We start from the raw sequence: 57671 nt of genomic DNA, 5'->3' as shown, positions 1-57671 counted from the left end.
TATGGCGGGGCTATTATTACTTCTGCCAATGAAATTGAAAATATTCGTAATGCCCGGGTACCTAAACACTCCTTTAATATCGATCATCTGTTCCGCACCCCATACAATCCCTATAAGTTACAGAATGAATATTTCGTGATCAATGATTTTTCAAGCCTTTTTGACAGCCTGGTAAATTTGGAAAGCAGGCTTGAACGGCATTTGAGTTATGGCCACATTACTCTTTAAATAACCAGCGAATGTGAATGTGCCGGCAAATAGTTGATAAGCATATCCGGCGTGTATTCATTGCACCATAACAAACGACTGGTATCTTTCCGCTCTTCTTCCGGTAAGTCACTAAGTAAAACGGCTTCTTTTTCATTGGCGGTTGTAGTTCGTACTATAATGCAGGTGACCAGGGGCGAAGTACCCCACCAGAACTCCGCTGTGTGGCCATCGGCATACCTGCCAGTGTAGGTAATGATTGCAGGCATTGATTCAGCAGGTTTTCCCTGCCGAATAAAGTGGTTATAAATGCCGGATGCACAATGAATGAGCCCGGTGCAGGGGCCAAATATCAGTTTCGTATAATCTGAACTGAGCAGGGAAAGGGCTTCACGCAGGCTCAATTTAACGGAGCATATTAATTTTGATGCCTGCTCTTCTCCCAGCCATTCGTAGTAAAAGCTTTTTTTTCCGATACCCTGCTCGTCGAAAAGTAACACTTTTGCCGACTCTTCCTTCAGCAGATGAGAAAGTACGGTATGATACGTGTCCATATTCATCAACTTATATCTTTCTGAGGTGGAGTCCAGTACAATATACAGCCGCTCGTGTTCCTTCAGTCCGTTATCTCTCAACCATTGATTGGCCCATTCTTTTTCTTCCTGGCCTATATATAGTTCAGAAAGAGTAGCAGGGTTATATGCTGACTGGTCATCCAGCATGTCCCTGAATGAAGGAAATATTGAACTGATAACCGGGTTTGGTCCCCAGTTTAGCAATTGAACGCTCATGGAGTATACTGCCGTGGTCCAGGGCAGCTGTGGCATTTGTTTGTATTGCTGTTCCATCATTTCCAGGATCTGCGATTCGTTGCGTGAAATGCAAAATACCATATCATACGAGCGGAAATCAAGGTCCTCCCAACTGTTGTTTATAAGTTTTCTGATATAAGGATTGTTCTTAAGCAGCGTGCTGCACAATACAGTATGTTTTTCATTCGTGCAATTGATATCAATAGCAGCTTTATTGAAAAATGCATGTAATGATGCCAGTTTATTGATCAGAATATAGGTGTCGCCAATAAATATTTTATTCTCAAGGTGATAAATGATCAATACGTTTTTGGCATCTCTGCTATTGGAGTTGTTGTTGCACTGTAAAATAACGTCGAACATGGTATAACGGTTATGGTTGTGTATAAAATTAATAAAAAGCCAACTTTAAACAAAAGGTTCTATGGAACAAATTTCACAGCAGGTGTATAACGTATTTGTAACGTCAATTAAAGATTACCATATCTACGACGATGTTAATGCGGCCTTGCATAATCCGTATGAAGAAGAATCATCCAATGCATTGTTTTATATAAAAAACTGGATTGATACGGTTCAGTGGCATTTGGAAGATATAATCAGGGATCCCCATATCAACAGCAATTATGCCCTTTCGATCAAGAGGCGTATCGATACGCTGAATCAGAAAAGAACTGACACCGTTGAACAGATCGACGATTATTTTCAGCGGGTGCATCGTGATATAGTGCCTGAAAAAGATGCCCGTCATAGTACCGAAAGCCTGGGATGGGCTATTGACAGGCTGTCGATCCTTGCTTTAAAAGAATTTCATTGGGAAATAGAGCTGAACAGGAAAGACGCACCGGAAAGCCATATCGATAATTGTCTCCGTAGGAAGAAGGTCCTGATAGGGCAAAAAGAAGACCTGATGACTTCTATCAATTGGCTGATCGAAGATATCAGGTCTGGTAAAAAGATCAATAAAGTTTATCGTCAGTTGAAGATGTACAACGATCCTTCCCTGAATCCTGTGCTGTACAGGAAGGAAGCCCAGAATTAAAAATATTATTCTATTCGAAGGCTTTTTGCCGGATTTAATAATGCTGCGCGCAAAGCCTTGATGCCAATGGTTAGCAAAGCAATGCCAATGGTGATGCCTGCCGATCCTACAAATATCCACCAGTGTAAGGGTGTGTGATAGGCAAAGTTTTGCAGCCAGTTGTACATGATATAATAACTTACCGGTATTGCAATGAGGGTTGCCAGCAATACCGGTTTTAACAGGTCTTTCGATAATAATAGCACGATGTTCTGTACCGATGAACCGAGCACTTTCCTTATTCCGATCTCTTTGATACGTTTGGCCGTGGTAAATGATGCCAGGCCAAACAATCCTAAACAGGCAATAACGATTGCCAGTCCTGAAAAGAGGCTGAGTATGGTCTGTTCCTTCAGGTCTGCTTTGTACATGATATCAAATTTTTGATCCAGGAAACTGTATTCAAAGGGGTAGGCAGGTGCTATTCTTTTATAAGCCTCTTTAATTGTAGTGATACTGGCCTCTATATTTCCTGCCTGTAATCTTATCAGGGCTACCCGTCTTCCCGGATTGGGTGCAATCACCAGTGGATACATCTTTTCTTTCAGCGAAAGAAAGTTAAAGTCCTGCACCACGCCAATGATCCTTCTTCTGGTACTGTCGCGCGAGGTGTTTTGGATCCATTTGCCTAGTGCCTGGTCGGGTGTATATCCAAGTTCTGCCGCTGCAGTTTGATTGATCAGGGCCGCATCGGTTGTGTCGGTGGGAAACTGGGGGGAGAAATCTCTTCCGGCCACCATTTTCAGACCCAATGTCTTTACAAATTCGAAGTCGGCAAATTCTGTCTTGAATTTCCAGGGTTCATCGCCTTTTCCTTCCACGCTGAATGCCATACCGTCAAAATAACCACCCGGTTCACCTGTCATAAGTGATATGGCTTTTACTTCCTTCCTGCTTTGAAGTTCCTGTTTGAACAGGTCTTTACCGTCATAAATGGCCCTGTTATCCAATGGCACAATTACTGTTTGTTCCTCATTGTATCCCAGATCTTTGTTCTTTAAATAGGTCATCTGACTGATAATTATCAGCGTGCAAATAATAAGCAGTACAGAAATGCTGAATTGCACCACTACCAGTGTTTTGCGAAAAAAGGCCCCGCTGTTGCCCAGCCGCAGTTTGCCTCTCAGCGCCTGGATGGGTGAAAAGCCCGAAAGAATAGCAGCCGGATAGCCGCCTGCCAGGAAGCCCACCACCAGGGTCACCAGGGGCAGAAACAGGCAAAGGGGTTTCAGAATGCTTGAGAAACTGAGGGTGTTATCGAGTACGCGGTTGTAAGCCGGTAACAGCAACAATAGCAGGCCAATGGAAATGACGCAGGAAATGGCTGTCAGTAAGATCGATTCTCCGATGAACTGCCAGGCAAGGTGATTGCGCAGGGCACCCATCACTTTACGTAAACCTACTTCCTTGCCCCGTTCTACCGAGCGAATGGTGGAAAGATTGATAAAATTAATACAGGCGATCAAAAGGATCAGCACTGCTACCGATAAGAAAATATACACCACTGTTTTATCGCCTGTTCTTGTTGTGTCGATGGGATTGGGGGGCGTAAAATAACTTTCGTATAAGGGTATCAGATTAAGCTCATATCTTTTACCTGCTTTGGCCATGGTCGTGCTCATGTATTTGTCCATAAAATCAGGCAATTGTTTTTCCAGCTGATTTTTATTGATATGGTCGTTGAGCATTACATAGGTATAAAGCCGGTTGGCCGGCCATTTATTGAAGTTATCGAAGCGGAAGTGTAGCGATAGGGGAGCTACCAGGTCAAATTTTAAATGAGAATTAAAAGGAATGTCTTTGACAATGCCAGTAACGGTTAACAGCGTGCTCTCATCCATTTTCAGCACTTTGCCCATCGGTTCTTCGTTACCAAAATACTTTTTTGCAGTTGTTTCGGTCAATACCACACTGTTAGGATCGTTCAACGCTGTTGCCGGATTGCCTTTTAAAAACGGGAAAGTAAAAAAGGAGAAAAAGCCCGTGTCGGCAAAGATCAGGTTTTTTTCATTGAAAGATTTATTTCCCAATGCAATCAGGTTGTTTGATGGTTCTATCCGCATTACTCTTTTGACCATATCAGGGAAGTCATTTTTCAGGGCTGGTGCATAAGGACCCGAAAGAAAAGAAACGGCCCTTTTGGATCCATTGTCGTCAAACCCTCTAAACACCCGATAGATGTTTTCCCCGTTTGTATGGAATTTGTCGAAACTGAATTCATTGATGACAAAGAGAAAGATCATCATGCAAACGGTGATCCCTATGGCTAAACCAGCAATGTTGATGAATGAAAAAACTTTACTTTTCATCAGGTTACGCCAGGCTATTTTTAAATAATTTTTTATCATACTGCTTTTTTATACGTTGTTGATGCTGTAAAGAGGGGAAAGTGAAGACGCAATGTCCGGTGTAAGGGTACTAAAAAAATGCCAGATTATAAGGCATTGTTAACTAATAAAATAGATTTTCCTTTTTTTTCACCTGTACGTTTCTGATACATTCATTGTTCAGTTTTGTTATAACGGCAACGAATGATCCAGGACGGAAATTAATTAGTAAAAACCGAAACAAGAAGGGGTACTGGTACAGGAAACTATCAGGCATTTTGGGGCTAAATTGCAGTGGTCCCAAATGGTTTGTTGGTAACATCATTTAAAAATATGTTACTGACAAATGCGCTAGCCATGCTTGTAGCTAAGTAACATACAGTAGCGTTGAATAATCTTACTGTCATTTCTTTTTCCAATTACTCAATTATGAATATCCCTAAAGAGTTTGACGCAATCGCGCTGCGTATTACTGAGATTGAAAATCAGTTAAGAATAATTGAAGCCGCCCTTGAAAAACAGAAAAGTGAACCTTATCTGTCGCGCAGAAGGGAAGTATGCAATTTTTTAGTGATTGAAAGGGAAGTATTTACCGCAAGGTTGAATGAACTTAAATGGGTACTGCATGACTAAAAATATTATCGTTACAACAAGGGCTGGATTAGGCGATGTTTTGCTTATTACACCTGCGCTTCGTGCTGTTAAGGAATGTTATTCCGATCATAAGCTGATCGTTTACTGCCTTAAAAAATCGCATCGCGAAGTGCTTTTAAATAATCCCTATATTGATTCCCTGCGTTTGTTGCCGCCTTTATACCTATGGCGCTATCCATATCATTTATTCAGTTACCTGTTTAATAATTCGCGCAGGCAGGGCCATTTTTTTGATACCCAAAAGTTGAAGCATTATAGTATGCGTCCAAACGCCATTCCGGTGTCATGGCTTTATAACAAGAACGTAAAGGAAGTGGTGCCTGAACTTTTTTCCGATCTGGACGTGCGTTTGGAGAATAAGAATGTCCAATTGTTCTTTACAAAACGCGAAGAGGCAAAAGCCCGTCACAGGCTGGCACCCTACAGGAATACTATTATCATGCATGTATATTCCAGAACATCGGTAAACCATATGTGGTCAATAGAGAAATGGGAAGCTCTTGTGAGGGAACTGCCGGAATTTACTTTCATTCAGGTAGGTATGGAAGATGAGCCCCGGGTAAAAGGTGCTATCGATTGGCGGGATAATAAGATGGGCATCCGTGACATTTTTTGTCTTTTGAAATATGCCACGTCGTTTGTTGGGGTGGAATCGTGTATGGGACATGCAACCAATGCATTTGGTTTGCCTGGTGTTGTGTTGTTTGGGGATACAAGTCCGGTGCACTGGGGGCACGATAATAATATCAATATTTATAAGAATGTCAGATGTGCGCCTTGCTTTCATCATCTTAATGGCGACCCTTGTCCTTATACGCATGAATGCATGCGGCTCATCACAGTTGAAGATGTTAAAGCGGCTCTTATCCGGCAGGTGAATGTACAGCAGGTGATGGCTAAACACGTATCCGTTCACCAGCCTGCTGACTATTAATCAGGTGCATTTATGAAAGAAAGAATCGCCATAATTACCGGCGCGGGTTCAGGAATAGGGAAGGCAACCGTTTACAGATTGGCCGAACAGCGCATTCGCATGGTGCTGAATGCCCGTACACTGGAAAACCTGGTAGCTGTTCAAAAAGAGGCTGATCGCATTGCCGGCATCCCTTGTACGCAGATCGTGTGTGGAGATGCGGCTGATGGGCACATCTCTGCTGCCTGCATTGCCCAATGCTTCACTACCTGGAATCAACCGCCGGATATTTTTATAGCCAGTGCGGGAAGGGGATTGCCGGGTACGGTAATTACTTCCAATCCCGAAGAATGGAACAGTCTTATAGATATTAATATAAAAGGATTAATGCATCAGTTAAGACATATTGGTAACAGTATGGTGCAACAAGTAGCAACCGGCCGGGACTGTGTTTTGGACCCACTCGATATTGTGGTGATCGGTTCTACGGTTGGCAGAAATATTTCTCCTTTTAATTCAGTGTACGGCGCCACAAAATTTGCCGCACATGGACTTACAGAAGCATTAAGACGGCAGCTTGGTCCACAGGGCATACGGGTTACATTGATAGAGCCCGGACTTGTACACACTAATTTTCAGGAGTCTGCCGGCTACAGCAGGCAATGGTTTGACGACTATTCAAAGGAAGTAGGTCCCATATTGCAACCCGGCGACATAGCAGCGGTAATAGGCTTTCTGCTCTCCCTGCCGGGTAATGTAAACCTTGATAATATTTCCATTCGGCCTACACGGCAGGCGTATCCTTAAACTATCATTTTTATTTATCGCGAATCTATGCAGGTTAATAATCTGGCTGAACTACTGTCAGTCGTGGTACAGCTGTATCCTGATAATATAGCTATAAAAGATTCCAAAAGATCTTATACTTATGGGCAGTTGTATGACGACGCGCTGAGGATTGCCCAGGTATTTGTTCAACACGGTGTTGAACCGCGGGATAGGGTAGTGGTCATAAGTAAAAAAAATACAGAAAGCCTCCTTGTTTTTTGGGCGGTTGTTTTTTGTGAAGCGATACCTGTCATGCTCGACCATGAAGACGGGTTGCCGGCAAATATTATAAAAGCCAGAGAGGTGAAACCCAAAGCGGTTATACTGGATGCTTTAAATGTACCCACTGTGCCGGATGTTGGATGTGAGAAGGTGCTTGATTTTACAGAGGTATGGATGTCTGTGCAGGAAAACATCAGGATTGTACCCAAAAGTAGTGCCGGGGCTGATGATGTATGTTATATTCTGCTAACCAGTGGAACAACCGGAAAATCGAAAGCGGTACAGATAACGCATGGGAATGTGTTGCATTATGCATACGCCATTCATGCAAAACTGGGTAACCCTGAAAAAGTAAATGCAGTGCACGCGTCCACTTTCGCCGCCGATCTTGGACTTACCAATTTGCTGGTGGCGCTTGTTTCGGGTGGAATGCTTAGGGTCCTGGATAAAAATGAAGCTACCGATCCTGCTATTTTTCATGATATTATTGCTCAGGATCATATTTCTCTGGTTAAAATAACCTCCTCGCACCTACTGGCGCTTATTGCACATCTGAAAGCACCGTATAGAAACCCCATAGATCATGTTGTACTCGGTGGTGAAAAATTGAGTTGGGAAACGATACGCATACTCTTTTCATTGGGGATCTGTACAAACTTATATAATCATTATGGCCCTACCGAAGCTACCATAGGGGCCATTGCGTTTAAAATAGGAGCCGATTCGAAGCATTTTGATGCAACAGGATCTGTTCCATTGGGTACACCGCTCGGAAATGGTTACTGCTTTCTGGATAATCCTGTTGATGGGATTGGTGAATTGTATATAACCGGTCCTGGTATTAGTACCGGTTATTTTGAGAACGAGGCGGAGAACGGTAAAAAGTTTTTCATTAAAGAAATTAAAGGAAAACAATTATGGTGTTACAGAACGGGTGATGTATGCAGAAAACTGGACGATGGTAATTACGAATTTCTTTATAGGACCGACAGGCAGGTAAAAGTAAAAGGATATCGGATTGAACTGGGAGAAATTGAATTGGCCATCTCTGCTTACCCGGGAATTGAAAATGTTATTGTTTGTGTGTCGGATACCCGGGAGCATAACATAGAGGCCTATATTAAAATTCCGAAAGGACTACAGATCGGCAAAGAGCTCCGCAACTGGTTATCGACCCGGCTGGCTGCCTGGAAAATACCAGCTGATTTTTATTTTTATACCGAAGCACCGTATAACTCAAACGGTAAGATCGATTTGAACGCTTTGAAGAAGCAGGTGAAGAAAACCACATCAGTACACCCATTGCCGGGGGATAACGGCCATGGTGATTCCTGGCCCGAACTGGTGGAAGCTACCTGGAAGTTGGTCCTTAGTAAGGATGAAATAGCCCAATCGGACAATTTTTTTGAGATCGGTGGAGACTCCCTGCTGGCAATTCAACTAACAGGCAGATTACAAAGGCATGGCTATAAGATCCATATCAGCGACCTGAATAATAACAGCACGTTTGGAGATTTCATATTGTTGGATCCTGAAAGGCTAACAGATATACAGGTGCCCGTCAACAAAAATGATTCCCGTCGGCTCACTTTTTCACAACAACAATTTCTTCGGAGAAATAACTTCGATCAGAATGCCTATTGTCAGGCTATATTGCTTCAAACGGAAAATAAAATACAAATCAGGGAAATGGTTTTGGCTGTACATTATGTAATGGAAAGCCATGCTGAACTCACTAAGCCGTTCAAAAAAAATGCAGGGAATCATCAGGCTGTGGCCAATCGCTTTTCCAGCCGGAATGTGGATGTAACGGTTATAAACAACAACAAACCGGTTTCTGTACAAATACAGGAAACCTGCAGTCAGCTGATGACCAGGATAGCTATCGAAAAGGGCTGTTTATTCCTGGTGAATTTGTTTATTGACCCAGGGGGGGATGATTATATTTACTTATTATGCCATCACCTGTGCGTCGATGTAGTTTCATGGAATATTATAATCGATGAGCTGTGCGAATATTATGACAGGTTGCTTAAAAACGAGCAGGTGCTGATCACCCGTGAAAATACAGTTGATCATTTTTTCGACGAACTTTCGGGTAAGGTATTTAGCAATGAAATACCCGGCGTTATCAGCGATCCGGAAATGTATAGGCTGCCTGTTTCCGATAATAATTATGCGCCGGTAAAGCCTATAGAAGTTAGCCATATCGTTGTGCCTGAAGGTCTTTCCCTGATATTGCGCAATATGCAGGAGCAGGGAAAGGCTGCTTCCTTATGCGGATTTTTGTTAAGTGCTTTGGGTAATGCCGTGCTGCAGGAGTTCGCCGTACCTGAAATAACAATCGATATGGAATTTCATGGCCGGCCGCAGCACAAAGAGCTGCCTGACTTAAGCAGGTCAGTGGCCTGGTGGGCCACTACCTGGCCTGTACACATTGAAGCCGGAAAATCGGATCCTGCTGCATGTGCCGATCTGATACAAAAGATTGGCCTGGTCGCAAATGAACTGAACTTGTTATATGACCAGTTTGCACGAAGTACTACCAGCTATGCCGACATTCGTTTCAATTATCTGGGAGTTTTTCCTGAGTTTTTGGGCAATGACAGTTTACGGCTTCAACCTGCTTATTTTAACGCAGGGCCTACAAGAACCAATAGGGCACTTGACGAGTATAAGCTCAACTTTACAGCCCGATTCATAGGGAAATTGCTGCGTATCGATGTGCAATATCATTTGAATATATTATCGGCTGAGCGTATTCATAATATAATCAGCAGGTTCTTTAAATTGCTAAAGAACAGTTTAAATGGTAGGGATACCGGATCCGAAGCAATACGGTTGCCTTTTGTTATAAGCAATATGCCTTCCGTAGGCCAGCCTTTATATAACCTGAGAATGAAGGCCGGTAAGCCGAGGGGAAAAAAGACTGTTTTTCTTACCGGTGCTACCGGGTTTCTTGGCATTCATCTGTTGCACGAACTATGCAACAATGAGGCTGTAGAGATTTATTGCCTTGTAAGGGGAAAAGATCACCAGCATGCGGTGCACAGGCTTGAAAGCGTTTACCGTTACTTTTTTAATGAATGGCCCGAAGAAAGAATGCATCGTATTCGTGTGATAAAAGGGGATCTTTTAGCGGAACATTTCGGGATACCGGCAGCCTCCTATGAGGAGATCGCCAATAATACAGATGTGATCCTGCATGCGGCTGCAGATACTAACCTGTTGAAAAGTTATAAAGAATTAATGCCTGCAAATATTCTTGCTACACAGCATGTCATCGAATTGGCGGAAGCAGGAAAAAATAAAGCGCTTCATTACATTTCTACACTTGCTGTTAGCGGAGGTGTACCAAATGGCATTGATAAGGACTTCTCGGAAGATGATTTTAACTATGGACAGTTTTTTATCTCCGATTATGAAAGAACCAAATTCGATGCCGAAAATATGGTCCGCGCCTTTTCCAGAAAAGGCGGTACTGCGAGTATCTACCGGGTGGGACATATCGCAGCTGATTCGCAGTATGGAAAATTTCAGCAGAATATTCACCATAACAGGGTCTTTCAGTTAATTAAGGGAATGATCTGCTTAAAAAAGATCCCGAATGTTTATAACGAACTGGTCTCATTCTCTTATGTTGACGTTGTTGCGAAAGGCATCAGCCATTTCTGTTTGGAAGGGGCTGATCATCAACCTGATTGCCTGCATATCGACAGTTCCTATTACTACTCTTTTGTTCAGATAGCCGACCTGCTTCGCCAATTGGGCTATGACATCGATATTGTTAATATGCCTGCTTACAAAAGCGCAATCGCCGGTTTAGGCAGTACAGCCGTAGATAAAAGATCCATTGATTTAATGGATACCTGGATTCAGCGATCTGTTGATTTTCCAAGAAAAGTGAACTATATAAATAAGAAGACCCTCGATTTAATGGCTGAGGCCGGACTATATTTCCCCGATATAAATGTTGAATGGTTCTCCCGCATGCTTCAGGAAGGGGTAAACGCAGGGTATTTTCCTACTGCGTCCGATGCCAATCAGCTATCTTGCTTCACTAAGGCATAAGCGTAAACCTTTAATTGCTGCTTTCCTCCCCCCACATCCGTATGTACGTGTATGTTATTCTGACTTTTTAGATTAGAATTATTTCTCATCCCTCCCGTGTTGCTTTTTCCTTGTAAGAATTAATTTGGCACACTTATCATCCTAAAGTGCGCATTTATTACCTAAAATGCGCGTTTACAAAATTGCATAACATGTAAACTGTATTTTCATTAAATTTAATGAAGTAATGAAGTTGTTATTTCATTGTTATGTAACATCAATTTGTTGGGTTGACATATATTTATCCATAAAATTGATGTTCGTAAAGTAATATTTAATTTTTAATACATAAACCTTATGCCTATTCCTGCTATCAATGTAGCCATTGTGGATGATCACACCTTGTTCCGCAAAACTTTAAAAGCGTATATAACTGAACAAAGGAATCTAAATGTGGTAATTAGCTCGCCCGATGTCCCCGATCTGCTGAATAAATTAAAAGATTTTACAGTTCATGTTCTGATTATGGATGTATATATGCCTAAGGTAAGCGGCAATGAGGCCGTGAATTTAATCAGAAGCAAATACCCGGATATAAAAATATTGGTTTTATCTATGTGTACCGATATGGACCTGCTGAGTGATATGTTGGATGCAGGTGTTTATAGTATAATCTCAAAAGCAGATGAGCCTGAAGAGCTGATTCGTGCAATTACCTCCCTTTCCGAACAAAGGATATACCGTAATAAAATGTTTACCGATTTGATGTACTGGAACAAACAGAATACTATAAAGACATATAGTTATTTACGTCCCATAGCATTGAACGACAGAGAAAAAGAGATCCTCGGCCTTTTGTGGGAAGAGAAAAGTAATAAGGAAATTGCCGACCATCTGTTTTTAAGTATAAGATCTATTGAAAAAATACGACAGGATCTGAAAGAGAAAATAGGCGTTAAATCAACAATAGGATTACTGAAGTACGCCATTGAAAAAAAAATCATCATCTTAAATCCCTGGCATCTTAATGTAAAGAATGGTGACAATGGTTATTCGCTTATTCAATAATAACAGGTTGATCTTTCAAAAGCAAAAAGCCAGTTATACAATGTATAGCTGGCTTTTTGCTTTTGTTGCTGAACTGAATTGCCTTCGGGATTGCCTGTCGATGTTACCTCATTGCTTTCTCCGGGGCGGAAAGCACAGAGGTATCATAGAGGAGGCATAGAGAGGCTATATCGCTATAAGGTCGCTATAAAGACGGTAGTAAAACGGGCGTTTTGAAAGAATTGTTTGTAACTTCCCTTACGGGAATGTATAGGAGCAATAATTATTTAAACTACTAAATTTTTTAAATATAGCCAAACGGTAAGTTGTTCCAGACTTGCTGAAATCAAACCTTAACTACCAAATCCCCAATATTTTAACTTGATACCAATTTTTCAATATGATCCGTTTTGTTTTTCTGCTTTCCCGAACAAGTTCGGAACGCTGCCAGAAAAACAAAACCCTTCCGCCTGCTGGCGAAAGGGTTTCTGTTGCCCGACCTGGATTCGAACCAAGACAAACTGAACCAAAATCAGTTGTACTACCATTATACTATCGGGCAGCCTTGGTCCCTTTTGTAAAGGGAGTGCAAAAGTAGGGGCTTTTGTTCTTTCTCCCAAGGAAAATGACATAAATTCTTTATTTTTTCAGAAGATTTTTTTCTCGAGCAGCTGGTTTGTAACCGATTACCTTATCAATAAAAATTCACATGAGAACATTTAATCGTCGTTCATTTTTACAGAGCGTCAGGTCCCTCACTGCAGGAACGGCTTTGGCAACCCTGACCCAGCCGGCCTGGAGCCGCCACCTGAACCAGGCGCTGGCAACCGCCAGCAATAAATCGCCGGGTGAACTGGCCTCTGATGAAGACTTCTGGCATTACATTCAACAATCCTACACGGTTAGCCCCTCCATCATCAATTTAAACAATGGCGGCGTGGCCCCTTCACCCATCCCGGTGCAGGAAGCCATGAAACGCAATTTCGACCAGGTAAATGAAGCGCCCAGCTACTATATGTGGCGTATTATGGACCAGGGGCGGGAACCCCTTCGCCGTAACCTGGCCCGCATAGCCGGCTGTGATTCCGAAGAAATTGCTATTCAGCGTAATGCGTCTGAGGCGCTGGAGACCATCATCTTTGGTTTGTCCCTTAAAGCGGGCGATGAAGTGGTGCTTTCCAAACAGGATTATCCCAATATGATCAATGCCTGGAAACAGCGGGAACAACGCGATGGCATTAAACTCGTTTGGGTAGACCTGCCGCTGCCCAGTGAAAATAACGACCAACTGGTAAAACTGTATACCCAGGCCTTTACCCCCAACACCAGGGTGGTACACCTGACCCATGTAATTAACTGGAACGGGCAAATAATGCCTGTACGAAAAATTGCCGATGCTGCCTATTTGAGGCACATTGAAGTAGTGGTGGATGGCGCTCACAGCTTTGCGCATTTTCAATTCAAGGTGACTGATCTGGGCGCCGATTATTTTGGCAGCAGCCTGCATAAATGGCTTAGTGCCTGTATTGGGGTAGGGGTGTTGTATGTAAAAAAGGAAAAGATCAAAAACCTGTACCCGCTATTTGCAGCACCGGATGCGCGGGCTGATGATATTCGCAAATTTGAGAACCTGGGTACCCGTCCTTTCTTTATTGAACAGGCAGTGGGTAAGGCCATCGAATTTTATGAAATGATCGGCGCCGAGCGCAAGGAGCAGCGTTTGTTCTATCTTAAAAATTACTGGATGAACAAAGTGAAAGATATTCCGGGTATCGAATTCGGCACTTCCATGAAACCGGGTTTTGGCTGCGGCATTGGGCTGGTGAATTATAATGCACCGGGTTTTACCCCTGCCGACCTCGACGTTTTTTTATGGAACAAATATAGAATTCATACAACCAACGTTAATTGGGAGCTCATAAGAGGGGTGCGTATAACCCCCAACGTGTATACTACTACTGGCCAGCTTGATATACTGGCGGAAGGAATAAATGATTTTGTGACGAACTGGAAGAAGAAAGCGAAGTAGGAGGTAAGAAGTAGGAGGTAAGAAATGCGGGAACATCGTATTTCTTACCTCTTTTGCTTATAATAAAGTTATATCACTTTAACCAGATAAATGTGTCTTCTACCCTTATTAACCAGCATGTACTGGCCATGGAGCAATAAAGATGGATTGACATTTAGTTGAACATCCTCAATCTTTTTACGATTGATGCTTACTCCGCCTCCCTGCACCATTTTACGGGCTTCTCCTTTACTGGGGAAGATCTTTGTTTCGGCCAGGAACGTGACTACATCGACGCCTGCCTGCACTTTTGACAATTCATAGTCAAATTGCTGAACCCCTTCCAGGTTTTGCAGGTCTTCAATAGTCAGCGATTCAGCCGGTGCTTCCTTTTGTTCAAAGAGTTTTTTAGTGGTTTCCAACGCAGCCTGATAACCGGCTTCGCCATGTACAAAAACGGTTACTTCTTTAGCCAGCGTTTTTTGCAATAAGCGGGCGGCTGCATCTTTATGGTGTTCTTCTATTAATTGTTCAATGGTCTCCTGGGGCAGGAACGTAAAAATTTTTATCCATTTTTCAGCATCTGCATCGGCAGCGTTGAACCAGAACTGGTAAAATTCATAGGGCGAAGTTTTTTCTGCCGACAACCATATATTGCCTTTTTCGCTTTTCCCGAATTTACCGCCGTCAGACTTGGTCAACAGCGGGCAGGTAAGCGCGAATGCTTCCCCACCAGCCTTACGGCGAATGAATTCCGTGCCTGTGGTGATGTTACCCCATTGGTCGCTGCCACCCATTTGCAGTTTACAGTGTTTATGCTGGTACAGCCAGTAGAAGTCATATCCCTGCATCAGCTGGTATGCAAACTCGGTATAACTGATACCGGTATCGCCTTCGATGCGTTTTTTTACACTATCCTTGGCCATCATGTAGTTGACCGTGATATGCTTGCCTGCATCGCGCAGGAATTGAATGAACGAGATGTCTTTGAACCAGTCGTAGTTATTGGCCATTTCGGCCGCATTGGGTTTGGAGGCATCAAAATCAAGGAATTGCATTAACTGATTTTTTATGCCATCCAGGTTTTTCTGCAGCTGTTCTTCGCTTAAAAAGTTTCTTTCTTCACTTTTTCCGCTGGGGTCGCCGATCATGCCGGTAGCGCCGCCTACCAGAGCAATGGGTTTATGGCCTGCCCGTTGCATGTGTACCAGCAATAAGATAGGTACGAGGCTCCCAATATGAAGACTATCCGAAGTGGGGTCGAAGCCGATATAGCCGGTGGTCATTTCTTTGTTCAACTGATCTTCGGTTCCGGGCATAATATCCTGTATCATACCCCGCCATTTAAGTTCTGCTACCAGGTTCATATTATATTGACATTAAACGAGTAATAAAATGATTTCGCATTGCCAACCTTATGGGTTTACTTTGCGTATTCCTACATATTTCACCGGTAATTAATAGATGATTTTATGTAGTAAATCAATGATTTATGCAAATGTAAGGATTACCGGAACTTTGGCTGAAAGATGCAATATTTTAATTGTAAAATCGTTTGTTTATATTGGCCCCGACCCTGTTTAAAAGCGGCTCTTTGCCAACACAATTAAAGCTCACTTTGCCAACGGGTGCAGCCAATATCCTAAAGAAATAGTCTATTCATCAAGTTGCTTATTTCGAAAATTGGATCAATGAAAAGGACCCGTTTTTACGTTACCCTGTCTGTATTGTTGTTACAGCAAGTTTCCCATGCGCAGTTTCGTAAATATTCTAATGAGTTTTTGAATATTGGGGCAGGAGCCCGTGGATTGGCTATGGCCAGTGCACAGGTAGCTTCGGTAAGCGATGGTACAGCTGGTTACTGGAACCCTGCCGGATTGGTAAATGTGAAAGACAATCCCCAGCTTAATTTAATGCACGCCGAGTATTTTGCCGGAATAGGTAAATACGATTACGGCAGTTTGGCCATACCGTTAAAAGACAATAAACGGGTATTAGGCCTTTCGCTCTTACGGTTTGCGGTAGATGACATTCCCAATACCGTTTTCCTGGTTGAACCGGATGGCTCTATCAATTTCAGCAATATCACCACTTTTTCTTCTGCCGATTATGCTTTCCTTTTTTCTCTGGCTCAGCCCATAAAAACTACCGGTAAAAGTAAGATCAGCGGGGGTATCAATGCCAAGATCATTCACCGCAAAGCGGGAGACCTGGCTTCGGCCTGGGGTTTTGGTTTTGATGCAGGTATCCAGATCGTGAATGCCAAATGGAAGGTGGGTATTATGGCCCGTGATGTTACCACTACCTTCAACGCCTGGTCGTACAGCCTGCCTGAAAAAATGCGGGAGGTGTTTTATTATACCGGTAACGATATTCCCAGTAAATCAACTGAGTTGACCGCCCCCAAATTAATAGTGGGCGGCAATTATAATTTTAAGCTCAGTAAGAATTTAAACCTGATGGCGGAGGCCAATTTCGACCTCACGTTTGATGGCCGTCGTAATACTGTCATCAGCTCCAGCGTGGTAAGCCTTGACCCCAAACTGGGACTGGAAGCTTCCTGGAAGAATGTGTTCTTTGTACGGGGCGGTATTAATAATTTTCAAAGGGCGTTGGATGATGACGATATCACCAATACAAAGAAAGTATGGATTTATCAACCTGCTGTAGGCGCCGGTTTCAGAATTTCGAATGTGTTGATAGATTATGCTTTTACCAACCTCGCAAATCAATCGAATCCGTTATATACCCATGTGTTTTCATTAAGAGTGGACTTGATTAAAAAGGGAAACAAAAAGTAAACGACCCTATTGAAAGGAATCTGAAACTTGTATAACTATGAGGAAGATTTTAACCCTGTTACTATTGGTGGCGGGCTTTACCGCGTTTAGCCAGAAGTACAATCATGAATGGATCCATTATTCCCAAACCTATTATAAAATCAGGATTGCAAACGACGGTTTGTACCGCATTCCTAAAACTTTGCTGGATGCCTATGGCCTCGGCGGGGCACAGGTGCAGTTTCTGGAGCTATGGCGAAACGGGGAAAGGGTACCATTTTACCCATCCGTATCGAGCGGCGTGTTGCCTTCAAACGGTTATATCGAGTTCTGGGGTGAAAAAAATGATGGTAAACCTGATAATGCATTATACAGAGACCCATCGTATCAACATACCAAAGTTTACAGTTTACAATCGGATACGGCTACTTACTTTCTGAGTGTAAGTAACAATACTGCCGCCGGCATCAGGTATATTGATGTGAACAATGATGTGGCGGGCAATTCATTGCCGGTTGAACCCTATTTCATGTACACCTCTGGATACTATTATGGAACAACGCCTGGTAATAAACCCAACCTGGGTGTTGCATGGAATGTAGGTTCAGATGTATATTCTTCCAGCTACGACGAAGGCGAGTTTTTTGCCAGTCCCAATATCGATCCTGCAAGTACTCTCAGTACACCTTTAGTTAATTTAAATGTATATCCTGCGGGGCAGCCTTCCATTCTGAAGTTTGGCGCTGCTGGTAATGCTTCCAATACCCGGAATATAGTAGTGCGGGCTAATGGGGTTACAGTAAAGGATACTGTGATGAGCTATTATGATGATCTTGTTACTACAGCCCCGATCGATAACAACAGTATCAGCAGCGGTTCGTTAACGGTATCGTTTAATAATAGCTGTATCAGTGGTACAGATCGAATGGTGGTGTCGTTCCTTGAGTTGACCTACCCGCGAACATTCAACTTTAACGGGGCCAGTAATTTTAAATTCGAATTACCTGCCAAGTCAGGCGGTTATTTTCTGAGAATCAGCAATTTTGCTTTCGGTGGCGCATTGCCTGTGTTGTATGATAGAAAGAATGGAGAAAGATATACAGCCAACCTCAATGGCGGAGTAGTAGAATTTGCCTTGCCTGGATCGGCTGTCAGCCGGCATCTGGTGCTGGTAAGTGAAGATGGTTCCAATATCAGTACGGTAACGACTATGTCTTCCCGCAATTTTGTTAATTATAAAGCGCTTGCTGCTACCGGCCAGGCCATGTACATCATAGTTTCTAACCCGATCCTGTATGTAGGTTCAAATGGTAACAACCCGGTGCAGGATTACAAAAGCTATCGGGAATCAGCAGCAGGGGGTAATAAAAAAGTGATGATTGCCGAGATAGGCGACCTGGTTGATCAGTTTGCTTTTGGGATTAATAAACACCCGTTGTCTGTACGTAATTTCATCAGGTATGCGAGGGATAGTTTTCCGAAACCCCCGGAAAATGTGTTCCTGATTGGAAAGGGCGTAACTTATTACGAATATCAGGTGGGTGACCGGGCTCCCGGTGGTTATCCGCTGAACAATCAGCTTAATCTGGTGCCTACGTTTGGGTACCCCGGGTCAGATAACCTGTTGAGTGCTGAAGACCTGACTGTACCAGTAGCCACTACTCCCATTGGCCGGTTATCGGTGGTGGCAGGAAAAGAAATCGAGGATTACCTGGAGAAGGTGAAAGAGTATGAGCTGGTTCAAAAAAATGCAGGCAATACCATTGCTGACAGGGCATGGATGAAGAATGTTGTGCATGTGACCGGATCTACCGATTCCTATCTGGGAACTGTGCTGTGTAATTACATGGATATCTATAGACGCATTATTGAAGATACCCTGTATGGGGGGCATGTATATACATTTTGTAAAGCTTCAACGAGTGATATAGATCAATTTTCCCCGGATAGATTATCGAAATTGTTTACTGAAGGGATTTCTTTCCTTACTTATTTTGGGCACTCTTCTGCAACTACGCTTGAATTTAATATAGAAGACCCTTACCATTACAATAACCAGGGCAAGTACCCGGTATTTTTTGTAAATGGTTGTAAGGCGGGTGACTTTTTTACTTATTACGCCCCGCGGTTGCAGGTGAATGAAACATTGTCTGAAAAGTTTACCCTGGCCAAACAGCGTGGAGCCATTGCTTTTATAGCCAGTACTCACTTTGGTGTAGTGAACTATTTGAATATGTATTTGTCGAGTTTGTACCAGATCCTCAGCTCCGGTGATTTTGACAAACCTTTGGGAGTTACCATGCGTGATGCATTTCAAAATATGATCAATGGTGTAGGTTCATATGATTTTTATGCCCGTATGCATGCTGAGCAAATGACCCTGAACGGCGATCCGGCAATAGTGATCAATGCACAACCCAAGCCTGATTATGTGATCGAGCAATCATTGATAAAAGTTACCCCGGTCTTTATTTCCCTGGCTGAAAAAGAGTTTGATGTAAAAGTGATAGTGAAGAACCTGGGGAAGGCAGTTTCTGATTCGGTTTTGTTTGAAATAAAGCAACAATATCCCAATGGAACAACCGGCGTTTTATTCAGTCAAAAAATAAGGGGTGTTAGAGAATCTGATTCCGTGGTGCTTACGGTACCACTTTTGGCTACCCGTGATAAAGGATTGAATAAGATAATTGCTACCATAGATGGAAATGGAGCTATTACTGAAATCTCTGAAAGTAATAATACTGCTTCACAAGATTTTTACATATATGAAGATGAAGCACGGCCGGTATTCCCGTATGCATATGCCATTACTAATGATGCCACTGAAAAACTGATCGCATCTACCGCCAATCCGGAAAGTGTGAGTAAAAACTGGGTAATGGAAATTGATACGGCCGGTGCATTTAATTCGAATTTGTTAATAAGGAAAACCATTACCACCGGGGGAGGAATAATTGAATTTGATCCGGGGCTTCATTACCTGGATAGCACGGTTTACTACTGGCGCATAGCTCCCGACATGCCTAATCCAAACGACATCAGGTGGAACACAGTGTCCTTTACGTACATCAATGGTCATGTAGACGGGTTCAGTCAATCGCAATACCACCAGTTCAAAGACGACGAAACTGTCAGGGTCTTCCTTGATTCTGTGGATCATACCTGGAAATATGGGACCAGGGAGAATTCTATTTTGATAAATAATGGTGTTTTCCCTGCTGCCGCCACTCAGGCGAAGGACATTGGCGTTACTATTAATTATGACGACAAGATCCAGAGCGTTTGTAGCGTTTCAGGTCTGGTATTTTATGTGTTCGATTCAGTATCCCTGGCTGCCTGGTATAATAATGACGCACTTCTACCCGGGCGGTTTGGCAGTGATCCTGTTTGTGGTGTTAATCGCAGATGGCAATTCCAATTTAATTTTTCACAGGCAGATACAGCAAAACGGAGAGCGATATTGAACTTTTTGGATATGATACCATCGGGATCATATGTGGCAGTCAATAATATTTTTACCAGCGATTATCCATGGATGAATATGTTTGCCAGTGAATGGCAGAATGATACGGCTTATTTTGGCCATAATAATTCGATCTATCACCGGTTGTTGGAGCAGGGATTTGTGGGAGTTGATTCTGTAAACACAACAAGGGCTTTCATCTTCCTGTACCGGAAAGACCGGCGAAGTCTTTTTCCGCCCCAATACGTTATTGGTCCTGGTGGTTTAGACATTGCAAAACGGATCTCTCTCTTAACAAAGATAATCACCCCCGATACGCTGGGGTATATCAATTCGCCGAAGTTTGGGCCTGCTGCGAAATGGCGAAGGGTTGTATGGGATGGAAAATCAATTGAAAATCCATCAAATGACAATCCGACTGTGGACGTAGTAGGAAGTGATTATACTGGTAAGGAAACGGTGCTGTTCACGCTTGATAAAAATACCCGCGATTTTGACATCTCAAATATCGATATCAGATTCTATCCATTTGTGCAGTTAAAGATGCGGAACATTGACTCAATAACCGTTTCACCATTTCAGTTGAAATACTGGCGTGTTTTATATGATCCGGTACCTGAAGGAGCGCTGGCTGCGAACATTGCCTTCTCCGCAAGGGACACAGCATTCCTAAGCGAGAAAGTACCCTTCTCCATCGCCTATAAAAATATCAGTAAGCTCAATTTTGACAGCATGCTGGTAAGGGTAAGCATTATTGACAGGAATAACAATACGCATGTGCTTTCTTACTCAAAGTATAAGCCTATCGTTGCTGGTGATACTATCCTGGTGCAGGCAATGGTAGATACAAAAGATTATGCCGGGAACAATGTGGTGCAAATAGAAGTGAACCCTGATAATGATAAGCCGGAGTATTATCATTTCAACAATGTGTTGTACCATAATTTGTATGTTATTGCTGACCAAACCAGTCCGTTAATGGATGTAACCTTCGACGGAGTGCATATCCTGAATAAAGATATTGTGTCTGCAAAACCACATATCCAGATCAAGATAAAGGACGAAAGCATGTACAGGCTGCTGAGTGATACCTCTATCAGTACCGTGCAGGTCAAATACCCTGATGGCAACTTGCGTACTTATCACTTTAATGATGGAGATACCCTGCGATTTATACCTGCAACCAGTACCTCCGATAATACCGCTACCATTGAATTTACGCCACAGTTCACCTCCCAGATAAACCCAGAGGGTGATGATTATGAGCTTGTAGTAACCGGTAAGGATGCAAGTGGAAATAAAACAGGTAATATGGCTTACCGGATTGGGTTCCGGGTTATTGCCAAACCAATGATCTCTAATTTGTTGAATTATCCAAATCCGTTTAGTACATCAACGGCCTTCGTGTTTACTTTAACCGGTAGTGAAATACCACAGAACCTGCGGATCCAGATTCTGACAGTGACCGGTAAAATTGTAAGAGAGATCACGACGAATGAGCTGGGCCCATTGCATATTGGTAGAAATATTACCGACTACAAATGGGATGGCAGGGATCAGTATGGCGATAAACTGGCCAATGGGGTTTACCTGTACCGGGTAATCACTTCGCTGAATGGTAAAACACTCGATAAATATAAAGCGTCGGGCGACAATACCGATAAATACTTTAACAACGGGTATGGTAAAATGTACCTGATGCATTAGTATGATAATTACGTCATGGAAAAAGTATCAATCCTTTGGGTTGATACTTTTTTTATAGCCGGAACATTTGAATTAATTTGCGAAATATGGCCACCAGTCAGCTTTCAACTAAACAATTGCCTGCATTGACCGGTCTCCGGTTTATTGCAGTTGTAATGATTTTCTTATTTCATTCCAATACGCCGGCGCCCACATCGTACATACATGCAGTATTTCAACAATTTTATTTAGGGGTGAATGTCTTTTTTGTGCTGAGCGGCTTTTTGATCTGCTATAACTATGGGAAAGAAGGCGAACTGAATAAACAATTTCTGAAAAAGTATTATGTAAACCGGGTGGCCCGCATAATCCCACTCTATTATATCCTGCTTACATGTACGTTTATTATTTTGCATTTCCGGCGGCCCGACATAGTGCATTTGGTTGGTATTTATTTTCTTAATCTGTCATTTCTAAATGGGTTTTCATCGTGGTATATGTTTTCAGGCATTTACCCGGCCTGGAGCCTGACTCCCGAAGTGACCTTTTATATCTTATTCCCCTTTATATATTTGCTTATTGTCACGATGAACTGGTGGTGGCAACAAGTTATTTTTTTTTGGATCGTAGGGTTATTGCTGGTGCTGTTCTTTTTTTATTTTCCATTCAGGGGATTTTTTGATAACATTCATTTTCTGCTTTTGACGACCTTTTTTGGCCGGTGCTTCGAGTTTTTCACGGGTATATGGCTGGCTTTCCGGTTCAGGCAGTGGCAGGCAAAACAGGTTGCTACGCCCCCGCCTGCAAAACGATCCATACCTTATACAGTAACAGGGGGGTGTTTGTCATTGATGGTGATCATTATAGCTGCATTGATAAGTCCTGATAAGGCTGTAGCGCAGTACCCTGTGGGTAAGGTGCTGAGTATGTTTGTTTTTCCTGTTAGTGTTGCGGTATTACTATTTGGGTTGATCACCGAAATTACCTGGTTCAGCCGGTTGTTATCAACATCCCTGTTCAAGGTGCTGGGAAAAAGTGCGTATGCATTGTTCCTGATCCATGGCGGCTTTATTGCTGATTGGCTGTTGTCTTTTCTGAATTTAAATTTATTCCTTGTCTTTATCTCATTAGTGTTGTTATCGATCCTGTTGTATTACCTCGTAGAGCGGCCATTGAATAACTGGCTCAGGATAGAATAATCGGGTTATTGACCACGCGATTGCAACATAAGAACCAATTTGTTTATGGCCGGTAAAGCCAATAGCAATAAATAGGGTGAAATTGTAAGGAACCAGCGATTGTGCCAGTCGTCGCAGGTAAGCAAGGTAGTGCCGAGCGTGATCAGGATCAATCCGGACACATACAACAGCGGATAAGCCTGGTGCTTTCGCCACCAATTAATACTTAAAATCGCAAGGGCATATAACGGGTAAAAATAAGCTGCCAAAAGTATATTATGTCCCGTACTGTAATAGGGGCGCATCAAAGCAAAGAACGATTTGCATTTAAACAATGCAAGCCGGGAGAACTGGCTGAAGTTATGGGTGATATAATATAAAAGTCCATACACGCTATTTCCATTGGACGTTGAATCTATAGCCGCAGGCTGGTTGAGGGTTGGGAAGCCACAAATGATATGTTCTTCACGGTAGGGCAACATGAAATCAAGGTCGCCTCCACTACCCAGCAGCGTATTGAGGACCCAGATAAAGATAACGGCTACTGTACATGTGATGGCTATCTTCAACTTTATATCCATGTTTTTAAGAAAGGCAAAAAACAGATAAATAAAAGCGACAGGCACGAATAATATACCTGTAGGGCGGGTGATACAAAGAATAGCCAGTGCTGTGAGAATTCCGGTAAAACGTAACGGCGTTAACTTTGATAGTTGCAGCATGTACGTACTGAAAAGAATAGTAAAGCTATAGAAAATGGATTCTGTTTGCAGGTATACATTGAATTCCTGAAAGGGGTAATTCAACAATAACAGGAGGGTACCAATAAAAGCTGTTTCGTACGGAAATAATCGGCCGAGCAGTTGGTAAAATGACCAGGTAGCCAGAGCGCTGAAAAGCAGCTGTACAACCAATGCAAATGAATAGCCAAGGCCTGTTTTAAATGCAATGGCCAACAGGCCGATCTGGGTAAAATAAAGCCAGTATTTGGGTGCGCTTAAAGTACCTGTGGCTAAAAAGCCATGGCCTTCGGTAATATATTTCTCAGGTTCGCCTGTGGTAATAATACCATGATGGTAAATGAAAATACCCTGAATGATTGCCCATATAACAAAAAGGGGCAGAAAGCCCAATCGTATATATTGCTTCATCGGGTTAAATTGTTTTTCAGTTTTAAGAAATAACTTTCATAAAAAAAATAACTGATAATACTGAGTATGAAGCTGATCAGTAAGCATATGATCTCAGGCAAATACTTAACTACAGGAGCATGAAACAACTGTTGCAATATAGTGCTTATTCCCTGAAGGCAACTGTCCAGTACGAGAAGATGAAAAATATACAATCCAAAAGATATCTTTCCAATGAATCGTAAAGCAGGGTTCTTTAACACAGCTGTTAATGAACCGGGATTATGGATGGTATTGTAAAGCACCGATGCAAATAGAAAAGCAAATGCCGAATAGCCAATAGTTGTATTAAAAGCTGAAGTAGGCCATGGCGTTTTTATTACTAGTATGCCGGCGATTATTACCAGGGCGCCTGCTATGCCCAGCCACTTTATGATGGCTGCTTGTTTTTTATCGGGAGAAACAAAGTAGATCAAAGCACCACAGGCCAATGGATCTATGCGGCACAGCGTATGAAAATAATATATCGGTTGGTTATTGAAGTAATAAAGAATATTTCTGAATACCAATACGAAAATGATGATGCCCCATAAAATGTTTTTAAAGTGTTTGTTCTTATAAAAAGCATACAGGAACAGGGGCCACACCAGGTAAAACTGTTCCTCGATGGCCAAAGACCATAAATGGATCAGGTGCCCTTCCGGCGGACGGGTGTGCAGGAATAACCAGTTTTGAAGGAAGAGCAGATAACGGGCCTTATTGTTTAAATAAAAATCAAAACGATGGATGTTTTGCGGACTTACTATTATATAAATGCCCGCATAGAAAAGAATCAGCACGAGGTAATATAACGGTAGAATGCGCAACGCCCTGTTCCTGTAAAACAAGACATAGCGATTGGGATGGTCATTGTTCTCTATGAGGCGTTTGGTGATTAGGTATCCGGAAAGAACAAAGAACAGATCAACCCCCGACCAGCCGGGTTGCACCCAGTTGGTATATTTTACAAAATAATGATAACTGATAACCAGTAAGATGGCCACACCACGTAACCCATCCAGGGCAGGAATATATTTGCCGGCCCCGTTAGCGGAAATTGCGTGGGATGGCTGTGTCTGCATCCCGAAGCCACTTACAGGTGCTTCCAAAAGGCGGGAGTTTTGAAATTTTTAAACGGTTGTCTTGTTCACCTGATGGATCCGGTTCACATATTTCCCTACCATATCAAACTCAAGGTTCACTGTTGTTCCCGACTGGATGTTCTGAATGTTTGTGTGTTCGAAGGTATAGGGTATGATGGCCACTGTAAACTCGTTAACGCTTACATTGAAAATGGTAAGGCTGATGCCATTCAGGCTGATGGAGCCTTTTTCAATGATGAGGCTGGAGAACTGGTCGGGAAAGCGGAAGCGAAACTCCCAGCTACCATCCAGTGCTTTTCTTTCAATACAGGTGGCGGTGGTGTCAACATGGCCCTGAACAATATGGCCATCGAGCCGGCCATTCATGATCATACAGCGTTCCAGGTTCACTATGTCGCCTTTTTGCCAGTGACCGATATTGCTTTTTTGAAGCGTTTCGGCAATGGCTGTTACCCTGTGGCGGCTGTCCTGCAGCGCTTCCACTGTGAGGCAAACGCCGTTGTGGGAAATACTTTGGTCTACTTTTAATTCGTGGGAGAGGGGAGAAGAGATCCAGAATGTTTTATTGGTACCTGTAACTATCACTTCTTCTACCTGGCCGATGGTTTCGATTATTCCTGTAAACATGGGGCAAAAATCGGATTTTTAGGGGGATTTTGTGAATTTTGGAAAATTCGGCTATATTTGCAGTCCTAAAACGCCTTAAAGGAGGTATATAATATATGCTCATTATCGATTCAAAAGATTGCGAAAATATCGACAAAGCCCTCAAAAAGTACAAAAAGAAATTTGAGAAAGCTAAGATCCTGGTGCAACTGAGAGCTCGTCAGTCTTACACTAAGCCGTCGGTAGAACGTCGTAACGTTGTGTTGAAAGCTGTGTACAAGCAGAAGATCGCCAGCGGACAGATCGAAAGTTAATCTTTAATGTCTTCACACGAATCATATTCGGCCACTTTTATAGTGGCCTTTTTGGTTTTAGGGATATAGGTCCTTGAAGGAGAAATAATTAATTCAGAAATTCAGGTCGGTATGCACTTTGTCAGGCCATTCAAAAAGCTCCCTCTTCATAGTGTATTAATTATTATTTTCTTTTTAACGCATGGTTATAGCGAGTATATTGGGCTGATACCTTTTGGCGATATGCTGTATTATTTTGCCATTCAGCTGTTGGTTGCGTCCCTGTTTTTTTTATTGTTTTTGGGATTGCTGAGGTCGGCTGGTAAGGCAGGCATTTTAACAACTCTTGTGCTGCTTTTTTCGCTCTTTTATGGAGCAATCGCCGATTCTTTAAAAGTGCTTCCTTTTCTGGGCGTGCTTTCTCATTACAGGTATCTTTTTTCGATCTTTATAATTGGGATCATTATACTTTTCATTTATCTGAAACGGTCACCTGGTACTTTTCAAAGAGCGACCGTGTATCTTAATTGCGTTTTTACTTTTCTTATAATATACGATATTGGCTTTATTCTCTTGCAGGGGAGTAGTGCTGCCCATGTTGCCAGTAACGGAACTGGGATAAACGATAAGCATGGTGAGCAGCGGAAAAGACCTGATATCTATTTTCTGATCATGGATGAATATAGTGGATCCGGTACGCTTCGCCGCTATTTCAATTATGATAATAGTGCTTTTGAGCATAATTTTAAACAGCAGGGTTTTTACGTGGCGGCTTCGCCGCAATGTAACTATACAATGACTGTATATTCTATTGCGTCTACGCTTTCCATGGATTATCTCGGTTGGTTACCGAAGGGACAAGAATCGGCTGCTGATAATGCCAGGGCCAATAAAGTTATTTCAGACAATAAGGTGGTCGGGTTCCTGAAGCAAAATGGCTACGAGATCCATAACTATTCAATTTTCGATATTGGGGAACAACCATCCCAATTTGATCCGGGCCTGTTTTCCTTCAGGTTAAAGCTGATAACGTCTAAAACGCTGTTATCCAGAATGGATAAGGATATGTCATGGATATTAAGGGTATATCTCGGCCATACCTTCAGTTGGGTAGAAGATGATCTGCGCCAGCGATTCAGGGATGGAAATGAGCGTATCATTAATTTGACAAAATCTGCAGCCTCAACAACAAGCGGGCGCCCCAAATTTGTATATGCCCACCTGATGATGCCGCATAAACCTTTTTTATACGACAGTTTAGGCAGGGGCATGAGTATGGATATGGATACCACATCAAACAGCAATGCAGAAAACAATGCTTACTTACAATACCTTGTGTATTCCAACAAGGTCGTGACTGGTTTGGTAAACGAACTGCTCAAAAAAACGAAGGGGGAGGCGGTAATTATTGTAATGAGTGATCACGGTTACCGGTCTTTGTTTGTTAATGGGAAATCAATTGAACCCGTTAATAATTTCAATGCTGTATACCTGCCTGAGCATGATTATAGCCGGTTTTATGAAAGTATTAGTAATGTTAACCAGTTCCGGGTTGTTTTCAACTCCTTGTTTAAATCTGATTTGCCGCTTTTGCCCGACAGTTGTACTTGTGATTAAATGATTTAAGTATATTTAATGATCATTTGGAATATGGGTAAGCAATTACAACATGCAGCAATTGTAAATAACTTCCTGAACTACCTTCGGTTCGAAAAAAGGTATTCTGCCCATACCATCATGGCTTATCAGGAGGACCTGCAGCAGTTTTTTACCTATTTGTATGACCAGTTTAGTATGCCACAACCGGCGCTGGCAGAGATCGCACCCTCCTTTGTACGCAGCTGGCTGGCTTCGCTTAAAGAGAATAAAAACAGCGCTAAAACCATCAACCGCAAGATCTCTTCTTTAAAATCATTTTTTAAGTATTACCTGCGCACCGGTGAGTTGGAGCAATCGCCCATGGCAACCATTATATCGCCTAAAATACCCAAACGTTTGCCGGTGTATGTAGAGCAAAAGGATATGGAGACGCTGTTTAATCATGTTGAATTTCCCGATACCTGGAATGGGCGTACCGAAAGGCTGATACTGGCTATATTGTATAATACCGGTATGCGGCGGTCGGAACTGATAAGCCTTAAAGAAACCCAGGTGAACAGGGCCGCCAATAATATTAAAGTGCTGGGGAAGGGGAACAAAGAGCGGGTTATTCCGGTAAGTGCAGTATTGATAAAAGAGATCGATGACTATGTAACTCAAAAGGCCCGTACACTGGAGCAGCCAGATCAGATACATTTATTAGTGAATGATAAAGGCCGGCAGGTGACTGTTGGTTTTGTATACAATGCAGTAAAGAAATATTTAAGTGTAGTAACGACTATTGATAAAAAGAGCCCGCACGTATTACGGCATACATTTGCTACACATTTAACCAATAATGGCGCCGACCTGAATGCGGTGAAAGAGTTATTGGGTCACTCCAGTTTAGCTGCTACTCAGATCTATACACACAATACTATTGAGAAGTTAAAAGACATTTATAAAAAGGCGCATCCGAAGGCATAACAGCGGACTATTTTATGGAGGACGATCATGTAGCAATATGACAATAATTGTTTGTTGACAGATGCTAAAGAAATGCTAATAGAGTGGTAATGGTTTTGTTGTAGTAAAGCTCATTTATTTGACAATTACGGGGCATTTTTAATTTGGAAATACAGGCTTGTTGTATTATCTTCATAAAGATTAAATATGGAGCTTATGTAGTAGTATAATATCCTCATGTCAACCACCTCTTCTATACTCTCACTCAATATAATATGGTGGTATTTAAAATCAGATCTTTCATTTATTGTTTAAATATTGTTTCACTGTTAAAATGCGATTGTTATGAACGTAAACATTCAGTCTGTGCGGTTTACTGCTGATGCAAAATTGATCGAATATGTTAATCGTAAACTTCAAAAAATTAATACTTTTCACGACCGCATTATCAAGGTTGACGTATACCTGAAGTTGGATAATGTGGTGCACACGATAAAAGACAAAGTCGCAGAAATAAGAGTCCAGGTTCCACGCCACCAGTTTTTTGTGAAATCAAGTTCCAAATCTTTTGAGGAGTCTTTCGAGAATGCATTGGAATCTTTGGTTAACCAGGTGAAGAGGCAAAAGGAGAAGCAAGCTGCCTGAGTTGAGAACGCTTAATCTATTTTTTCAGAAATTATACAAAGTTCACCTTCTAAAACCTCCCCCTTGGGGAGGTTTTTTTATGTCCCTGCAAGAAAGGTTTCAATTTTTCATGGAAAATTGCCTGTAAAGCGCCACTTTTGCAGCTGCATAACGGTGTTCCTTGAAAGATTTTGCAAATCGTTGAAAATTAGAAAAAAAAACTCCATCAAAATTTTTCAGTTACACAAATTCTCCTACCTTTGCCATCCCTCAAAAAATAGAGGGTGCGAAAATGAGGCGAGAGAAGCACTACACTAGGTTGAGTTTCAATTAATTTGCCGGGTGTTTTGAGGAATAGATTGAAAGTTTTTTGATAGAATATACGCCACTTTAGCTCAGTTGGTAGAGCAACTGATTTGTAATCAGTAGGTCGTTGGTTCGACTCCGACAAGTGGCTCAGCAATTCACATTGCAAATTTAATTTGGTATTTCCCGGGCAGGTTCCAGAGTGGCCAAATGGGGCGGACTGTAAATCCGCTGTCTTTCGACTTCAGAGGTTCGACTCCTCTCCTGCCCACATGGCCCGCCAAGCACTAGCAAAGGCGGGCACATTCGTGTTAAGTTCTTTTTCAATTGGGAATTAGCTTTAAGCTAATTGGCTCATTAAAATGCGGAAGTAGCTCAGTTGGTAGAGCGACAGCCTTCCAAGCTGTAGGTCGCGGGTTCGAACCTCGTCTTCCGCTCATTTAGGAGTTTAAGAGCGCCAGCCGCTCTTTGGGTTTTAGGTTTTTTTGCCTCATAAACCTATCAGCCGTTGTAGCTCAGTGGTAGAGCACTTCCTTGGTAGGGAAGAGGTCGTGAGTTCGATTCTCACTAACGGCTCATTAGATTTTTGAAATGTTGATGAAAGTTGTAACTCAGGCAGTGCATCCCGATCATGATCGGGAAGGTCTGGAGTTCGATTCTCACTAACGACTCATTAGTTTTTTGAATTTCCCTATATCAGCTGCTGACCGGAGGATACCGGAAAGAGGAGAGGGCTGGGTATAGATCTAAAGATGAAGTGTGCGACGCAACGGAAGCTTCATAGGCTTTCTGGTGCCGGTTACATAAAATCCTTTCCTCTGTTAGGAGTGTAAAGGATTCGTTTTAATAAATTATAAACACCACAACTAAAAACAGATAACGATGTCAAAAGAGACTTTCAAGAGGGATAAACCTCACGTTAACGTTGGTACTATCGGTCACATTGACCACGGTAAAACTACTTTAACTGCCGCCATCACTACCATCCTGGCTAAGTCAGGTCTGGCGCAGGCAAAAAAATATGACGAAATCGACGCAGCTCCTGAAGAAAAAGAGCGTGGTATCACAATCAACACCGCGCACGTGGAATATCAAACTGCTAATCGTCACTATGCACACGTGGATTGCCCTGGTCACGCTGACTATGTGAAGAACATGATCACTGGTGCTGCACAGATGGATGGTGCAATTCTGGTTGTGGCTGCTACAGATGGTCCTATGCCCCAAACAAAAGAACACATCCTGCTTGCTCGTCAGGTAGGCGTTCCTCGTATGGTGGTATTTATGAATAAAGTTGACCTGGTTGATGATCCAGAGTTACTGGAGCTGGTTGAAATGGAAATCCGCGAGCTATTAAGCTTCTACGGTTTCGACGGCGACAATACTCCAATCATCAAAGGTTCTGCAACTGGCGCTCTGGCTGGTGAAGAAAAATGGGTTAAATGTGTTATTGAACTGATGGAAGCGGTAGATACTTACATTCCTCTGCCTCCTCGTCCAGTTGACCAACCATTCCTGATGTCAGTTGAAGACGTATTCTCTATCACTGGTCGTGGTACTGTTGCTACCGGCCGTATCGAGAGAGGTCGTATTAAAGTAGGTGAAGGTGTAGAAATCGTAGGTTTGATTGAAAAACCACTCGTTTCTACTGTAACAGGTGTGGAAATGTTCCGCAAACTGTTGGATGAAGGTGAAGCTGGTGACAATGCTGGTCTGCTGTTACGTGGTGTTGATAAAAAAGATATCCGCCGCGGTATGGTAATCGTAAAACCAGGTTCTATCACTCCTCACACTGAATTCAAAGGTGAAGTGTATGTACTGAGCAAAGAAGAAGGTGGACGTCACACTCCATTCTTCAACAAATACCGTCCTCAGTTCTACTTCCGTACTACTGACGTAACCGGTGAAGTAGAATTACCAGCTGGTACTGAGATGGTAATGCCTGGTGATAACACCAACCTGCACATTAAACTGATCCAGCCTATTGCGATGGAAAAAGGTCTGAAATTCGCGATCCGCGAAGGTGGCCGTACAGTAGGTGCCGGTCAGGTTACTGAAATCCTGAAATAATCGCCCCCTCGGCCCTGAAAAGGGTTATTGAGTGGTAAGCGTTTAGTATATTTGCAAAGTACTTGGTTTTTAGTTCCAGGTACTTTGCTTTCTACGGGCATAGTTCAACGGTAGAATAGAGGTCTCCAAAACCTTTGATCAGGGTTCGAATCCTTGTGCCCGTGCTGGTTAATTTCCATAATTCTTTGAATATGAATAAGATATCAACTTACCTCAGGGAATCATACCGGGAATTGGTTGAAAAGGTGACCTGGCCTACGTGGGCTCAATTACAACAGTCTACGGTTATTGTGCTGGTAGCTACCTTGTTGATCACCGGAGTGGTTTGGGTTATGGACCTGGTTGCCCAGTCGGCCCTTCATTTTATTTATTCTTTATTTTAATAATGGAACAAGCTACTCAACAACAAGAAACTAAATGGTATGTGCTGCGGGTGGTGAGCGGTAAAGAGCGCAAGGTGAAAGAATACCTTGACAAAGAGATCTCCCGCGGAGGATGGGGTGAGGTAGTGAAGCAAGTGTTTCTGCCTGTGGAAAAGGTTTATAAGGTGCAGAATGGCAAAAAGGTAATGCGTGAAAGAAACTATTACCCAGGCTATGTTATGATTGAAGTGCTGGAAAATAAACTTTCTGACGATTTACGCGAAGCAATTAAGAATACTACGAATGTGATCCATTTTCTGGGTAAGGAAAATCCCATTGCCCTGCGTAAGGCCGAGGTTAATAAAATGCTCGGTAAAATGGATGAAATGGCAGAGACCGGTGGTGTGAGCATGAGTGAGCCATTTATTGTTGGTGAAACCATCAAGATCATAGAAGGACCTTTCAACGACTTTAATGGTATCATTGAGGAAGTGAACGATGAGAAGAAGAAGCTGAAAGTGACGGTGAAGATCTTCGGCCGTTCAACGCCGGTAGAACTGAACTACATGCAGGTTGAAAAATTAAGCTAAGACCTCGCTCATAAAATACTATAAAACATCTGTCTTCGGGCAGATGTTTTTTTTTGCTCATTCCCCAATGAAACATGGGGGTACTAAGCGGTTGGCCGGAAACGTTTGGGCAAGAAAAAACCTTTCCTCATCGGGAAAGGTTAATCTTTTAGGTTGAAGCAAATCACATGGATTAGCTTACATCTGCTCATCTTCATCATCCTCATCATCTTCATCGTCCATGTCGTCTTCAACAGTTTCCCCGACGTTTTCATTGTCGTTGTCATCATCGTCAGAATCAGTGTCGATTTCTACATCATCGATCTCAATATCTACTTCGGTATCGTCGTTGTCGTCAGTATCAACATCTATATCAACTTCTGTTTCTTCAACGGCATCATCCTCGTCCATTACAGGAGGCATAATGATCACTTCATCCTGAACGGCTTCAGCTACTGGTTTTGATACAGCTCTTTTCTTTTTAGGTGCTGCTTTTTTTGCTGCCTTTTTAACGGGCGCTTTTGAAGCAACTTTCTTAGCGGCTTTTTTAGCGGCCTTTTTGGGCGCTGCTTTTTTCGCTGCTTTCTTGGCTGCCTTCTTTGCTGCTTTTTTAGGAGCGGCTTTCTTGGCGGCTTTTTTCACTGCTTTCTTTGCAGCTTTCTTAGGAGCGGCTTTTTTAGCAGCTTTCTTGGCAGCTTTTTTGGCAGCCTTCTTCACGGCTTTCTTAGCCGCTTTTTTGGCCGGTGATTTTTTCTTAGCTGCCTTCTTAGGTGCGGCTTTTTTTGCTGCTTTTTTCTTTGCTTTGGCCATAGTGTTGATGTGTTTTTTGTTGTTGGTTAATTTCTATAGAAGAAGCGTTATTACTAAATAAACGCAAAAGCTACGTATAAAAATTCAAATTATAAAAAACTCCCCCTTTTTTGCTAACAGTGATCCCTCTTTATAAAGGGCAACCGGGCTGTTTTATGTGTTTGTTCTTGCAAAACCCCGGCCATCATTTATGAGTAATTGTGATGTGTTTTTAATGTACCGGCACTATACAGACAGGTAAGCTGTGGTTAAACCCTCATCTACTGTGAAACCCTCTCCGGTGCTGGGTTTCAGCGCGTGAACAGGCCGGCTGTATAAGCAGGTCGGGCGTTAAAAATGGTGGCTGAATACCTGTATGGAAGCTGTCGTTGGTTCGTTGTCGGCCACAGGTTATGGCATACTTTATTCTTACTTGAAATTTAATAAAGCGTTTAACCGGCAGTAACACTTCAATGATCGATAAATAAGCAAGCACAAAGGTAGTATATGTTCAAATAACGTTGAGTAATGTATGGTAGTTGTATAAGGAGAAGCGGTGTTTTTATGAGGTGGCAGAGGAAGGTAGTTAGGGGTGCTGTTAAAAAAGGGGAGAGGGCAATGGGAAATAGGCAATGGGCAATGGGAAGAAGGGCAGTAGGCCGCAAGGCGGAACAGCCCTAAGCTGTAGGCTGGAAACCCAATACAACCCACAGATGTAAGCCAATACACCTCTTCGCGGGGCTGGCGCCATCGCGGCAACCGATGCTGAACGTCTATCGCTGATCCTGCAAGCCCTCTGCCTATAGGAGGAGGATGGTATCGTTTCGCCGAAGAACAAAGAACTGAGAACATAGAACTAAATAACCTAATAGCACCCGGAACTTTGGATTTGGCCTATCTTACAGCCGGATTTAAGGGGTAAAAAAAAGGTTTGTTTATAAAACATCTTTTCTTAGCTTTGCAGCCCCAAAAGAAAGTTCTTTTTAGTTCCCCAAAAAGGGGATCAGAGGAATTTGGGAGATCAAGTAGCCTAGCCCTCCGGCAAAGCGAACCATCGTTTGAACCAATAAATCAGTAAACATGGCAAAAGAAATTACCGGCTTCGTAAAGCTACAGGTAAAAGGCGGCCAGGCAAATCCGGCTCCTCCTGTAGGTCCTGCACTGGGTTCCAAGGGTATCAATATCATGGAATTCTGCAAACAATTCAACGCCCGCACGCAGGATAAAATGGGAAAAGTACTTCCCGTGTTAATCACCGTTTATTCCGACAAATCATTCGAGTTTGTAATTAAAACTCCTCCTGCAGCCGTTCAGTTGCTGGAAGCTGCTAAACTGCAAAGCGGTTCTAAAGAGCCTAACCGTAATAAGGTTGGTAAAGTGAACTGGAACCAGGTAGAGGCTATTGCAAAAGACAAAATGCCCGACCTGAATTGTTTCACCCTGGAAAGTGCTATGCGCATGGTGGCTGGTACAGCCCGCAGCATGGGTCTTACCGTGGATGGTAAAGCTCCCTGGGAAAATTAATTGTTCACTGTCCCGGTAACACGGGGCTCGTAAAACTGAATTACAATGGCAAGAGTTCCTAAAAAAAGAAAAGCAGTCGACGCGAAAGTCGATAAAAATAAACTGTATTCACTGAAAGAGGCTTCCTCTATCGTGAAAACCATAAATACAACCAAGTTTGATGCATCGGTAGACATTCACATCCGTTTGGGTGTTGATCCCAAGAAAGCCGACCAGGCTATTCGTGGTACTGTTATCCTGCCTCATGGTACCGGTAAAACAAAAAGAGTACTGGTTTTATGTACGCCCGATAAAGAAGCTGATGCAAAAGCAGCCGGCGCCGATTTTGTTGGCCTGGATGAGTTTGTTCAAAAAATTGAAGGTGGCTGGGTTGATATAGATGTTATCATCGCTACCCCTGCTGTAATGCCTAAAATTGGTAAACTGGGTAAGATCTTAGGTCCACGTAACCTGATGCCTAACCCTAAAACAGGTACTGTTACCAATGATGTAGCTGCTGCTGTAAACGACATGAAAGGTGGTAAGATCGCTTTCAAAGTTGATAAAGCTGGTATCATCCACGCTTCTATCGGCCGTGTAAGCTTCAGCCCTGAGAAAATTGCCGAGAACAGCCACCAGCTGATCGACGCAATCATCAAGGCAAAGCCATCTTCTGCAAAAGGTACTTACCTGAAAAGCGTGTTTATGGCTAGCTCTATGAGCCCGGCTATTGCAGTAGAGACAAAATCTTTAATGAACTAAACTTTAATAACGCGACGAAGTAGTTTCGGCCAAACCGGAATTATGAGTTGAACCAACAAAAATTTAGCGTTATGACAAAACAGGAAAAAAACGAAGTAATTGAAGTATTGAAAGAGAAATTTTCTCAATACAACAATTTCTATGTTACCAATACAGAATCTTTGACAGTTGAACAGGTAGTTAACCTGCGTCGGACATGTTTCAACAAGAAAGTTGAAATGAAAGTGGCCAAGAATACCCTCATCCGTAAGGCTTTGGAAGCCCTGGACGAGAAAAGATTTGCTGGCATGTTTGAATCACTGAACGGCGTAACTGCCCTGATGTTCAGCGATAACGCCAAGGAACCCGCATTGATCATCAGCGACTTCCGCGCCGCCAATACCAAAGGTAAAGTGGTTGCGGTGAAACCAGAGTTGAAAGCTGCTTTCATCGATGGTGATGTATTCCTGGGCGACAATCAACTGACTACCCTGACTACCCTGAAAAGCAAAAACGACCTTATCGGGGAAATCATTGGTCTGTTGCAATCTCCTGCAAAGAATGTTATCAGCGGCCTGAACGCTGGCAACAAACTGGCTGGTTTGATCAAAGCATTAGAAGACCGCGCTCAGTAATTACTGAACGTATTCTCAACATATTAACCCATGCCTGTGGGTTATTGGAAACAAATTTTTTTAAACTCCGCCGGAGCACAGGCAATGAAGGCGGGAAAAATTTACAACAATGGCAGATTTAAAAGCATTCGCTGAGCAGTTAGTAAGCCTGACTGTTAAAGAAGTTAACGAGTTAGCAAAAATCCTGAAAGACGAGTATGGCATCGAGCCTGCAGCTGCTGCTGTAGCTGTTGCTGCTGGTCCTGCTGGTGGTGGCGCTGCTGCCGCTGAAGAAAAAACTGCGTTTGACGTTATCCTGAAAAACGGTGGCGCTAACAAACTGAACGTAGTTAAAGTGGTTAAAGAATTGACTGGTCTTGGTCTGAAAGAAGCTAAAGACTTAGTTGATGGTGCTCCAAAACCAGTTAAAGAAGGTATCAGCAAAGCTGATGCTGACGCTCTGGTTGCTAAGCTGAAAGAAGCTGGCGCTGAAGTAGAAGTTAAGTAATTAAACTTCCAACTTACTATACGAACCCCGGTGTTAACACCGGGGTTTTTTTATTATATAGGGGAAAACCATTTTCGTAAGTTTTATTTTCATAGTTTAGTAGTCTCCTTTATATAACATATAATCAAATATGAAACGGGTCTCCCTCAAAGATATAGCTCGCATAGCCGGTGTTTCGCCCTCAACCGTATCTTTTGTTCTGAATGGCAAAGCCAAGCAAATGCGGATCAGTGAAACGCTTGCCAGTAAGATCATGGAGGTTGCCAAAAAGGAAGGGTACCATCCCAACCCGGTGGCAGTAAGCCTAAGAACCGGAAAGTCACAGATATTAGGTCTGATCGTTGAAACCATATCGGGCAATTTTTTTGCCTCCCTCTCCCGCATCATTGAAGAGGAAGCCGCCCGCTTTGGCTATAAGATTGTGTACACAAGCACTGAAAATAAACTCCAGAAGGGCAAGGAACTGATAGGCATGCTGGCACAACGCCAGGTTGATGGTTACATCATTACACCTACCCCCGGCATGGAACAAGACATTAACGAACTCATAGCCGACAATAAACCCGTTGTGCTGATGGACAGCTATTTTCCCGGCATTGATGTGCCCCATGTGCTGGTAAATAACTATGAAGGGGTAAAGAAAGGAATGGCCCACCTCATTGAAAAAGGCTATCGCCGTATAGGGTTTGTAACCGTTGACCTGAACCTGGTACAAATGGAAGAACGGTTGAAGGCCTATAACGATACCATGCACCAGGAAGGGCTAACTACCGAAAACCTGGTACTGTCCCTTAAATATGAAGAAGATAAAGAAAAAGGCATACAACAGGTCACAGATTTCATAAAGAATACACCTGAGTTAGAGGCCGTATTCTTTGCCACCAACTACCTGGGATTGTTGGGGCTGGAAGGCATACACCGCCTTGGTTTAAAGCTACCCGACGACCTGGCCATGATCTGTTTCGATGACCACGACGTGTTCCGCCTGTATCCACCGGGTATTACCTGTATTCAGCAGCCGGCAGAAGAAATTGCCAGAACAGCCCTTGAGCTGCTGATGGAACAGCTGGGAAAAGGAAATGGCATACCCGGAGAAACCAAGATAGAAATATCACCAGGTTTGGTGGTGCGTGGCACTACAGAGTTTGTACAGAAAGTAAAATAATACGGATCTTATCTGCTAATAACAGGCATAGTTTGCCCATGCAAATTTTTGCGTCTACCGTTTCCTGAACAAAACCTTTTATTTAGATCTCCAACTACAGTTACAGCACCAAGTAAGCCATAACTGGCTTAGATAAAGCATTGCATCCTAATTATCAGGCATGCAGGATTCCGCCTGCAAAAAATATGCAGAACGACAAGATAAATATTTTGCAAAAACGTTTTAGAATCACTAATTTTATTTTAGAAAAACGAATTGCCATATGAGTCACCTGAGTTTGCAAAAAGCATTTTGTCATTCCTGTATTCTAGTGAATGATAAAAAAGAGACCAGTTAGTACTGCCTTTTATCAAATTATAATCTGCCCCTAACAGGTACCTGGTACCTGAAAAATATATCCCCCTTTTTTGATCCCTTTGGTATGATAGAAACAGGAATTGGTACACTGTAATTCCTGTTGGTGCCTGAGCATTGGTACGTCACTTAAAACCTTCTGTGTTTTTTTACGGGAAAGTTATGTCATGAAGTAAACCTTTTGCTTAATAAGCTATAACGATGTAGTATTTATTTAATAACCAAAGCATGCGTATGAAAAAGCAGTTTTATTTTATCGGACGGCTATGTCTGCTAAGTTTCCTCGCACTATTTATTTCAACCTTAAGTTTTTCGCAGAACCGCTCTATCAGCGGTAAAGTAACCGATGCAAAAGATGGGTCGCCATTGCCTGGTGTATCGGTACAGGTAAAGGGCCAGAAGATTGGTTCCTCTACTGATATGAATGGCAGTTTCAGTATCAGCATTACACCGGGGGCTACCCTTACGTTCACCCACACGGGGTATGAAGGCTACCAGGTAAAGGTAGGCGAAGAAGAGACCCTGAATGTTCAACTGGTGTTAAGCAAAGGCTCCATGAGCGAAGTGGTGGTGATCGGTTATGGTACCGCCAGGAAAAAAGACCTTACGGGTTCGGTAGGTTCGGTTAAAGCCTCCCAATTGCAGGAGCGGCCGGCTGCTTCTGTGAACGAAGCATTATCGGGCCGTATTGCAGGTGTTCAGGTAACTACCAACTCGGGCCGCCCCGGTGGTCAAACCATGATCCGTATCCGCGGTTTTAGTTCCATCAATTCATCGAACAACCCGTTGTATGTAGTAGATGGCGTGTATATACCCATCAGCAATCAAACCCTGAACAGCAATTCCATCGACTACATTAACCCGAATGATATCGCTTCGGTGGAAGTACTGAAAGACGCATCAGGAACCGCCATTTATGGTGCGCGGGGCGCCAATGGAGTAGTGCTTATTACTACCAAGCGTGGTACCAATGGACCGGCACGGGTTACTTATGATGGTAACTATAGTGTACCTACTATTGGTCCCAAAAGAGTGCATATGCTGAATGCTCAGCAATATGTCGACCTCGAAGATCTGGCCTATGATAACATTAAAGTATATGACCCCGCTGGCTGGGCTAATGGTGATTATTCTAAAGTAGTGGACCCCAGGGTTAAAAGACAAAGCTTACCTACTATGTTTGATGCCAATGGTAAGCCTTTGTACAATACAGACTGGATGAAGGAATCATTACAACACAAGCTTTCACAAAACCATCAGATAGGGGTTACCGGTGGCACAGACAATAATTTATATGGTTTGTTCCTGAATTATCGGGATGATAATGGTTTACTGCTTAATTCTTATTTAAAGCGCTATGCTGCCCGGTTTGTATTGGACCTTAAACCGAAAGAATGGCTGCGGATGGGCGGTAGTTTGAGTTATAATAACCAGGAAGAAAACCTGATTGACCAGGGTACTGGTGGGTTGAACTCTGTGCGTATGATCACAGAATCATTCCCCTTTCTGCCGGTTAAATTTGCCGATGGGACCTGGGGAGATAACTACCTGTACCCAGGCGCTGAAGGCGGCAGCAATCCCGTTCACATTATGACCGACAGAAAATATATTGTGAACGTTTCGAATATGCTGGGCCATGCTTATGTGAACCTGTTGCTCGGCAATGGGTTCGATATCAAAAGCCAGGTAGGGGTAAGTCTTGTACAAAGACAGGAAAATCAGTTCAGCGGCCGTGGACTTTCCAATATCTCCATGGACCAAAATGGTACTGCCAGTATTTTTGACAACCGCGAAGTATACTGGTCATCGGAAACCTTCCTGAACTATAACAAAAGTTTTCACGGTGGAGACCATACGGTAAATGGCCTGGTGGGGCTTTCCTGGCAGGGAACGAATTACGTTTCTGATAACGCCAGCGCCCAGAACTTCTCTACTGACTTTTTCCAGTATTATAATCTGGGACAGGGTAGTGTGCAGAATGCATCGAGTTCAGGGAAAAGCAATTTTGCTTTCAACTCTTATTTTGGCCGCGTGAATTATGGCTACAAGCAGAAATACCTGCTTACGGTTACCGGCCGTATAGATGGTAGTTCAAAATTTGGTGACAACCATAAGTACGCGTTTTTCCCTTCAGCTGGTTTGGCCTGGAATGCCAGCAACGAAGATTTTCTTAAGAATGATAAGGTCATCTCCCATCTTAAATTTCGTGTAAGCACTGGTTTAACGGGTAACTCAGAAATTGCGCCTTATTCATCAGACGCCTTACTGGGCTCTTATACAGCTGTTATCAATAATGCCAGGTTCTCTGGTGTTGGTACAGGCCGGTTGGGCAATCCTGATCTGAAATGGGAAAAAACAGCCCAGACAGATGCCGGTATTGAACTGGGTTTGTTAGAGAACAGGATCAACCTGGAGTTTGACGCCTATTATCGCAAAACAACCGATATGTTGCTGGATGCACCTATTCCAAGATCAACCGGTTATGCTTCTTTTTTCCGGAATGTAGGCAGCATGGAAAATAAAGGAATTGAAGTTGGCTTGAAAACAGTCAATATCAAAACGCAGGACTTCACCTGGAATACTACTTTCAATATTTCTTTCAACAGAAATAAGGTGCTTTCCCTCGCTACACCTGCACCCATCTTCTCTGGTAATCCTAACTTTTTATCAAACACCGGTATCATCCAGGTTGGCCAACCAGTTGGTTCTTTCTGGGGCCTGATACGGGAAGGTGTATGGACAGAAGCTGAAAGGGCAGAAGCTGCAAAATATGCCAGCTACCGCGGTGGCAAACCCATTCTGCCCGGTGATTTAAAATATAAAGATGTAACGCCTGATTATCAGATCAACGACCTCGACCGGGTGATCATTGGTAATGGCAATCCAAAAGGCTGGGGTTCATTCAGCAATGATTTCAGCTATAAGAATTTCGATCTGCTTCTTGAGCTTTCATTTATGTATGGAAACGATATCCTGAACCAAACGCACCACTCCGGTGAAGACAGAACAGGTATCGCCAACAGCTTTAGTTCTGTGCTTGATTATTATCAGGCTGGCAAGAATAACAACAACACCATGATCGCTACTATCCGTGATACCCGCGCTGGTTATGTAACCAATGTGGATACGCGCTGGATAGAAGATGGTTCCTTCCTTCGCGGAAAGAATTTATTACTGGGCTATAATGTGCCAGCCAAAGTGTTTGAGCGTTGGAAGCTTAGCAAGTTGCGGATATCCGCGTCTGCGCAGAACTTCTTCCTGAAAACAAAGTTCTCGGGTAATGATCCGGAGGTAACCACTTACAGTAACGCCTTTGCACAGGGCCAAACCTTCTTTGATTATCCCAAGCCAACAACCTATACACTGAGTATAAATGTTGGATTGTAAAAGTTAACATTAAATAAGCTCATATGAAACTCTGTAAGATAAATTCACTTTATATAGTACTGATATGTGCCTTAGTCATGACAGCCGCTGGTTGTAAAAAATGGCTGGTTGACCAGGATAATGACCCGTCGAACCTGGCACCCGATGATTTTTATACTTTACCCGGTCACGCGGATGCAGCCATTGCTGCCGCATACGACAGGACCCGGTTCTTTGCCAATGGCGCCGGAATATTTGCCAATAATTTCTCCATGCTGGAAATGCCAACCGGTACGGCCAGAACCGAAACGGGGCAAAACACGGACCTGAACAATCTGTTAGGCCTTAGTTATAATGGCGACAATGTGTTTGTGCTTAACTGGTGGACCAGCCTGTACCAGGTGATTGCCCAAACCAACCTGGTTTTAGACAGGGTGCCTGCCATAAAAATGGATGATGTACAAAAGAAGAAGGTGCTGGGCGAAGCGCAGTTTTTGCGGGCCTGGTCTTATTTTTATCTGGTACGCCTGTATGGAGATGTGCCTATGCTTACAACTTCTATTTTAAAGGTACAGGATCCCATGACGTATGCCGGCCGCATGGTAAAGGATTCGGTTTACATGCAGATCGTAACCGATCTAAAAGATGCCGAAGCTTCGGGGTTACCATGGACTGATGCCAGTGGCCGTGCTTCGATGGGCGCAGTGAAGTCGCTGCTGGCAGAAGTATATTTAACCATGGCAGGTTATCCATTGGATAAAAAGGCGCCTTATTATCAAATGGCCGCCGATAAAGCCAATGAAGTAATCACCAGTGGAAAGTTTGCACTGTTTGGCGACTACAATAGTCTGCACGACGAATCAAAGGAAAACATGGGAGAACAAATTTTTGAAATTCAGTTTCTGTCCGGGGTCGCCAACAATGGAAACCAGGCTATATTGCTGCCCAATTTCAAAGAAATTTCGGCCTATGGTACCGAAGTTGGGTCCACTACACCGGCCACCCAATTCGTCAATTCATTTGAAGCAGGAGACAAAAGAACGATCGATCGCCAGGGCTTCTTTTATACTTCCTATTACGATGGGGGATTTGACACGTTGAAACAATTGGGCGCACCTTACATTTATAAACATTTTGATATTGGCGCTAACGGTACGTTTGGCAGTAAGGGAACTGCGAACAGCGGCTTGAACTGGATGAACATCCGGTATGCGCAGGTATTGCTTACCTATGCGGAGGCGCAGAACGAAGCAGGTGCCGGGCCAAACCAGAATGCCCTGGATGCCCTGAAAAGCATCCGCGACCGGGCTGGCCTGGCAACAGGCACCCTGGGCAGCTATACCCAGACTACTTTCAGAGATGCAGTGTTGAGTGAGCGCTGGCATGAGCTGTGTTATGAGGGGGTGACCTGGTTTGATATGGTAAGGCTGAGAAAAGCATACAATGAAAGCAACAAGAGCTTTGAGGCTTTCGAAGGTCATAAATTTCCTGATGGCGTGACCACACTGGCCAAAAAGCACCTGTTGTTCCCGCTTCCTACCCTTGAAATGCAAAATAATCCTAAGCTGAGGCCCCAAAACGATGGGTACCCCGGTGTAAATTAATGAGTAAATAAGATTAATATGTAGCCGTTTTATAAGCCGCGAAGGTCACCATGCCTTTGCGGCTTTGTTTTTTAGGCCCGGTTTCAGGTGGTTTTGGTCAAATCAGAAGAAGTACGTAAATTGAAAACATGAAGAAAAATTATACACCTTATTTTTCAATGCTTTACAGTTGGGAAAAAAATTACAGGAGTGGCGGCGGGATAATGTGAATAAATTCTTGTCCGTATAGGTATATTTCTTACCTTTGCCCTCCATTTTTCACAAAAGCTAATTAGCAGAGGTACGTTGCTACATGGCCAACTTAACATAACTGCCTCTTTTATAATTCTTTGGGAATTTAACCTTTACAGTTCAGTCTGAACAAAAAAGGGTAAAATTCGCAAGGAAAATTTTTTTTGTCTATAGATGTTTTGTCGTACGAACAATTAAAAAAACCGGTTTTAAGCAATATGTCTTCAACAAAACTGTCAACAAGGGTCAACTTCGGAAAAATTAAAAACCTTTCTGATGCACCTGACTTACTAGAAGTACAAATTCAATCTTTCAAAGAGTTTTTCCAATTAGAGACCACGCCCGATAAGCGTAACATTGAAGGGTTGTTCAAGGTGTTTAAGGAAAACTTTCCCATTACCGACACACGTAACATCTTCGTGCTGGAGTTTTTGGACTATTTCATCGACCCGCCCCGCTACACCATTGAAGAGTGTATGGAGCGCGGTTTAACATATGCCGTTCCCCTAAAAGCGAAACTGAGGCTGAGTTGTAATGACGAAGAGCACGTGGACTTCCAAACCATCGTTCAGGATGTGTTTCTGGGGAACATTCCTTACATGACCCCCCGCGGTACCTTCGTGATCAACGGAGCTGAGCGTGTGGTGGTGTCTCAATTACACCGTTCACCTGGTGTATTCTTCGGACAGTCAATTCACCCCAACGGTACCAAGATCTATTCTGCCCGCGTAATTCCTTTCAAAGGTGCGTGGATGGAGTTCGCTACCGATATCAATAACGTAATGTATGCGTATATCGACCGTAAGAAGAAATTCCCGGTTACCACGCTGTTGCGTTCAATCGGTTACGAAACGGATAAAGATATCCTGGAGCTGTTCGGTATGGCCGACGAAGTAAAAGGCGATAAAAAATCACTGCAGAAATATCTGGGCAAACGCCTGGCTGCCCGTGTATTAAGAACATGGGTTGAAGATTTCGTAGACGAGGATACCGGTGAGGTAGTGTCTATCGAAAGAAATGAGGTGGTGCTGGAGCGCGATACCGTGCTGGATGAAGAAGCAGTGGATATGATCGCCGATATGGATGTGAAAAGCGTATTCGTGCAAAAAGAAGATGTAGGTGGTGATTACGCAATCATCTATAACACCCTTAATAAAGATACTTCAAACAGTGAGCTGGAAGCCGTTCAGCACATCTACCGCCAGTTGCGCGGAGCCGATGCGCCGGATGATGAAACAGCCCGCGGTATCATTGATAAATTGTTCTTCAGCGACAAGCGTTACGATTTAGGTGAAGTAGGTCGCTACAAGATCAACCGCAAGCTGTTGTTGAATCAGCCGCTCGATCAAAAGACTTTAACAAAAGAAGATATCATCGAGATCATTAAATACCTGGTTCGTTTAACCAATGGTAAAGCGGAAATCGATGACATCGATCACCTGAGCAACCGTCGTGTACGTACCGTAGGTGAGCAGTTATATGCTCAGTTCGGTGTTGGTTTGGCCCGTATGGCCCGTACCATCCGCGAACGTATGAACGTACGTGATAATGAGGTGTTTACACCGGTTGACCTGATTAACGCCAGAACGTTGTCGTCAGTGATCAACTCCTTCTTCGGTACCTCTCAGTTGTCGCAGTTCCTCGATCAAACCAACCCGCTGAGTGAGATCACGCACAAGCGTCGTATCTCCGCACTCGGACCCGGTGGTTTGAGCCGTGAAAGAGCCGGTTTCGAGGTTCGTGACGTACACTATAGCCACTACGGCCGTTTGTGTACCATTGAAACTCCGGAAGGACCGAACATCGGTTTGATCTCTACGCTTTGCGTACACGCGAAGATCAACGAAATGGGCTTTATCGAAACACCATACCACGTTGTAGATAATGGAAAGGTTGATCTGAAAAAACTCACCTTCCTGAGTGCTGAAGAAGAGGACAACGCCAAGATCGCCCAGGCAAGTTCTCCATTGGATGAGAAAGGAAACTTCGTAGAAGATAAGATCACTTCCCGTCAAACGGGTGACTTCCCGATCCTGGAGAAGAGCGAAGTGGAGTTCATGGACGTAGCGCCCAACCAGATCGTGGGTTTGAGTGCTTCCCTGATCCCCTTCCTTGAACATGATGACGCCAACCGTGCGCTGATGGGATCGAACATGCAACGTCAGGCTGTGCCGCTGATCCGTCCTGAAAGCCCGATCGTGGGTACAGGTTTGGAAGCAAAAGCTGCCCGCGACGCCCGTGTACAGATCCTGTCTGAAGGAGATGGTGTGGTAGAGTACGTTGATGGTAGTGAAATTCACGTTCGCTACGACCGTACCGAAGCTGACCGTCTGGTGAGTTTTGAGGACGATCTGAAAGTTTACAAACTGACTAAATTCATAAAAACCAACCAGGAAACCTGTATCAACCACAAACCTGCGGTTAGAAAAGGACAACGCATGAAAAAAGGCGACTTCCTTACTGAAGGTTACGCGGTACAGGGTGGTGAACTGGCTTTGGGCCGTAACCTGAAAGTGGCATTCATGCCATGGAAAGGGTACAACTTCGAGGATGCCATCGTAATCAGCGAAAGAGTAGCCAAAGAAGACCTGTTCACTTCTATTCACATTTCTGAATATGAACTGGAAGTACGTGATACCAAACTGGGTGAAGAAGAGCTGACACCGGATATTCCAAACGTATCGGAAGAAGCTACCAAAGACCTGGATGAAAATGGTATCATCCGTTTGGGTGCCGCTATTAAAGAGGGCGATATCCTGATCGGTAAGATCACTCCTAAAGGAGAAAGCGATCCTACACCTGAAGAAAAACTGTTACGCGCCATCTTCGGTGATAAAGCCGGTGATGCCAAAGATGCTTCTTTGAAAGCGCCAAACGGGGTAGAAGGTGTGGTAATCGGTAAAAAGCTGTTCCAACGCGCCAAGAAAGACAAGAACGCGAAGATCCGTGAGAAGGCCTCTTTGGAAAAGCTGGAAAAAGTGCACGAGAAAAATGAAGAAGACTTGAAAGAAGAGCTGTTGAACAAACTGCAAACCCTGTTGAAAGACAAGGCTTCTGCAGGTGTTAACAACAACTTCGGTGAAGTGCAGATCGGTAAAGGCGCCAAATTCAATCCAAAGAACCTGGGTTCTATCGATTATCAAAACGTAAACCCGCTGGGTTGGACTGGTGATGCTTCTATCGATGATGCCATCAACACTTTGTTGCACAACTATAACATCAAGTACAACGAAGAACTGGGTAGATATAAGAGAGAGAAATTCAACATTTCAATCGGTGACGAGTTACCTGCTGGTGTGTTGAAACTGGCTAAAGTATACCTGGCTGTTAAGCGTAAGCTGAAAGTGGGTGATAAAATGGCCGGCCGCCACGGTAACAAAGGTATCGTTGCCAAGATCGTGCGTGCTGAAGACATGCCGTTCCTGGAAGATGGTACACCGGTTGACATTGTGTTGAACCCACTGGGGGTACCTTCCCGTATGAACCTGGGCCAGATCTATGAAACCGTATTAGGCTGGGCCGGTTTGAAAATGGGTGTGAAGTTCGCTACTCCGATCTTCGATGGTGCCACAACCGATGAAATAGCTCAGAATATCAATAATGCAGGATTGCCAAGCTTCGGCCACACGCACCTGTATGATGGTGAAACAGGAGATCGTTTCCACCAAAAAGCAACCGTAGGTGTGATCTACATGATCAAACTGCACCACATGGTTGATGATAAGATGCACGCCCGTTCTATCGGACCCTACAGTCTTATCACACAACAACCTTTGGGTGGTAAAGCTCAGTTCGGTGGTCAGCGTTTTGGTGAAATGGAGGTGTGGGCACTGGAAGCATATGGTGCTTCTAACATCCTGCAGGAACTGCTCACCATTAAATCGGATGATATTATCGGCCGGGCAAAAACCTACGAGGCAATTGTTAAAGGTGATAATATACCAAGAGCTGGTATTCCTGAGTCGTTCAATGTATTGGTGCATGAATTGAGAGGATTGGGTCTTGACCTGAAATTTGAATAATATTTGATGTAGAGATTTCGGGAGTTAAAATCCCGGAATCTCTGCATTCCAACATCAAACATCAGGGAAGGGTACCAATAATTTTAAATCTGAAATAAGACAATCAAAATATGGCTATTAAAAAAGATAATCGTCCCAGAGCCACATTTTCTAAGATCACTATCGGGCTGGCTTCACCGGATTCCATTTTGGAACGCAGCTACGGTGAGGTGTTGAAACCTGAAACCATTAACTATCGTACGTACAAACCTGAGCGTGATGGTTTATTCTGCGAACGTATTTTCGGGCCTGTAAAGGATTATGAGTGCGCGTGCGGAAAGTACAAACGTATCCGTTATAAAGGGATCGTGTGTGACCGTTGTGGTGTTGAAGTAACAGAAAAGAAAGTACGTCGTGAGCGCATGGGCCACATTAAACTGGTGGTTCCTGTTGTACACATCTGGTATTTCAAAAGCTTACCCAATAAAATCGGCTACCTGCTCGGTGTTAGCTCCAAAAAACTGGAGAGCATCGTTTACTACGAGCGTTTTGTAGTAATTCAACCAGGCATCCGGGAAGATCGCAACCTGAAATCGGGCGATCTGTTAACTGAAGAAGAATACCTGGAAATACTGGAGAACCTGCCTAAGGAGAACCAGTACCTGCCAGATGACGATCCTCAAAAATTCATTGCGAAGATGGGTGCTGAAGCAGTACACGATCTGTTGCAAAGAATTGAACTGGATACATTATCATTCGACCTGCGTAACGCAGCTGCTACCGAAACTTCACAGCAACGTAAAGCCGATGCCCTGAAGCGTTTGAGCGTAGTAGAAGCTTTCCGCGAGGCCAATAGCCGCATCACCAACCGCCCTGAGTGGATGGTAATGCAATACATTCCGGTTATTCCGCCTGAACTGCGTCCGTTGGTTCCCCTGGATGGCGGTCGTTTCGCTTCATCAGATCTGAACGACCTGTATCGCCGGGTGATCATTCGTAATAACCGTTTGAAAAGATTATTGGAGATCAAAGCCCCTGAGGTGATCTTACGTAACGAAAAACGTATGCTTCAGGAAGCGGTTGACTCTCTGTTCGATAACTCACGTAAATCAAACGCAGTAAAAGCCGAAGGTGGTCGCGCACTGAAATCACTGTCGGATGTACTGAAAGGTAAACAAGGACGTTTCCGTCAGAACCTGTTGGGTAAACGTGTTGACTACTCCGGTCGTTCTGTAATCGTGGTAGGTCCTGAGTTGAAACTGCACGAGTGTGGTTTACCGAAAGATATGGCGGCTGAATTGTTCAAACCGTTCATCATTCGTAAACTGATTGAAAGAGGTATCGTTAAAACTGTAAAATCGGCTCGTAAGCTGGTTGATAGAAAAGAAGCGGTGGTTTGGGATATCCTTGAAAATATCCTGAAAGGTCACCCGGTTATGTTAAACCGTGCCCCAACGCTTCACCGTTTGTCAATCCAGGCCTTCCAGCCTAAACTGATTGAAGGTAAAGCGATCCAGCTGCACCCGCTGGTGTGTTCGGCGTTCAACGCCGACTTTGACGGTGACCAGATGGCGGTTCACGTGCCTTTGAGCAACGCGGCCGTTCTGGAAGCCCAGCTGTTGATGCTTTCTTCACATAACATTTTGAACCCGCAGAATGGTGCGCCAATGACCCTGCCTTCACAGGACATGGTACTCGGTCTGTACTACATTACCAAGGGTAAAAAATCAACTGAAACCGAAGTTATCCGTGGCGAAGGCAAAGCCTTCTACAGCACCGAAGAGGTGATCATCGCTTACAACGAAAACCGCGTTGACCTGCACGCTCACATTAAAGTGAAAGTGGATGTTCGTAACAACGAAGGCGCTATCGTTAGAAAGCTGACTGAAACCACCGTAGGTCGTGTAATCTTCAACGAATTCGTTCCGAAAGAAGTAGGTTACATCAATGCCCTGCTCACCAAAAAGAGCTTGCGTGAGATCATCGGTGACATCATTACCATCACCAACGTACCAAAAACAGCCAAGTTCCTCGATGACATCAAACAACTTGGTTTCCGTACGGCCTTCCGTGGTGGTCTGTCATTCAGTATCAATGACCTTATCATCCCATCTATCAAGGGCGATGTGCTCGACCAGGCCAAAGGCGAAGTAGATGAGGTGTGGGATAACTATAACATGGGTCTTATCACCAACAACGAACGGTATAACCAGATCGTAGACATCTGGTCGCGTGTGGATACCCGCATTACCGAAACGTTGATCCGTGAGCTGAGCACCGATAAACAGGGTTTCAACTCTGTATATATGATGCTTGATTCCGGAGCCCGTGGTTCCAAACAGCAGATCAAACAGCTGTGCGGTATCAGAGGTCTGATGGCGAAACCCAGAAAATCAGGTTCAACCGGAAGTGAGATCATCGAAAACCCGATCCTCTCTAACTTTAAAGGTGGTCTGAACGTATTGGATTACTTCATCTCTACGCACGGTGCCCGTAAAGGTTTGGCCGATACCGCCTTGAAAACAGCGGATGCCGGTTACCTGACCCGTCGTTTGGTGGACGTAGCCCAGGACGTGGTAATTACAGAAGAAGATTGCGGTACACTGCGTGGTATTGCCACCAGCGCACTGAAAGATAACGAAGAGATAGTAGAGCCACTGTACGATCGTATCATTGGCCGTACTTCACTTCACAACGTATATAGCCCGTCTAACGATACCCTTATCGTTGGTGCCGGTCAGGAGATCAATGAAGAGATCGGTAAACAGATTGAAGAAGCTGGTATCGATACCGTTGAGATCCGTTCTGTACTGACTTGCGAAAGCAAGCGCGGGGTGTGCGTAAAATGTTACGGTAAAAACCTGGCTACAGGTAACCGTGCTCAAAAAGGTGACGCGGTTGGTATCATTGCCGCCCAGTCAATCGGTGAGCCTGGTACACAGTTGACCCTGCGTACCTTCCACGTGGGTGGTGTTGCCGGATCTGCTTCAGTTGAGTCTTCACTCACTGCCAAATTCGATGGAACTATTCAGTTCGACGGTTTGCGTACTGTAGCTTCGGTTAACAATGAAGGCGATCCAATTCAGGTAGTAATCGGTCGTACCGGTGAAATCCGTAACGTGGACCTGAAGAACGATCGTTTGCTCAACGTAGTGAATGTTCCTTACGGTTCAACCCTGTTCGTGAAAGACGGGCAGAATGTTAAAAAAGGCGATACCCTTTGTACCTGGGATCCGTTCAACAACGTAATCGTTGCTGAGATCGTAGGTCAGGTGAAATTCGATAATGTAATTGAAGGTATCACTTACCGTGAAGAAGCGGATGAGCAAACAGGTCACCGCGAGAAAGTAGTAATTGAAACAAAAGATAAAACCAAGATACCTACCCTGATCATCGAAGGCAAGGATGTAAAACAATACAACCTGCCAGTAGGCTCACACATTGTGGTTGATGAAACTGAAGATGTGAAAGCCGGTCAGGTGTTGGTGAAAATACCTCGTACGCTGCGGATGCAACGTGACATCACCGGGGGTCTGCCTCGTGTAACTGAGTTGTTTGAAGCACGTAACCCGGGTAACCCTGCCATCGTTTGTGAAATCGACGGTGTGGTAACCTTTGGCGCCATCAAACGTGGTAACCGCGAGATCATCGTGGAAGCGAAAGATGGTGTTATCAAGAAATACCTGGTTCCGTTAACCCGTCAGATCCTGGTTCAGGATGGTGACTTTAACAAAGCCGGTGCGCCACTGTCTGACGGACAGGTTTCACCAAGCGATATCCTGGCTATTAAAGGACCGTTTGCTGTACAGGAATACGTGGTGAATGAAATTCAGGAGGTTTACCGCTTACAAGGTGTGAAGATCAACGATAAACACATTGAGGTAATCGTTCGTCAAATGATGAAAAAGGTTGAGATCGTGGATCCGGGCGACACCCGCTTCCTTGAAGAAGACCTGGTTGACCGTTTTGAATTCAACGAAGAAAACGACTGGATCTTTGATAAGAAAGTTATCTCTGAACCAGGAGAAAGCGCTCGCTTGAAAGCCGGTCAAATCGTGAGCCTGCGTGAAATTCGCGAAGAAAACTCGCTGCTGCGTCGTACCGACAAAAAGCTGGTTGAATATCGCGATGCAGAGCCCGCTACCTCACATCCTGTGTTGTTGGGTATCACCAAAGCCTCTCTGGGTACGCAAAGCTGGATCTCTGCAGCATCGTTCCAGGAAACAACCAAAGTATTGTCATCGGCTGCCATTCAGGGTAAAACCGACGATATGCTTGGCTTGAAAGAGAATGTGATCACCGGTCATCCGATACCAGCAGGTACTGGTTTGCGTGACTTTGAGAACATGATCGTTGGTAGCAAGGAAGAATATGAATTGCTGCAAACAACCCGCGAAGCGATGAGCTTTGATGATGAAGAGTAATCACGATCAATAATTCATTGATTATAAAAACAAAGTAGGAAGCTAAACACTTCCTACTTTTTTATTACAGGTTAACCCATTGTTAAAAGTTTTAACAATTCTCTTTACAACCAGATTAATATCTTGCAAAAAAGGCGTTCATGAAAAATATTTCTACTTTATTATCTATTATCGCTCTTGCTCTCATTGGTGTTCTTTTTTACTTCCAGTTTGCCAAAGGAGGCCAACAGAAAAAAGAAGCTGTAAAATCTGATAATAATGCTGCCCCCAGCTTTGCCGTAGCTTACTTCGATATTGATTCCCTGCAGGAACATTATGAATATTTCAAAGATGTTTCAGGCGACATGAAGAAGAAAGAGAATGCCATGAATGCTGAATTGAACGACTTAACGAACAAGTACCAGCGCACCGTTCGTAAATGGCAGGAAAAGGGCAATAACATTACCCAGACTGAAATGGAAACGGCCCAGCGTGAAGTGGGTTTGCAACAACAACAGATCCAGCAACGGAAAGGGGAACTGGAGCAGGAAATGCAAAAACTGCAGGTTGACCGCATGAGTGAACTGCGCAAACAGGTAGAAGAGTTTTTGAAAGATTATAACAAGGACAAGAAGTTCGCTTATATACTGTCTTACGAGCCAGGTTTTATTATTTACTACAAAGATTCTGCTTATAACATTACCGGTGATTTGATCTCAGGATTGAATCAACAATATAAGGATAAGAAGAAATAAGCCATTAGCGTTGAGCGTGAAGCTCCAAAGCGGAAAGCCTGACGCTTACAGGTAAAAGCCTACAGTTTAAAGTAATATGTATTTGCTTTAAGTTGTGGGCTTTTTGCTTTTATCATATTCCCCAAATTGTGGAAATTTGGTGTATCTGCTATTCGAATTAGATTCCCTATCTTGAGCGGATTAAAACCTGATTTACTTACCATTATCTACCTAATATGGCAGAACACGCTTCTACATTTAAACCATCTCTTAGTTTAGTGGACGCTACCATGGTGGTAGCCGGTTCAATGATCGGTTCGGGTATTTTTATCGTTAGTTCAGATATTACCCGCAACGTAGGCAGCGCCGGCTGGATGATCGCCGTTTGGCTGATCACCGGTTTTATGACCATCACCGCGGCAGTAAGCTATGGTGAACTGAGCGGCATGTTTCCTAAAGCAGGCGGCCAGTATGTATATCTTAAAGAAGCATTTAATCCATTGGCCGGCTTTCTGTATGGCTGGAGCTTTTTTGCAGTAATACAAACTGCCACCATTGCAGCAGTAGCCGTAGCCTTTAGTCGCTATACGGCTTATCTAATACCAGAGTTGGGTGAAACCAACATCCTTTTGACCATAGGCAAACTGAAGATCTCTGCTGCACAGGTGTTGGCCATTGCGCTAATTGTATTTCTTACGTATACCAACACCAAGGGTATTAAAGGCGGCAAGATCATTCAAACTACATTTACTACCGTAAAACTATTGTCCTTATTCGGCCTGATCATATTAGGGTTCTTACTGGTAAAACACAGTTTTTGGAGTGAGAACTGGCAAACAGGTATGAATGCAACCCACCTGCAACAGGATGATAAGGGAAACTTTATTAAAGATGGCCAGTGGCTGCCCATTGGCGGTACTGCTTTAATTGGCGCCATTGCTGCGGCGATGGTAGGTTCTATTTTCAGCAGTGATAGCTGGAATAATGTAACCTTTATTGCGGGGGAAATAAAGAACCCAAAAAGAAACATCGGGTTAAGCCTGTTTTTGGGTACCCTGATCGTAACTGTAATTTATGTAACAGCCAACCTCATGTACCTGAATGTACTTCCCTTAAGCCATATTGCTTACCCGGAAGGAGAGCGGGTAGCAGTGGCGGCGGCTACTTCTATTTTTGGTGAAATTGGCGCTTATGTAATTGCGGTGATGATCATGATCAGCACCTTTGGTTGTAACAATGGACTGATACTGGCCGGTGCCCGTGTATATTATACCATGGCTAAAGATGGCCTGTTCTTTAAGAAAACCGGCACATTAAATAAAAATGCAGTTCCCGAATTCGCTTTGTGGATCCAGGCCGCTATGGCGGGTATCCTGTGTTTGAGCGGTAGTTATGGCGACCTGCTGGATATGATCGCTTTTGTGGCCGTACTTTTTTATGCGATAACCATTATAGGCATCTTTATTTTACGCAAAAAGCGCCCGGATGCAGAACGGCCTTATAAAGCCTTTGGCTACCCGGTACTGCCCATTATTTATATCATTCTCGCTTTAGTATTTAGCGTTTTCCTTATACAAATGAAACCACTTTACGCCGGTATTGGGCTGGGAATTGTTTTAACAGGCGTTCCTTTGTACTATATTGCAGTGCGAAATAAAAAGGCCTAGTTACAGGTTCCAGGTTACAGGTGCCAGGGACTTGTAACCTGAAACTTGTAACCTGGAACAGATGTAATATGAGCAAAGTAGATTTCAATAAACTTTTTGAAGGTTTTTCTAATATCAAGGCAGGTGTAATAGGTGATGTGATGCTGGATATTTACTGGTGGGGCCATGTGGAAAGGATTTCGCCCGAAGCGCCGGTGCCGGTAGTAGCACTTGACAAAAAAGAACATCGTATAGGTGGGGCCGGCAATGTGGCATTGAACCTGGCGGCCCTGGGTTCCCAGGTGTCGGTACTGTCGGTGATGGGGGATGACGAAAATGGCCATACCTTAACCGACCTGTTTAATGAATACCACATCAACACAAACTGGGTAGCCAAACAACCCTCCCGTATAACTACTGCCAAAACGCGCATCATAAGCCGTAACCAGCAAATGATGCGGCTGGATGCCGAGATCACCAAGGACCTGAGCACCGATGATGAGAATGCCCTGCTGGAAAAAGTACGCCAGTATATTACCAGCGAAAAGCCACAGGTGATCATCTTTGAAGATTACAATAAAGGCGTATTGACCGAACGCGTGATAAAAGAAGTAACGGCCCTGTGTAAACAACATGGCGTTATTACCACGGTGGATCCCAAACGAAAAAACTTCTTCAGCTACCAGGGCGTCGACATCTTCAAACCTAATTTGAAAGAAGTAAAAGATGGTTTGAACCTGTTGTTGGATGATATCAACCTGAATACCCTGAACGATATTCATCAGCAATTACAAAAGAAATTACAACACGCTATTTCCTTTATCACGCTGTCAGAAAAAGGCGTGTTTTACCAGGAGAACAGCGACTCAAAGATCATCCCCTCACATTTACGGAATATTGCCGATGTATCGGGCGCCGGCGATACGGTGATTGCTGTAGCCTCTCTGATCTATGCTGCTACCAAACGGATTGACCTGATGGCTGAAGTGGCCAATATTGCCGGTGGATTGGTTTGTGAAGAGGTAGGTACGGCAGCAGTCAGTAAAGAAAGATTATTACACGAGTGTAAATTGTTGTTGTCGTGAATGGGTTTGTAAGTTCGTAAGGCCCCCTTACATATCAACTGACCGCTTTACATCAGGTGCAGGGCAAACAGTTTAGACTGGCTACCGACAATTACATGGGCTCGCTGCCGCAAAGCAATCAACTTACTGATAACTGGATTGATTTTTTTATACAGCAAAGGCTGTTGCCACAGGTAAAACTGGCTGTTAACCGTCAATTACCGGAGCCGGTCCAGGTAAAGCAATTTTTTGGCCACCGCAGTATTGATATCGCCATGACCACGCTGTTTGGCGGATTCGACAACCTGTTTTATGAAAGTTACAACTATCATTACCGCCTGCCTGTTAATTACAGACAGCAATGGAAGGTATGCAATTTATACCCCTTGCTTATTCACCTGAATTTATTTGGTAAAAGCTACCTGGCCGACATTGTGCATACAATTGCGCGGTATTGATTTACGTTATGTAAGTATAATGTAATAAGGAGGTAATAAGAGCGTGACAGGTTATGCGGCTATTACATAAATTTGTACAAGGAAATGCAGCAGAATGACTTATGAGGACGTCTTAAACAAAATGATCACCCTTTAACGAATTGAATGCTGGCAGTTACTATACTGGGAAATAATTCTGCTTTACCGGCGTACGACCGGCATCCCACGTCACAAGTGGTGACGCTGGATGATAATCTGTTCCTGGTTGATAGTGGGGAAGGTACCCAGCAACAATTGGTGAAATACCGCATTCGCTGGTCACGGATCAACTATATTTTCATTTCCCACCTGCACGGTGACCATTATTTTGGTTTACCGGGTTTATTACACAGCATGGGCCTGCTGCATCGCGAAAACGAGCTGCATTTGTTCGCCCCGGCTCCCTTAAAACAAATACTGGACCTGCAACTGGAAGCTGCCTCCAATCAATTGTCGTATCCCTTGCATTTTCATCCGCTGGAAGGAGAAGGGGTAATTGTGCAGAATGATAAATTTAAGGTAACCTGTTTCGCCACCAAACACCGCATCCCCTGCTGGGGTTTCCGATTTGACCAGGTACGGGCACCCCGCCGCGTAAATCCTGAAAAGGCGATTGAATACGGTGTACCAGCCGCATTTTACGACCGGCTGAAATGGGGTGAGAATTATACCACCAAAGCAGGTGAGGTGATAGAAAACGAATGGGTAACCAATCCGGGGGTGAAACCGTTGTCATATGCCTATTGTGCCGATACCATTTACGATGAAGAATTGATAGAAAAGGTAAAAGGGGTTGATCTGTTATACCACGAAACCACTTATTTAAAAGACCTGGAAACAAGAGCGGCCATGCGTTTTCATTCCACCACCAATCAGGCTGCCCGTATAGCCAAGAACGCCAACGTAGGCCGTTTGCTCATTGGTCATTTTAGTTCTAAATACGATAAGCTGGAGGTGTTTGAACAGGAAGCGATCGAGGTATTCCCCAATACCAGTCTGGCGTTGGAAGGCGTGACTTTTAGAGCCCCACTTAAATAAATGACTTCTTTAAATGAAAATGTCGAATGTGTATTGCAACATTCGACATTTAAAATTCAATATTAAATATTTCTAATTGTTTTTCAGGAACGCTTTCACCTGCTCATGCAATCCTTCACTCAACGGCAACATGGGTAAACGCAGGGCGTTTTCGAGCAGGTTCAGGTCAGCCATAAATGCTTTTACGCCGGCTGGATTGTTTTCAGCAAACATCAGTTCGTAAGCCTGGATCAGCACATCATTCAGCGATTTGGCTGCTTTGAAATCGCCTTTCAAACACTGGCGCACCATGTGGGTGAACTGTTTGGGGAAGGCATTGGCGGCTACGCTGATCACACCATCCATTCCACAGGCAATTTGCGGTAAAACCAGGGCGTCGTCGCCACTTACTACCAGGAAGTTCTCGGGGCGGTCGCGCAGGATCTGCATGCACTGGGCCATATCGCCGCTGGCTTCTTTAATACCACCAATATTGGCCACTTCATTAGCCAGACGCAGGGTAGTGGCGGCAGTCATGTTACGACCGGTGCGG

The 57671-nt window shown here is 43.7% G+C and carries 40 protein-coding genes and 6 tRNA genes (2 of these 46 running past the window's edge); 37 read left to right on the top strand and 9 right to left on the bottom strand.

Annotated features, from left to right (window positions below):
- Positions 1-228: the 3' end of a hypothetical protein gene (locus tag BMX95_RS25950; protein WP_081197529.1), read on the top strand. The gene continues 522 nt to the left of window position 1, outside the view; the window shows 228 of its 750 coding nt (coding positions 523-750); the start codon falls outside the window, past its left edge; it ends in the stop codon at positions 226-228.
- Here BMX95_RS25950 and BMX95_RS25945 read toward each other — a convergent pair.
- The gene (locus tag BMX95_RS25945; RefSeq protein ID WP_081197530.1) at positions 225-1382 is read right to left on the bottom strand and encodes a hypothetical protein; all 1158 of its coding nucleotides are present in this window, start codon (positions 1380-1382) and stop codon (positions 225-227) included. The two genes, BMX95_RS25950 and BMX95_RS25945, sit on opposite strands and share 4 nt — an antisense overlap.
- Before the next feature lie 61 nt (positions 1383-1443).
- Between BMX95_RS25945 and BMX95_RS25940 the strand changes: the two genes are divergently transcribed.
- On the top strand, positions 1444-2061 hold the full coding sequence (locus BMX95_RS25940) for a DUF4254 domain-containing protein (protein WP_081197531.1): 618 nt from the start codon (positions 1444-1446) through the stop codon (positions 2059-2061).
- Between the two features lie 5 nt (positions 2062-2066).
- On the opposite strand, the gene BMX95_RS25935 is transcribed toward BMX95_RS25940, so the two are convergent.
- A complete protein-coding gene (locus BMX95_RS25935) occupies positions 2067-4448 on the bottom strand; it encodes an ABC transporter permease (protein WP_081197532.1) in 2382 nt (793 codons plus the stop codon).
- A 408-nt stretch (positions 4449-4856) separates the two neighbouring features.
- Between BMX95_RS25935 and BMX95_RS25925 the strand changes: the two genes are divergently transcribed.
- The 5 genes from BMX95_RS25925 to BMX95_RS25905 all read left to right on the top strand — a co-directional run bounded on the left by BMX95_RS25925 (position 4857) and on the right by BMX95_RS25905 (position 12162).
- Positions 4857-5060 carry a hypothetical protein gene (locus BMX95_RS25925; RefSeq protein ID WP_081197534.1) on the top strand — a complete coding sequence of 68 codons (204 nt, stop codon included), beginning with the start codon at positions 4857-4859 and terminating at the stop codon, positions 5058-5060.
- A complete protein-coding gene (locus BMX95_RS25920; protein WP_165758805.1) occupies positions 5053-6015 on the top strand; it encodes a glycosyltransferase family 9 protein in 963 nt (320 codons plus the stop codon). The genes BMX95_RS25925 and BMX95_RS25920 overlap by 8 nt, the downstream gene beginning before the upstream one ends.
- A gap of 12 nt (positions 6016-6027) precedes the next feature.
- A complete protein-coding gene (locus BMX95_RS25915) occupies positions 6028-6801 on the top strand; it encodes an SDR family NAD(P)-dependent oxidoreductase (RefSeq protein ID WP_081197536.1) in 774 nt (257 codons plus the stop codon).
- 27 nt (positions 6802-6828) lie between these two features.
- On the top strand, positions 6829-11115 hold the full coding sequence (locus tag BMX95_RS25910) for an SDR family oxidoreductase (protein ID WP_081197537.1): 4287 nt from the start codon (positions 6829-6831) through the stop codon (positions 11113-11115).
- A 336-nt stretch (positions 11116-11451) separates the two neighbouring features.
- Complete coding sequence (locus BMX95_RS25905) at positions 11452-12162, top strand: response regulator transcription factor (protein ID WP_081197538.1); 711 nt, start codon at positions 11452-11454, stop codon at positions 12160-12162.
- A 470-nt stretch (positions 12163-12632) separates the two neighbouring features.
- Here BMX95_RS25905 and BMX95_RS25900 read toward each other — a convergent pair.
- A tRNA-Gln gene (locus BMX95_RS25900) sits at positions 12633-12703 on the bottom strand.
- Positions 12704-12850: 147 nt separating this feature from the next.
- On the opposite strand from BMX95_RS25900, the gene BMX95_RS25895 reads away from it, so the two are divergent.
- Positions 12851-14170, top strand: a complete 1320-nt coding sequence (locus BMX95_RS25895; RefSeq protein WP_081197539.1) for an aminotransferase class V-fold PLP-dependent enzyme — start codon at positions 12851-12853, stop codon at positions 14168-14170.
- 68 nt (positions 14171-14238) lie between these two features.
- On the opposite strand, the gene tyrS is transcribed toward BMX95_RS25895, so the two are convergent.
- Positions 14239-15516: a tyrosine--tRNA ligase gene (gene tyrS / locus BMX95_RS25890; RefSeq protein WP_081197540.1), complete on the bottom strand. Its 1278-nt coding sequence runs from the start codon at positions 15514-15516 to the stop codon at positions 14239-14241.
- A gap of 324 nt (positions 15517-15840) precedes the next feature.
- On the opposite strand from tyrS, the gene BMX95_RS25885 reads away from it, so the two are divergent.
- The 3 genes from BMX95_RS25885 (at position 15841) to BMX95_RS25875 (ending at position 23277) form a co-directional block, all read left to right on the top strand.
- Positions 15841-16950, top strand: coding sequence for a putative type IX sorting system protein PorV2 (locus BMX95_RS25885; protein ID WP_081197541.1), 1110 nt, complete (start codon positions 15841-15843; stop codon positions 16948-16950).
- Between the two features lie 37 nt (positions 16951-16987).
- Positions 16988-22099, top strand: coding sequence for a putative type IX secretion system sortase PorU2 (gene porU2, locus BMX95_RS25880; protein ID WP_081197542.1), 5112 nt, complete (start codon positions 16988-16990; stop codon positions 22097-22099).
- Between the two features lie 86 nt (positions 22100-22185).
- Entirely contained in the window at positions 22186-23277 is a 1092-nt protein-coding gene (locus tag BMX95_RS25875; protein ID WP_081197543.1) for an acyltransferase family protein, read from the top strand.
- A 5-nt stretch (positions 23278-23282) separates the two neighbouring features.
- Here BMX95_RS25875 and BMX95_RS25870 read toward each other — a convergent pair whose 3' ends face one another.
- From BMX95_RS25870 to BMX95_RS25860, 3 genes are read right to left on the bottom strand one after another with little or no spacing between them, the layout of a single operon-like run.
- Positions 23283-24407, bottom strand: a complete 1125-nt coding sequence (locus tag BMX95_RS25870; RefSeq protein WP_081197544.1) for a glycosyltransferase family protein — start codon at positions 24405-24407, stop codon at positions 23283-23285.
- Positions 24404-25534, bottom strand: a complete 1131-nt coding sequence (locus BMX95_RS25865) for an acyltransferase family protein (protein ID WP_081197545.1) — start codon at positions 25532-25534, stop codon at positions 24404-24406. The genes BMX95_RS25870 and BMX95_RS25865 overlap by 4 nt, the downstream gene beginning before the upstream one ends.
- A gap of 21 nt (positions 25535-25555) precedes the next feature.
- Positions 25556-26155, bottom strand: a complete 600-nt coding sequence (locus BMX95_RS25860; protein ID WP_081197546.1) for a riboflavin synthase — start codon at positions 26153-26155, stop codon at positions 25556-25558.
- Positions 26156-26250: 95 nt separating this feature from the next.
- Between BMX95_RS25860 and rpsU the strand changes: the two genes are divergently transcribed.
- The 12 genes from rpsU (at position 26251) to nusG (ending at position 32923) form a co-directional block, all read left to right on the top strand.
- Positions 26251-26448, top strand: a complete 198-nt coding sequence (gene rpsU / locus BMX95_RS25855) for a 30S ribosomal protein S21 (RefSeq protein WP_081197547.1) — start codon at positions 26251-26253, stop codon at positions 26446-26448.
- Positions 26449-26559: 111 nt separating this feature from the next.
- A complete protein-coding gene (locus BMX95_RS25850; RefSeq protein WP_107686008.1) occupies positions 26560-28044 on the top strand; it encodes a sulfatase-like hydrolase/transferase in 1485 nt (494 codons plus the stop codon).
- 18 nt (positions 28045-28062) lie between these two features.
- The gene (locus BMX95_RS25845) at positions 28063-28992 is read left to right on the top strand and encodes a tyrosine-type recombinase/integrase (RefSeq protein WP_242672986.1); all 930 of its coding nucleotides are present in this window, start codon (positions 28063-28065) and stop codon (positions 28990-28992) included.
- Between the two features lie 324 nt (positions 28993-29316).
- On the top strand, positions 29317-29616 hold the full coding sequence (locus BMX95_RS25840; RefSeq protein WP_081197549.1) for an HPF/RaiA family ribosome-associated protein: 300 nt from the start codon (positions 29317-29319) through the stop codon (positions 29614-29616).
- A 363-nt stretch (positions 29617-29979) separates the two neighbouring features.
- Positions 29980-30052, top strand: a tRNA-Thr gene (locus BMX95_RS25835).
- A gap of 37 nt (positions 30053-30089) precedes the next feature.
- Positions 30090-30172 (top strand) — tRNA-Tyr (locus tag BMX95_RS25830).
- A gap of 93 nt (positions 30173-30265) precedes the next feature.
- Positions 30266-30338, top strand: a tRNA-Gly gene (locus tag BMX95_RS25825).
- A 67-nt stretch (positions 30339-30405) separates the two neighbouring features.
- Positions 30406-30477, top strand: a tRNA-Thr gene (locus tag BMX95_RS25820).
- A gap of 306 nt (positions 30478-30783) precedes the next feature.
- Positions 30784-31971, top strand: coding sequence for an elongation factor Tu (gene tuf / locus BMX95_RS25815; RefSeq protein WP_081197550.1), 1188 nt, complete (start codon positions 30784-30786; stop codon positions 31969-31971).
- 93 nt (positions 31972-32064) lie between these two features.
- Positions 32065-32135: transfer RNA gene (locus BMX95_RS25810), tRNA-Trp, on the top strand.
- A 27-nt stretch (positions 32136-32162) separates the two neighbouring features.
- Complete coding sequence (gene secE / locus BMX95_RS25805; protein ID WP_081197551.1) at positions 32163-32354, top strand: preprotein translocase subunit SecE; 192 nt, start codon at positions 32163-32165, stop codon at positions 32352-32354.
- A gap of 2 nt (positions 32355-32356) precedes the next feature.
- Positions 32357-32923 (top strand): transcription termination/antitermination protein NusG, encoded by a 567-nt coding sequence (gene nusG, locus BMX95_RS25800; RefSeq protein ID WP_081150214.1) that lies wholly within the window; start codon positions 32357-32359, stop codon positions 32921-32923.
- 177 nt (positions 32924-33100) lie between these two features.
- Here the strand turns inward: nusG and BMX95_RS35100 are convergent, their stop codons facing one another.
- Complete coding sequence (locus BMX95_RS35100; RefSeq protein WP_081197552.1) at positions 33101-33712, bottom strand: hypothetical protein; 612 nt, start codon at positions 33710-33712, stop codon at positions 33101-33103.
- A gap of 1059 nt (positions 33713-34771) precedes the next feature.
- Between BMX95_RS35100 and rplK the strand changes: the two genes are divergently transcribed.
- The 14 genes from rplK to BMX95_RS25725 all read left to right on the top strand — a co-directional run bounded on the left by rplK (position 34772) and on the right by BMX95_RS25725 (position 57139).
- Positions 34772-35215, top strand: coding sequence for a 50S ribosomal protein L11 (gene rplK, locus BMX95_RS25790; protein ID WP_014221090.1), 444 nt, complete (start codon positions 34772-34774; stop codon positions 35213-35215).
- A gap of 45 nt (positions 35216-35260) precedes the next feature.
- Positions 35261-35956, top strand: a complete 696-nt coding sequence (gene rplA / locus BMX95_RS25785) for a 50S ribosomal protein L1 (protein ID WP_081197553.1) — start codon at positions 35261-35263, stop codon at positions 35954-35956.
- Between the two features lie 71 nt (positions 35957-36027).
- Complete coding sequence (gene rplJ / locus BMX95_RS25780; RefSeq protein ID WP_081197554.1) at positions 36028-36570, top strand: 50S ribosomal protein L10; 543 nt, start codon at positions 36028-36030, stop codon at positions 36568-36570.
- A 109-nt stretch (positions 36571-36679) separates the two neighbouring features.
- The gene (rplL, locus tag BMX95_RS25775) at positions 36680-37057 is read left to right on the top strand and encodes a 50S ribosomal protein L7/L12 (protein WP_081197555.1); all 378 of its coding nucleotides are present in this window, start codon (positions 36680-36682) and stop codon (positions 37055-37057) included.
- Between the two features lie 130 nt (positions 37058-37187).
- Positions 37188-38222 (top strand): LacI family DNA-binding transcriptional regulator, encoded by a 1035-nt coding sequence (locus tag BMX95_RS25770; RefSeq protein WP_081197556.1) that lies wholly within the window; start codon positions 37188-37190, stop codon positions 38220-38222.
- A 588-nt stretch (positions 38223-38810) separates the two neighbouring features.
- Positions 38811-41963 carry a SusC/RagA family TonB-linked outer membrane protein gene (locus BMX95_RS25765; RefSeq protein ID WP_242672987.1) on the top strand — a complete coding sequence of 1051 codons (3153 nt, stop codon included), beginning with the start codon at positions 38811-38813 and terminating at the stop codon, positions 41961-41963.
- Between the two features lie 23 nt (positions 41964-41986).
- Positions 41987-43546 carry a RagB/SusD family nutrient uptake outer membrane protein gene (locus BMX95_RS25760; RefSeq protein WP_081197558.1) on the top strand — a complete coding sequence of 520 codons (1560 nt, stop codon included), beginning with the start codon at positions 41987-41989 and terminating at the stop codon, positions 43544-43546.
- A 449-nt stretch (positions 43547-43995) separates the two neighbouring features.
- Complete coding sequence (gene rpoB / locus BMX95_RS25755; RefSeq protein WP_081197559.1) at positions 43996-47799, top strand: DNA-directed RNA polymerase subunit beta; 3804 nt, start codon at positions 43996-43998, stop codon at positions 47797-47799.
- 110 nt (positions 47800-47909) lie between these two features.
- On the top strand, positions 47910-52202 hold the full coding sequence (rpoC, locus tag BMX95_RS25750) for a DNA-directed RNA polymerase subunit beta' (protein ID WP_081197560.1): 4293 nt from the start codon (positions 47910-47912) through the stop codon (positions 52200-52202).
- Between the two features lie 140 nt (positions 52203-52342).
- Positions 52343-52936: an OmpH/Skp family outer membrane protein gene (locus BMX95_RS25745; RefSeq protein WP_081197561.1), complete on the top strand. Its 594-nt coding sequence runs from the start codon at positions 52343-52345 to the stop codon at positions 52934-52936.
- 215 nt (positions 52937-53151) lie between these two features.
- Positions 53152-54582: an APC family permease gene (locus BMX95_RS25740; RefSeq protein ID WP_081197562.1), complete on the top strand. Its 1431-nt coding sequence runs from the start codon at positions 53152-53154 to the stop codon at positions 54580-54582.
- Positions 54583-54650: 68 nt separating this feature from the next.
- Positions 54651-55646: a bifunctional heptose 7-phosphate kinase/heptose 1-phosphate adenyltransferase gene (locus tag BMX95_RS25735; protein ID WP_081197563.1), complete on the top strand. Its 996-nt coding sequence runs from the start codon at positions 54651-54653 to the stop codon at positions 55644-55646.
- Between the two features lie 38 nt (positions 55647-55684).
- Entirely contained in the window at positions 55685-56083 is a 399-nt protein-coding gene (locus BMX95_RS25730) for a fructosamine kinase family protein (RefSeq protein WP_262493538.1), read from the top strand.
- Positions 56084-56227: 144 nt separating this feature from the next.
- Entirely contained in the window at positions 56228-57139 is a 912-nt protein-coding gene (locus BMX95_RS25725; protein ID WP_081197565.1) for a ribonuclease Z, read from the top strand.
- A 72-nt stretch (positions 57140-57211) separates the two neighbouring features.
- Here the strand turns inward: BMX95_RS25725 and dapA are convergent, their stop codons facing one another.
- Positions 57212-57671, bottom strand: the 3' portion of a protein-coding gene (gene dapA / locus BMX95_RS25720; protein WP_081197566.1) for a 4-hydroxy-tetrahydrodipicolinate synthase. The gene runs 425 nt beyond the window's last position; only the last 460 of its 885 coding nucleotides appear in the window; the start codon falls outside the window, past its right edge; it ends in the stop codon at positions 57212-57214.

Source organism: Niastella yeongjuensis, assembly GCF_900110245.1.
GTDB classification, from domain to species: Bacteria; Bacteroidota; Bacteroidia; order Chitinophagales; family Chitinophagaceae; genus Niastella; species Niastella yeongjuensis.
This window is presented reverse-complemented; position numbering and strand designations above follow the sequence as displayed.

Bases quoted from the DNA above. Each gene is read 5' to 3' on its own strand.
- BMX95_RS25770 (WP_081197556.1), top strand. From the start codon at position 37,188: ATGAAACGGGTCTCCCTCAAAGATATAGCTCGCATAGCCGGTGTTTCG.
- BMX95_RS25885 (WP_081197541.1), top strand. From the start codon at position 15,841: ATGAAAAGGACCCGTTTTTACGTTACCCTGTCTGTATTGTTGTTACAG.
- rplL (WP_081197555.1), top strand. From the start codon at position 36,680: ATGGCAGATTTAAAAGCATTCGCTGAGCAGTTAGTAAGCCTGACTGTT.
- BMX95_RS25735 (WP_081197563.1), top strand. From the start codon at position 54,651: ATGAGCAAAGTAGATTTCAATAAACTTTTTGAAGGTTTTTCTAATATC.
- BMX95_RS35100 (WP_081197552.1), bottom strand. From the start codon at position 33,712: ATGGCCAAAGCAAAGAAAAAAGCAGCAAAAAAAGCCGCACCTAAGAAG.
- BMX95_RS25905 (WP_081197538.1), top strand. From the start codon at position 11,452: ATGCCTATTCCTGCTATCAATGTAGCCATTGTGGATGATCACACCTTG.
- rpoC (WP_081197560.1), top strand. From the start codon at position 47,910: ATGGCTATTAAAAAAGATAATCGTCCCAGAGCCACATTTTCTAAGATC.
- rplJ (WP_081197554.1), top strand. From the start codon at position 36,028: ATGACAAAACAGGAAAAAAACGAAGTAATTGAAGTATTGAAAGAGAAA.
- BMX95_RS25895 (WP_081197539.1), top strand. From the start codon at position 12,851: ATGAGAACATTTAATCGTCGTTCATTTTTACAGAGCGTCAGGTCCCTC.
- BMX95_RS25760 (WP_081197558.1), top strand. From the start codon at position 41,987: ATGAAACTCTGTAAGATAAATTCACTTTATATAGTACTGATATGTGCC.
- BMX95_RS25935 (WP_081197532.1), bottom strand. From the start codon at position 4,448: ATGATAAAAAATTATTTAAAAATAGCCTGGCGTAACCTGATGAAAAGT.
- rplK (WP_014221090.1), top strand. From the start codon at position 34,772: ATGGCAAAAGAAATTACCGGCTTCGTAAAGCTACAGGTAAAAGGCGGC.
- BMX95_RS25845 (WP_242672986.1), top strand. From the start codon at position 28,063: ATGATCATTTGGAATATGGGTAAGCAATTACAACATGCAGCAATTGTA.
- BMX95_RS25765 (WP_242672987.1), top strand. From the start codon at position 38,811: ATGAAAAAGCAGTTTTATTTTATCGGACGGCTATGTCTGCTAAGTTTC.
- porU2 (WP_081197542.1), top strand. From the start codon at position 16,988: ATGAGGAAGATTTTAACCCTGTTACTATTGGTGGCGGGCTTTACCGCG.
- BMX95_RS25920 (WP_165758805.1), top strand. From the start codon at position 5,053: ATGACTAAAAATATTATCGTTACAACAAGGGCTGGATTAGGCGATGTT.
- BMX95_RS25740 (WP_081197562.1), top strand. From the start codon at position 53,152: ATGGCAGAACACGCTTCTACATTTAAACCATCTCTTAGTTTAGTGGAC.
- BMX95_RS25925 (WP_081197534.1), top strand. From the start codon at position 4,857: ATGAATATCCCTAAAGAGTTTGACGCAATCGCGCTGCGTATTACTGAG.
- rplA (WP_081197553.1), top strand. From the start codon at position 35,261: ATGGCAAGAGTTCCTAAAAAAAGAAAAGCAGTCGACGCGAAAGTCGAT.
- BMX95_RS25850 (WP_107686008.1), top strand. From the start codon at position 26,560: ATGCACTTTGTCAGGCCATTCAAAAAGCTCCCTCTTCATAGTGTATTA.
- rpsU (WP_081197547.1), top strand. From the start codon at position 26,251: ATGCTCATTATCGATTCAAAAGATTGCGAAAATATCGACAAAGCCCTC.
- BMX95_RS25870 (WP_081197544.1), bottom strand. From the start codon at position 24,407: ATGAAGCAATATATACGATTGGGCTTTCTGCCCCTTTTTGTTATATGG.
- BMX95_RS25910 (WP_081197537.1), top strand. From the start codon at position 6,829: ATGCAGGTTAATAATCTGGCTGAACTACTGTCAGTCGTGGTACAGCTG.
- tyrS (WP_081197540.1), bottom strand. From the start codon at position 15,516: ATGAACCTGGTAGCAGAACTTAAATGGCGGGGTATGATACAGGATATT.
- BMX95_RS25915 (WP_081197536.1), top strand. From the start codon at position 6,028: ATGAAAGAAAGAATCGCCATAATTACCGGCGCGGGTTCAGGAATAGGG.
- nusG (WP_081150214.1), top strand. From the start codon at position 32,357: ATGGAACAAGCTACTCAACAACAAGAAACTAAATGGTATGTGCTGCGG.
- BMX95_RS25840 (WP_081197549.1), top strand. From the start codon at position 29,317: ATGAACGTAAACATTCAGTCTGTGCGGTTTACTGCTGATGCAAAATTG.
- rpoB (WP_081197559.1), top strand. From the start codon at position 43,996: ATGTCTTCAACAAAACTGTCAACAAGGGTCAACTTCGGAAAAATTAAA.
- BMX95_RS25745 (WP_081197561.1), top strand. From the start codon at position 52,343: ATGAAAAATATTTCTACTTTATTATCTATTATCGCTCTTGCTCTCATT.
- BMX95_RS25940 (WP_081197531.1), top strand. From the start codon at position 1,444: ATGGAACAAATTTCACAGCAGGTGTATAACGTATTTGTAACGTCAATT.
- BMX95_RS25875 (WP_081197543.1), top strand. From the start codon at position 22,186: ATGGCCACCAGTCAGCTTTCAACTAAACAATTGCCTGCATTGACCGGT.
- BMX95_RS25945 (WP_081197530.1), bottom strand. From the start codon at position 1,382: ATGTTCGACGTTATTTTACAGTGCAACAACAACTCCAATAGCAGAGAT.
- BMX95_RS25860 (WP_081197546.1), bottom strand. From the start codon at position 26,155: ATGTTTACAGGAATAATCGAAACCATCGGCCAGGTAGAAGAAGTGATA.
- BMX95_RS25725 (WP_081197565.1), top strand. From the start codon at position 56,228: ATGCTGGCAGTTACTATACTGGGAAATAATTCTGCTTTACCGGCGTAC.
- secE (WP_081197551.1), top strand. From the start codon at position 32,163: ATGAATAAGATATCAACTTACCTCAGGGAATCATACCGGGAATTGGTT.
- tuf (WP_081197550.1), top strand. From the start codon at position 30,784: ATGTCAAAAGAGACTTTCAAGAGGGATAAACCTCACGTTAACGTTGGT.